This is a genomic window from Lactobacillus porci (assembly GCF_009695985.1).
GTDB classification, from domain to species: Bacteria; Bacillota; Bacilli; order Lactobacillales; family Lactobacillaceae; genus Lactobacillus; species Lactobacillus absianus.
This window is the reverse complement of sequence record NZ_VUMX01000016.1, coordinates 1-57,097: the sequence shown is the minus strand read 5'-3', so window position 1 is coordinate 57,097 and position 57,097 is coordinate 1. Positions and strand designations below refer to the sequence as shown.

52 protein-coding genes, 2 tRNA genes and 3 pseudogenes (1 of these 57 cut by a window edge) are annotated in these 57,097 nt (G+C 50.9%); 31 read left to right on the top strand and 26 right to left on the bottom strand.

The features are described from left to right. Positions 1-424: the 3' portion of a hypothetical protein gene (locus tag FYJ62_RS10805; protein ID WP_229771855.1), read on the top strand. 38 nt of this gene lie to the left of the window's left edge; the window shows 424 of its 462 coding nt (coding positions 39-462); its start codon lies off the left edge, out of view; its stop codon occupies positions 422-424. Next, positions 393-620: a hypothetical protein gene (locus tag FYJ62_RS06760; RefSeq protein ID WP_229771854.1), complete on the top strand. Its 228-nt coding sequence runs from the start codon at positions 393-395 to the stop codon at positions 618-620. The genes FYJ62_RS10805 and FYJ62_RS06760 overlap by 32 nt, the downstream gene beginning before the upstream one ends. Before the next feature lie 643 nt (positions 621-1,263). Here FYJ62_RS06760 and FYJ62_RS06755 read toward each other — a convergent pair. Next, positions 1,264-1,336: transfer RNA gene (locus tag FYJ62_RS06755), tRNA-Thr, on the bottom strand. A 214-nt stretch (positions 1,337-1,550) separates the two neighbouring features. Between FYJ62_RS06755 and FYJ62_RS06750 the strand changes: the two genes are divergently transcribed. Then, the gene (locus FYJ62_RS06750) at positions 1,551-1,970 is read left to right on the top strand and encodes a hypothetical protein (RefSeq protein ID WP_154548948.1); all 420 of its coding nucleotides are present in this window, start codon (positions 1,551-1,553) and stop codon (positions 1,968-1,970) included. Positions 1,971-2,066: 96 nt separating this feature from the next. Here FYJ62_RS06750 and FYJ62_RS06745 read toward each other — a convergent pair whose 3' ends face one another. From FYJ62_RS06745 to FYJ62_RS10635, 7 genes are all read right to left on the bottom strand, one after another. Beyond that, a complete protein-coding gene (locus FYJ62_RS06745) occupies positions 2,067-3,641 on the bottom strand; it encodes an ATP-binding cassette domain-containing protein (protein ID WP_154548947.1) in 1,575 nt (524 codons plus the stop codon). Further along, complete coding sequence (locus tag FYJ62_RS06740) at positions 3,631-5,211, bottom strand: ATP-binding cassette domain-containing protein (protein ID WP_154548946.1); 1,581 nt, start codon at positions 5,209-5,211, stop codon at positions 3,631-3,633. The genes FYJ62_RS06745 and FYJ62_RS06740 overlap by 11 nt, the downstream gene beginning before the upstream one ends. Before the next feature lies 1 nt (position 5,212). Further along, positions 5,213-6,310, bottom strand: a complete 1,098-nt coding sequence (locus FYJ62_RS06735; RefSeq protein WP_154548945.1) for a ThiF family adenylyltransferase — start codon at positions 6,308-6,310, stop codon at positions 5,213-5,215. Positions 6,311-6,561: 251 nt separating this feature from the next. Beyond that, positions 6,562-6,738, bottom strand: coding sequence for a hypothetical protein (locus tag FYJ62_RS10640; protein ID WP_195837410.1), 177 nt, complete (start codon positions 6,736-6,738; stop codon positions 6,562-6,564). 19 nt (positions 6,739-6,757) lie between these two features. Continuing rightward, positions 6,758-9,259, bottom strand: coding sequence for a class III lanthionine synthetase LanKC (lanKC, locus tag FYJ62_RS06730; protein WP_154548944.1), 2,502 nt, complete (start codon positions 9,257-9,259; stop codon positions 6,758-6,760). A 6-nt stretch (positions 9,260-9,265) separates the two neighbouring features. Further along, positions 9,266-10,972, bottom strand: coding sequence for an ABC transporter ATP-binding protein (locus FYJ62_RS06725; RefSeq protein ID WP_154548943.1), 1,707 nt, complete (start codon positions 10,970-10,972; stop codon positions 9,266-9,268). Then, positions 10,969-11,130 carry a hypothetical protein gene (locus FYJ62_RS10635; RefSeq protein ID WP_195837409.1) on the bottom strand — a complete coding sequence of 54 codons (162 nt, stop codon included), beginning with the start codon at positions 11,128-11,130 and terminating at the stop codon, positions 10,969-10,971. The genes FYJ62_RS06725 and FYJ62_RS10635 overlap by 4 nt, the downstream gene beginning before the upstream one ends. 392 nt (positions 11,131-11,522) lie before the next feature. Here FYJ62_RS10635 and FYJ62_RS06720 point away from each other — a divergent pair, with 392 nt between their 5' ends. Continuing rightward, complete coding sequence (locus FYJ62_RS06720) at positions 11,523-12,836, top strand: autolysis-associated sensor histidine kinase (protein WP_154548942.1); 1,314 nt, start codon at positions 11,523-11,525, stop codon at positions 12,834-12,836. Continuing rightward, complete coding sequence (locus FYJ62_RS06715) at positions 12,836-13,615, top strand: autolysis-associated response regulator transcription factor (RefSeq protein WP_154548941.1); 780 nt, start codon at positions 12,836-12,838, stop codon at positions 13,613-13,615. The genes FYJ62_RS06720 and FYJ62_RS06715 overlap by 1 nt, the downstream gene beginning before the upstream one ends. A gap of 11 nt (positions 13,616-13,626) precedes the next feature. Here the strand turns inward: FYJ62_RS06715 and FYJ62_RS11110 are convergent. From FYJ62_RS11110 to FYJ62_RS06695, 3 genes and pseudogenes are all read right to left on the bottom strand, one after another. Then, positions 13,627-14,057: pseudogene (locus tag FYJ62_RS11110) on the bottom strand (IS607 family transposase); the annotation flags it as partial. A gap of 185 nt (positions 14,058-14,242) precedes the next feature. Beyond that, positions 14,243-14,374: pseudogene (locus FYJ62_RS10995) on the bottom strand (helix-turn-helix domain-containing protein); the annotation flags it as partial. A 194-nt stretch (positions 14,375-14,568) separates the two neighbouring features. Continuing rightward, positions 14,569-14,641, bottom strand: a tRNA-Thr gene (locus FYJ62_RS06695). A 129-nt stretch (positions 14,642-14,770) separates the two neighbouring features. Here FYJ62_RS06695 and FYJ62_RS06690 point away from each other — a divergent pair. Further along, complete coding sequence (locus FYJ62_RS06690) at positions 14,771-15,475, top strand: MgtC/SapB family protein (RefSeq protein WP_154548938.1); 705 nt, start codon at positions 14,771-14,773, stop codon at positions 15,473-15,475. A 109-nt stretch (positions 15,476-15,584) separates the two neighbouring features. Here the strand turns inward: FYJ62_RS06690 and FYJ62_RS06685 are convergent, their stop codons facing one another. Beyond that, the gene (locus FYJ62_RS06685) at positions 15,585-15,809 is read right to left on the bottom strand and encodes a hypothetical protein (RefSeq protein ID WP_154548937.1); all 225 of its coding nucleotides are present in this window, start codon (positions 15,807-15,809) and stop codon (positions 15,585-15,587) included. A gap of 151 nt (positions 15,810-15,960) precedes the next feature. Here FYJ62_RS06685 and FYJ62_RS06680 point away from each other — a divergent pair, with 151 nt between their 5' ends. Next, complete coding sequence (locus FYJ62_RS06680) at positions 15,961-17,271, top strand: RNA-guided endonuclease TnpB family protein (RefSeq protein WP_154548936.1); 1,311 nt, start codon at positions 15,961-15,963, stop codon at positions 17,269-17,271. Between the two features lie 428 nt (positions 17,272-17,699). Next, entirely contained in the window at positions 17,700-18,863 is a 1,164-nt protein-coding gene (locus tag FYJ62_RS06675) for a DUF2974 domain-containing protein (RefSeq protein ID WP_154548935.1), read from the top strand. Between the two features lie 107 nt (positions 18,864-18,970). On the opposite strand, the gene FYJ62_RS06670 is transcribed toward FYJ62_RS06675, so the two are convergent. From FYJ62_RS06670 to dnaA, 13 genes are all read right to left on the bottom strand, one after another. After that, positions 18,971-20,110, bottom strand: coding sequence for a GGDEF domain-containing protein (locus FYJ62_RS06670; protein WP_154548934.1), 1,140 nt, complete (start codon positions 20,108-20,110; stop codon positions 18,971-18,973). Positions 20,111-20,243: 133 nt separating this feature from the next. Further along, positions 20,244-21,617 (bottom strand): replicative DNA helicase, encoded by a 1,374-nt coding sequence (dnaB, locus tag FYJ62_RS06665; RefSeq protein ID WP_154548933.1) that lies wholly within the window; start codon positions 21,615-21,617, stop codon positions 20,244-20,246. Between the two features lie 62 nt (positions 21,618-21,679). After that, on the bottom strand, positions 21,680-22,132 hold the full coding sequence (rplI, locus tag FYJ62_RS06660) for a 50S ribosomal protein L9 (protein WP_154548932.1): 453 nt from the start codon (positions 22,130-22,132) through the stop codon (positions 21,680-21,682). Positions 22,133-22,191: 59 nt separating this feature from the next. Then, positions 22,192-24,213, bottom strand: a complete 2,022-nt coding sequence (locus tag FYJ62_RS06655) for a DHH family phosphoesterase (protein ID WP_154548931.1) — start codon at positions 24,211-24,213, stop codon at positions 22,192-22,194. A gap of 136 nt (positions 24,214-24,349) precedes the next feature. Next, positions 24,350-24,586 carry a 30S ribosomal protein S18 gene (rpsR, locus tag FYJ62_RS06650; RefSeq protein ID WP_003612635.1) on the bottom strand — a complete coding sequence of 79 codons (237 nt, stop codon included), beginning with the start codon at positions 24,584-24,586 and terminating at the stop codon, positions 24,350-24,352. A gap of 31 nt (positions 24,587-24,617) precedes the next feature. Further along, positions 24,618-25,214 carry a single-stranded DNA-binding protein gene (gene ssb / locus FYJ62_RS06645; protein ID WP_154548930.1) on the bottom strand — a complete coding sequence of 199 codons (597 nt, stop codon included), beginning with the start codon at positions 25,212-25,214 and terminating at the stop codon, positions 24,618-24,620. Between the two features lie 54 nt (positions 25,215-25,268). Next, positions 25,269-25,562 carry a 30S ribosomal protein S6 gene (gene rpsF / locus FYJ62_RS06640; RefSeq protein ID WP_154548929.1) on the bottom strand — a complete coding sequence of 98 codons (294 nt, stop codon included), beginning with the start codon at positions 25,560-25,562 and terminating at the stop codon, positions 25,269-25,271. Between the two features lie 250 nt (positions 25,563-25,812). Next, positions 25,813-28,281 carry a DNA gyrase subunit A gene (gene gyrA, locus FYJ62_RS06635; RefSeq protein ID WP_154548928.1) on the bottom strand — a complete coding sequence of 823 codons (2,469 nt, stop codon included), beginning with the start codon at positions 28,279-28,281 and terminating at the stop codon, positions 25,813-25,815. A gap of 11 nt (positions 28,282-28,292) precedes the next feature. Then, positions 28,293-30,260 (bottom strand): DNA topoisomerase (ATP-hydrolyzing) subunit B, encoded by a 1,968-nt coding sequence (gene gyrB, locus FYJ62_RS06630; protein ID WP_154548927.1) that lies wholly within the window; start codon positions 30,258-30,260, stop codon positions 28,293-28,295. Beyond that, positions 30,261-31,388, bottom strand: a complete 1,128-nt coding sequence (gene recF / locus FYJ62_RS06625; RefSeq protein ID WP_154548926.1) for a DNA replication/repair protein RecF — start codon at positions 31,386-31,388, stop codon at positions 30,261-30,263. Then, the gene (gene yaaA, locus FYJ62_RS06620) at positions 31,388-31,612 is read right to left on the bottom strand and encodes a S4 domain-containing protein YaaA (protein ID WP_326832009.1); all 225 of its coding nucleotides are present in this window, start codon (positions 31,610-31,612) and stop codon (positions 31,388-31,390) included. Before yaaA ends, recF begins: the two co-directional genes overlap by 1 nt. A 234-nt stretch (positions 31,613-31,846) precedes the next feature. After that, positions 31,847-33,004, bottom strand: a complete 1,158-nt coding sequence (dnaN, locus tag FYJ62_RS06615) for a DNA polymerase III subunit beta (protein WP_154548925.1) — start codon at positions 33,002-33,004, stop codon at positions 31,847-31,849. Between the two features lie 186 nt (positions 33,005-33,190). Then, positions 33,191-34,567: a chromosomal replication initiator protein DnaA gene (dnaA, locus tag FYJ62_RS06610; RefSeq protein WP_154548924.1), complete on the bottom strand. Its 1,377-nt coding sequence runs from the start codon at positions 34,565-34,567 to the stop codon at positions 33,191-33,193. 65 nt (positions 34,568-34,632) lie between these two features. Here dnaA and FYJ62_RS06605 point away from each other — a divergent pair, with 65 nt between their 5' ends. From FYJ62_RS06605 to gndA, 8 genes are all read left to right on the top strand, one after another. Next, a complete protein-coding gene (locus FYJ62_RS06605) occupies positions 34,633-34,995 on the top strand; it encodes a hypothetical protein (protein WP_154548923.1) in 363 nt (120 codons plus the stop codon). Positions 34,996-35,040: 45 nt separating this feature from the next. After that, positions 35,041-35,181, top strand: a complete 141-nt coding sequence (gene rpmH / locus FYJ62_RS06600; protein ID WP_008459582.1) for a 50S ribosomal protein L34 — start codon at positions 35,041-35,043, stop codon at positions 35,179-35,181. A gap of 48 nt (positions 35,182-35,229) precedes the next feature. After that, the gene (rnpA, locus tag FYJ62_RS06595; RefSeq protein ID WP_154548922.1) at positions 35,230-35,598 is read left to right on the top strand and encodes a ribonuclease P protein component; all 369 of its coding nucleotides are present in this window, start codon (positions 35,230-35,232) and stop codon (positions 35,596-35,598) included. Continuing rightward, a complete protein-coding gene (locus FYJ62_RS06590; RefSeq protein ID WP_326832008.1) occupies positions 35,599-36,471 on the top strand; it encodes a YidC/Oxa1 family membrane protein insertase in 873 nt (290 codons plus the stop codon). A gap of 122 nt (positions 36,472-36,593) precedes the next feature. Continuing rightward, on the top strand, positions 36,594-37,976 hold the full coding sequence (gene mnmE / locus FYJ62_RS06585; RefSeq protein ID WP_154548921.1) for a tRNA uridine-5-carboxymethylaminomethyl(34) synthesis GTPase MnmE: 1,383 nt from the start codon (positions 36,594-36,596) through the stop codon (positions 37,974-37,976). A 15-nt stretch (positions 37,977-37,991) separates the two neighbouring features. After that, positions 37,992-39,887 (top strand): tRNA uridine-5-carboxymethylaminomethyl(34) synthesis enzyme MnmG, encoded by a 1,896-nt coding sequence (gene mnmG, locus FYJ62_RS06580; RefSeq protein ID WP_154548920.1) that lies wholly within the window; start codon positions 37,992-37,994, stop codon positions 39,885-39,887. 339 nt (positions 39,888-40,226) lie between these two features. Continuing rightward, the gene (gene spxB, locus FYJ62_RS06575; RefSeq protein WP_154548919.1) at positions 40,227-42,077 is read left to right on the top strand and encodes a pyruvate oxidase; all 1,851 of its coding nucleotides are present in this window, start codon (positions 40,227-40,229) and stop codon (positions 42,075-42,077) included. A 125-nt stretch (positions 42,078-42,202) separates the two neighbouring features. Beyond that, positions 42,203-43,588, top strand: coding sequence for an NADP-dependent phosphogluconate dehydrogenase (gene gndA, locus FYJ62_RS06570; protein ID WP_154548918.1), 1,386 nt, complete (start codon positions 42,203-42,205; stop codon positions 43,586-43,588). Positions 43,589-44,741: 1,153 nt separating this feature from the next. Here the strand turns inward: gndA and FYJ62_RS10930 are convergent. After that, positions 44,742-44,864: a hypothetical protein gene (locus FYJ62_RS10930; protein ID WP_268233452.1), complete on the bottom strand. Its 123-nt coding sequence runs from the start codon at positions 44,862-44,864 to the stop codon at positions 44,742-44,744. 64 nt (positions 44,865-44,928) lie between these two features. Here FYJ62_RS10930 and FYJ62_RS06560 point away from each other — a divergent pair. From FYJ62_RS06560 to FYJ62_RS06495, 15 genes and pseudogenes are all read left to right on the top strand, one after another. Then, positions 44,929-45,260 (top strand): annotated as a pseudogene (locus FYJ62_RS06560) (IS30-like element ISL7 family transposase); the annotation flags it as partial. Positions 45,261-45,383: 123 nt separating this feature from the next. After that, positions 45,384-45,920 carry a hypothetical protein gene (locus tag FYJ62_RS06555; RefSeq protein WP_154548949.1) on the top strand — a complete coding sequence of 179 codons (537 nt, stop codon included), beginning with the start codon at positions 45,384-45,386 and terminating at the stop codon, positions 45,918-45,920. A 226-nt stretch (positions 45,921-46,146) separates the two neighbouring features. Next, positions 46,147-46,815, top strand: a complete 669-nt coding sequence (locus tag FYJ62_RS06550) for a beta-carotene 15,15'-monooxygenase (RefSeq protein ID WP_154548917.1) — start codon at positions 46,147-46,149, stop codon at positions 46,813-46,815. A gap of 1 nt (position 46,816) precedes the next feature. After that, positions 46,817-47,527 (top strand): hypothetical protein, encoded by a 711-nt coding sequence (locus FYJ62_RS06545; protein WP_154548916.1) that lies wholly within the window; start codon positions 46,817-46,819, stop codon positions 47,525-47,527. Between the two features lie 10 nt (positions 47,528-47,537). Then, positions 47,538-48,167: an ATP-binding cassette domain-containing protein gene (locus FYJ62_RS06540; RefSeq protein ID WP_003613078.1), complete on the top strand. Its 630-nt coding sequence runs from the start codon at positions 47,538-47,540 to the stop codon at positions 48,165-48,167. Next, positions 48,157-48,666 (top strand): hypothetical protein, encoded by a 510-nt coding sequence (locus FYJ62_RS06535; protein ID WP_154548915.1) that lies wholly within the window; start codon positions 48,157-48,159, stop codon positions 48,664-48,666. The genes FYJ62_RS06540 and FYJ62_RS06535 overlap by 11 nt, the downstream gene beginning before the upstream one ends. 23 nt (positions 48,667-48,689) lie before the next feature. Next, the gene (locus tag FYJ62_RS06530) at positions 48,690-49,103 is read left to right on the top strand and encodes a hypothetical protein (protein WP_154548914.1); all 414 of its coding nucleotides are present in this window, start codon (positions 48,690-48,692) and stop codon (positions 49,101-49,103) included. Between the two features lie 11 nt (positions 49,104-49,114). Further along, positions 49,115-49,897, top strand: coding sequence for a hypothetical protein (locus tag FYJ62_RS06525; protein WP_154548913.1), 783 nt, complete (start codon positions 49,115-49,117; stop codon positions 49,895-49,897). A 29-nt stretch (positions 49,898-49,926) separates the two neighbouring features. Further along, the gene (locus tag FYJ62_RS06520; protein ID WP_326832007.1) at positions 49,927-50,595 is read left to right on the top strand and encodes a beta-carotene 15,15'-monooxygenase; all 669 of its coding nucleotides are present in this window, start codon (positions 49,927-49,929) and stop codon (positions 50,593-50,595) included. A gap of 268 nt (positions 50,596-50,863) precedes the next feature. Further along, positions 50,864-51,412, top strand: a complete 549-nt coding sequence (locus tag FYJ62_RS06515; protein WP_154548911.1) for a hypothetical protein — start codon at positions 50,864-50,866, stop codon at positions 51,410-51,412. 173 nt (positions 51,413-51,585) lie between these two features. Next, a complete protein-coding gene (locus tag FYJ62_RS06510; RefSeq protein WP_154548910.1) occupies positions 51,586-52,269 on the top strand; it encodes a zinc metalloproteinase in 684 nt (227 codons plus the stop codon). 168 nt (positions 52,270-52,437) lie between these two features. After that, complete coding sequence (locus FYJ62_RS10925) at positions 52,438-52,572, top strand: hypothetical protein (RefSeq protein WP_268233451.1); 135 nt, start codon at positions 52,438-52,440, stop codon at positions 52,570-52,572. Continuing rightward, the gene (locus tag FYJ62_RS06505; RefSeq protein WP_154548909.1) at positions 52,565-54,265 is read left to right on the top strand and encodes an ABC transporter ATP-binding protein; all 1,701 of its coding nucleotides are present in this window, start codon (positions 52,565-52,567) and stop codon (positions 54,263-54,265) included. The genes FYJ62_RS10925 and FYJ62_RS06505 overlap by 8 nt, the downstream gene beginning before the upstream one ends. A 7-nt stretch (positions 54,266-54,272) precedes the next feature. Further along, a complete protein-coding gene (gene lanKC / locus FYJ62_RS06500; protein WP_154548908.1) occupies positions 54,273-56,744 on the top strand; it encodes a class III lanthionine synthetase LanKC in 2,472 nt (823 codons plus the stop codon). A gap of 10 nt (positions 56,745-56,754) precedes the next feature. Then, complete coding sequence (locus FYJ62_RS06495; RefSeq protein WP_154548907.1) at positions 56,755-56,901, top strand: hypothetical protein; 147 nt, start codon at positions 56,755-56,757, stop codon at positions 56,899-56,901. Positions 56,902-57,097 lie beyond the last annotated feature (196 nt).

Below are 57,097 nucleotides of genomic sequence, written 5' to 3'. Positions count from 1 at the left end.
CGATATCTCAGAGAAGCTGTTTGGCAGTGATAAGACCTTCCTTGGCAATCGCTCATTCAGAGTCGCAAGCAGCCAGGCAGCCGAAGCCAAGATCTTCATTCAGTTCATCGCACTGATAATCAGAGCACGAATCTACACGCTTTTAAGAAAGCGCAAAGCTGAAATGCCGGGCAAGCCCAACTATCTATGCGTACCCGCTGCACTTAAGGAACTTGAAAAGATTGAGCTGATACGCCAACCGAATGGCAACTATAAGCTCGATCACGCAGTCACCGCTATCCAGAAGGTAATCCTAGGCGCGTTTGGACTGGATGAGGAATGGATCAAGACACAGGCAAGACTGATTGGAAAAGACATCCAGAACGCCGCAATGCCAGAAGAACAGAAAGACGATGATGAAGATGCCGAGAACGAAGAATATTAAGAAAATTGAAGCCGAGATCTCCCAAACAGAAGAACAGCTCCGGCGCCTTAAAGAGCGCTGCGACAAAGTATCACAGAAGCTGGACTCCCTCTATGAGCTCAAGAAGCGCCTAGAGCAGGAGGAATTACTAAAAGCTATTGATAAAAGTACCAGAACTAAAGCTGAGATCCTTGCATTTCTAGAAAGTCATGCATAAAACAAAAATGGCTGGCGGAAAAACTGTCAGCTGTTTTGCTTGAGTTGTAAAATTTTAGGAAATTAGCAGTTATACAAGAAATATAAGAAACGGTGAAAAGCTTTATGTCAATTATTAGCATAATATTAATTTTTATTTCATTAGGCAGTTTAGCCATTCCAAAAGTAAGAATACACTCACACTTACGACTAATTTTTTTAGTATCATTTGCTTTGGGGCTAACACTATTAGTAATATCTATTACCACATTTCTTAATATGTAAATAATTCTAGTTATTGCATTACTTCAAAAGGCAAACTTTTTTAAAGATATCTTTTCACATACACCTAAAAATCTAAACTATGTTTGGATCCATCTTAATGCAAATTAATAAAAACTTCTTTTAAATAAAATACAAATAAATAAAATACAAATAAATACAACAAAAAACAGGCTCTAAAGCCTGTTAAATCTCCATATTTAGTATCCTTAAAATTCATTCAAACACACTCTAAACACATGAATTCTTTCTGTGTGCTTGAATTGTGTCAATTTCAAAAAATCCTTATCATTTCAAAAAATTTCGTATTAGTTCAAAGTAACAAAAAGCCTTTCAAATCAAGCTTCATTAAACTTCTTTGAAAGACTTAAACATATTTCTAATGCTGACTAGAGGATTCGAACCTCCGACCCCTTCATTACTAGTGAAGTGCTCTGCCAACTGAGCTAAGTCAGCAACTCATGTGCCTTAACACATTTATTAATTTAACCACTTTTTCACCGGAAGCGCAAGCCCTTTTGGCAAAAAAGTTGCAAAAATCGCGGCCGTTAATTGACTTAACTGGACCTGAGCGCTAGCATTTAAGTATAGTTAGATCGTGTTTATTGAAAATCTGTTAAATAGTTAGGCAACTTTAAATTGCACTAACTGAAGGGATAACTAAAAAGATATGAAATCGAAACTATTTCAAGCCAGCGCGAGCCGCCTGCTTCTCTGCTTCGCGGTTCTGCTGTCTTTTTACGACATGGCTGGCGGCTGGGGGACGCCGCTAATAATTCCTCCAAATGAGTGGCCATTGGGCATCGCCCTTTTCGCGTGCGCGTTTCTGGCCTTCGTGGGCCTGTGGGCCGGACCTTGGATCAACCCTTGGCTGACGGTTCCCGTGGCCCTTTTCATTCTAGCCGTGGCTATTTTTTATCCAAATCCCACTTTTGATCCTCTGGACCGGCTTAATTTTGCCCTGCTGGCCAGCGGCTTGGTCTACCTGACCTTCACTGACCGCGTTGACGCCACCATCTTTTACTGGCTGAGCTGGGTCGTTCTGGCCATCTGCATCGCCGACGTGGCCGTCTACCTGATCGTTCCCTGAAAATATTAACGTCTTAATTTTTTTGCAAACAAAAGGCTGCATTAACTCGCTCTCTGTAATGTGAGATAATGCAGCCTTTTTCTCATGCAAAAGCGCTTAGGCAGTCAAGGCAAGCTCGCGGTCAAACAGGGCTCGCTCTTTTGCAGGCAGGTTGTGCGCAATCAGGACCACCGTCCGCTTGGACTTAAGCAGCTCATGCAGGATCGCCTGGCTGGCCGCTTGGTCAATCGCGCTGGTCCCTTCATCGATCAAAAGCAACTGGCTGCTGTGTACTTCCGCGCGCGCCAAAACCACCTTCTGCTTCTGACCGCCAGACAGGTTGTCCCCCGCCAGGTCAACCGGCGTTTCCAGCCCTTGGGGCCAGCCGCTGGCCGCCTCAGTCAGCTGAACGTCAGCGGCGCTGGCCTTAGCCGCGGACGCGAGTGCCGGGTCAAACATGGTAATGTTGTTCATGACGCTGGCTGGCAACAGGATGGCCTGCTGGGGCAAATAGCCAATTTTTGACCGGTCAGGGGTGATCTTTTTTCCATCTTGGTCAAAAAAGTTGATCTGGCCGCTGCTGGCCACGACTTCCCCCATCAGCAGCTTGAACAAGGTTGATTTGCCGCTGCCGTTAGCCCCAGTCAAGAGTACTTTTTCACCCGGCTTGATCTTGATGTCCGGATACTTGATTTCATATCCATTGGCAAAAGTCAGCCGCAGGTCCTTGGTTGCAAAAGCTGCTGGCGCTTCACCCGGCTGTTCTTGCCGGACCAGCGGAGCCCGCAAGGCGAGGATTTTTTCCCGCAAGCCGCGGCTGGCAACCAGCTGCCCGCGGTAATTGGCGATATTCATCAAAGAGCCAAACAGATACAGGCTGAAGTCGTTGACCGAAGCGATCAGGCCAAATTCCAGCTGCCCCCGCGCGACCAGATAAGCCGTCAGCAGGAAGATCAGCATGTTGCCCAATGAATAGATGGCTTGATTGAGGTAATCCAGCTCCTGGTCGGCTTTCTGCTCCTTCACGTAGGCCGCCTCCAGTTCCCGGGCATCAACGTGGACGATTTTCAAGAATTCCTCGCCAACCGCGTAGCGGCGCAGGGTGTCCAGGCCGCTGAGCCAGTCAGCCAAGGTCTGCAGGTAGCGGCGGTTGCTGGCAGAAATTCGGTCAGTCGCCCTTTGCAGGGGGCCGTCAAGCACGCGGGGCAGGTACATCTGCAAGACGCTTACGACCAAGACCAGCAAGAGCAGACTCCAGCGAAAAGCAGCCAAAGAACAGCCTACCAGGCCCAGCAATACGGCTGAGTGCACGATGCTGCCGATGGAATCGGCATATTGCTCTTTCAGCATTTCCAGGTCATTGGTCAATTCGCTTTGCAGATTCTCCTTAGTCCCAGCCGGTTCAGCATAGGCATGGGCCAGAACCTCCTGGCGGATCTGGTGAAAATACTTTTCCAAATGCAATTCCCAAAAATAGTCCGCCGCTTGGTCCAGCAGACTGCCAAGCAGCAGCAAGAGCAGCTGCAGGCCCGTAAACAGCAGAAACTGCTGCAGATGCCGGCCTTTTATCGCGCTAAACTCCCAGGTCAAGGCAAAAGCTGCCCACGTCGTCAGCAGGGCTGTCAAGGCCCGGGCCGCCAGCAACGCCACAAAGCGTCCAGGATTAAGCCGAAACAAATCCTTAATTCGCAAAATCTTCCCCTTCTTTCAGACTGATCACTTGATCGAATTGCCGCCGCTCGTCCGCGGTCAAATTGTGACCGACAAACAGCAAAGTCTGCGGCCGCTTCAGCAGGAGCGGCAGAATTTTTTGCCGGCTGTCGTGGTCCAGAGCACTCAGCGGCTCATCCATTAAGGACACCTTCTTCGCGTACAGCAGACTGCGGGCTAAGAAGATCTTCTGCTTCTGCCCGCCGGATAAGTCCGCCTGCCGCGGGCTGACTTCACGTTCGAGGTCAGCTGCCTTGGGGAAGTCCCGCTCCAGGCCAACTTCTTTCAGGACTTCCGCCAATTCGCCCTGCTTTTTGGAATCATACATGGTGAGATTGTCAGCAATCGTTCCCGGGAAAATCCAGCCCGCTTGCGGCAAATATTCAAACGACCGGGCCGGATTAGGGATTTCCTTTCCCTGTGAATTCAAAAAGGTCAGGCTGCCTTGGCTGGGCTTGACCTGGCCCAAGAGCAGCTTCAACAGACTGCTCTTGCCGCAGCCGCTTGGGCCGGCAATCAAGACCTTCTCCCCGGCTTTGATGGTAAAATCAGGGTATTTAAGCACCTGGCCGCCAAAGTTCAGTTCCAAGCCCCGGCCGATAATCGTCTGGGCCTCTTCGGTCCGCGTGCTTGGCTGGACTTTCAGTTTTCCCAGCATGGCTTCGTTCAGTTTGGTCGTTGATTTTGCTGAAATATAGGCTGAAAAGGCTTCTTGCAAGGAACTGAAGACGCCATTGGCCAAGTAGCCGGCGGCAATAATCGCCCCAAAGGCCACCTGACCTTTGAAGTACAGCAGACCCGCGAGAAATGGCACTCCAACGATTCCCAAGTCGTCAACGACCTCTTGCGCGAATCCCGCAACTGACAGGCAGGCTTGACGCTTGACGCGGGCGTCTTCCAATTGCTGGCTGTCCTGGCCCAGCTTCTGGCAGAGGATCTTTTTCAAAGAGAAGCGCCGCAGCTCTTCAATCGCTGACAGCCACTGCTCCAAGGCCTGCAGGTACTTTTGATTGCAGAGGGCCGCGGCTTCCGTCGCCGTGCTGCTTTTTTCTTCAAACAGCTTTGGCACGAAAAGCGCCACCAGGGCGATCACCCAGGCACAAAGCACCAGTTGCCAATTAAAGGAAAGAATTGCCACGCTGACGAAAAACGCGTACAGCACGTTATTGACGAAATAGAAGATGCTTTGCCAATAATCTTGGTTGATCACTTGCAAATTATTGACCAAGTCGTTCTGCACGTCTGCCGGCTTCCACTGCTCATCGCCTTCATAGCAGCCCCGCAGCATTTTTTGCCGGTAACTATCAATCGCTTCTTGACTCTGCTGGCTGAACAAATAGCTGTTGACCGCCAAAAGCAGGTTGCCGGATAAATCCAGCGCCAGTTTCAGCAGGGCCAGCCGCAAAAGCCAAGCGAAATTTCCACCAATCAAGCTGTTCAGCTGCGGACTGATCAAATACAGACTGTAGGCCGACATCGCTTGAAACACAACGCTGATTGCCGCCAAAGCGAACGCTCGCGGCCGATTAGCTTTCAGCCATAGTTTTAACACCTTACTCCTCCTTGCCGCGTGTAGCTACGTTAACTTTTAAAATAGTCCATCCATCAAAGTCAATTTGAATGGCATCTTTTGGAATTCTAATTCCAGTTAGAAACATGATTGCATAGTAACTAGACATGCCCGCTGCCATTGCTGTTACAGACGATATCGCTGCCATCGGAAAACTATTGTCAATTATGCAATCTTTTGTAATTTGCTCTTTTCCTAAAAATTCACTGTAATCTCTTGTCACCCCTGGAATTTTAGGATACACATTTGCCGCCGTTGAAGCATAGCTACTAAAAATCACAGCTTTTTTAGTCTTTTTAGAGACTTCATCAAACCAACCATCTAATTCTGGTGGTTGATCCATTGAATTAACAATTAGATCAGTTTCCATATCAATATTTGCTTCAATATCTGCCGGTCCGGTAATCTTGCAATTTACCGTCTCTACATTGATAGTACTGTCTATCTTTTTTAGGTACTCAGAACAAGCTACGATTTTAGGCTTATTTATATCGTCTTCAACATATGCTGTCTGACGAGTAAGATTGGATTCCTCTACAATATCAAAATCGATCAACTTAATATTTTTTACCCCTGCTCTAACCAGATACTCCGCTACAGCAGATCCAATCCCACCAACTCCAAACACGGCTACTTTTGATCTCTGCAATTTTTCTTGATATTTATTCGGATCAATGTTGTCAGATGTATCCATCCATTCAAAGAAACTGATATTTCTAGAATATTTCGGTTTATCACTATATGAATTAGTAGTGATCAATCCTAAGGACTTAAATTTATCAATACAATCTGACAGCTTTTGATCTGAGACCTTCAAATCTTTTCTGGGTATTTCTCCATTTAAATACTTAATAATCATTACACTTGACTCAGAGTACGGTATCTTTCTTATCAAGCCCTTATTTCCGATACCGAATATGATTTGATCTCCACTGATCAAAGGCTGCAAAGTTCTTTTAATATGCAAATCCATATTCTCTACCCCCAATATATAAAAAGGCGTCAAACACAATTCGTGCTTGACGCCAGTAATCAGACTATTTTGTACCACAACCCTTACGCCAGCCAATTCTGTCATCATTATTAAGTTCGAAGTGCATTTCGTCTCATCTCTTCTCTGTTTAATCAGATGTATTAATGTTTACGCTGTTTATATTAGTCGGGTCAAATGAGAAAGTCAATATTTTTTAATAAGAAATTAATTTAAAAACAGTAGATATTTTTTAGTTGTTTTTCGACTTTTTCTAAGAATCGCCTTGGGCTTCTAACGCTGACAAACAAAAATCCCACTTTCGTGGGATTTTTGTTTGCGCGAATGCCATTTTCCGCCAGCTATTTAAACAGGTGGTAAAAAAGATCGCCAATTTCAAAACTATTAACGTCATGTCCCGTGCAAAAGATGCTCACGTTGCTTGCCGGCGTGATCTGCCCGCGGTATTTTTGCTCACGCGCCAAATGCCGGGCTCTTCTTTCAACCATTTTTTCGAAATCCAAAATAACGTTGCTCATGCTTCTGCCTCCTTGCCTGTCAAACCAGCAGCCAGCTGAACTCATCGCCTTGCCGCAAATCCTTTAGCAAGGTCAACAATCCAGCACTCCCAGTTGAAAAATCCAAGCTCAGCTTGTAGCCATATTTGCCAGGTGCCAAAATTTCATCGTCATTGGCAACCAAATACTGGTTGAGCGCGGCTAAAGCGTAATCCAGCATGGCTGTGTCACCGTCATCAGCTAAGGCCTTGGCTAGCGGCAATACGCCGCTATAGCCTGAGATCAGCGTTTCCATGTAGGTACAATAGGTCATGCATGACTTTTTCAATTTATCAAACAAAAGCTGATCTTTCTGCCTAAAAGCCGGGTCCTCCCTCATGAATTTGTGCATCAGCAAAGCCAAGCCAAAAGTCCCATTTTCCAAATATGGAATCAGTCTCTCAAAGCCGCGCGATTGATCGGTAATGGCTAACTCGTCTGTCCCCTTAGCGTGCTCGCGCAAGATCCGCAACAGGATTTCTTCAGCTGCTTCCTTTTGACCTAACCGCCAAAAGAGATAGCTGACGCCTCCCCAGCCCGTCAACAGGCCGACATCCTCATCCGCGAACTTGTTAAAGTCGACCTGCCGCCAACGGGCAAGCAAGTTTTCCGCGATTTTCCCGCTTAGGTCTGGATCGTCTTTTAGCAAAGACAAGGCGATCCCACTTAAGCCCGTAGCCAGTGAATTATCAGCTGACGCTAAGTCGACTTTTTGATAAAGGAGCTGCCGCAGCTGCTTGGCCAAATCCGGGAAATCCCGCTTTTCAAGAACGCCCGCCAAGCCACTGATGCCATTGAACAGGCCTAGTGCCTTGGTCGCTTGGGCAAGCTCAAGTATCTCTGCCTGCTGACTTGCCACCCAATTCCTCAGGTCCGCGTTTTGATCAATCGCCCATAAAATACCCGCGGCTCCGTGTTCCAAATTTAATTGGACAAACGGATCAGTATTTTCATCAAGCAAATTTGGCACCAAGGCCAGCCGGTCAAAATGCAAATGCCGCAGAATGCCCCGGCTTAAGCCCGACGCGAAATCGGCCACGGTCTGCTGGCTTAACTCTTTTGCTGGAATGGCCAGGGGCTTTTTCAGGAAAATTGGCGCTGACGACCGCGTGGTGTTGGCAATTTCCCGCAAAAAAGTGACCGTATCTTGGCCAAAGTAGGCCGCGATCCATTTCTCATGCTTGGAAATTATGCCTGGAGCCAAATCAGCCACTGGAATGATCGGCAAGAAAAGATAGTAGGCAATCCTCATCAAGGCAAAATCGTCAGCCTCGGCGAACGTCCTGGCAGCCGGATTGACAAAGCCGACCGTTGTCAATCCGGGAGTGTACTTTTCACTGGCTCCACCGGCATTTTCAAGGTCAATCAACCGGACGGTGTCCTCTTGCGTAACCAGAATATTGCTCAAAGACAAGTCGCCAATCCCGATTCCGCGAGCATGAACCTGGGCGATGATTTTCTTCAGCTGCTGTAAAATCTTGATTGCTCGGGCCTTGTACCGGTTCCGCTTCCCAATGTCTGCAAGAACAAACGGAAAATCAGCCGCCAGCAGCTCTTCCAAGCTCTGTCCGTCAATAAATTCCTCTACCAAAAAATGGTGCCGCCATGAGGTGAAATCCCCCAGGCAGGTCACCACGCCCGGCAGGTCAGCCAGCTGGCGCAAGATTTTGGCTTCATTTTCAACTCTGGCAAAGCCATCCCTGAGCTTGGCATCCAAGCCTGCCTGCTGGCGTCCCTCTTTCAGAACTACCTTCTTTCCTTCATGCAAGGCCAAGTACACCCCACCCGCGTTGCTGAAGTGCAGGGCTTCTTGGATTTGGTACTTCTTTAACGGGACGAAAGCGGCTTGTTTTGGAAAAGTATTTCGCGCGAAAATTGGCAGATCCGCGACAAAATCCGGCTGCTGATAATAGGGCAGGCGCTGGTCTTCCAGCTTGTTTCCCGCGGGATCATAGATTGCCGGCACCTGCTCGCCGGCAGCAGTAGTCATGTACACCGGCTTAAAGCCGCCATAGCGAAAATAGACATTGCTTTCCTGCCAATTCTGATCACTCAAAATATAAGGCCCTAAAGCAAAAGCAGCCGTCAGCTGCCGCAGCTTGGGCAGCAGGCCAGCAAACTCGGCCTCGTCGCGCGGATAAATCGTGATAAACTTGCCGCTTTCACCGCGGTCGGCATACTTGGAATTGGCCATAATCAACCGCTCTAGGCTGGCTTGGAACTTGAAAGAAATTCCTTGCTCAATCAATCGCGGCGCTACAGCATCCAGCATCCCCTGGGCCTGCTTGACCGTGGCGCTTAGGTGGATCTTCCACCCCTGCACCGGCAACTTATCAGGCTCATACAGGACGTAATGCCAATTGGCGGTCTTTTTATCAAGCCAGCGCCCGTCAGGCTTCTTTTTCAAAACAAACAGGTGCTCTTGTTCCCGCTTTTGGCAGGTATAGAACAAACTGTCCAGGTTTCGGGCGGCGGCCAAATACTTTACTTGCTCTTCCAGCATCGCGCTTCAGCTCTTTTCTCTAACTTGCTGTTCATGGACATAGCGGCGGTAGTCAGGAACTTGCTCCATCAGTTCATCATGACTGCCACTGGCAATAACCGTTTTATTTTTAATAAAGTAGATCCGATCACTATTAACGATCGTCGCCAATCTGTGAGCAATCGTAATCTGGCCGCAATTCTTGGTCCGCCTTAATTGATCCAAAGCAGTCATGATGATTTTCTCAGTGTCCGCGTCCAAACTCGACGTTGCCTCATCTAAAATCAGAAACTTAAAATCACGCAGGCAAGCCCGGGCAATCTGCAGCCGCTGTCTTTGTCCGCCGGAGAGCCGCGCCCCGCTCTCGCCCAGCAGACTGTCTAACCCTTTCGGCAATTTTTTCACGTATTCCTCCAAACGCACCATCGCCAAAGCCTCCCAGAGTTCCTGATCCGGCGCTTTCCTGTTTAAGCCCAGGGTCAAATTATCGCGGATGCTTCCTGAGATAACAGTGTTCTCCTGGAGCACGACGCTGAAAAAGCCGCGCCACTGGCGCAGGGAAAAATCCGTGCTGGCTTGGCCGTTTAAGCTGATCCGGCCCGCGTCAAGCGGATACAAGCGCGTGATGACGTTGGCCAAAGTGCTCTTGCCGGCCCCCGTCGCGCCAACTAGGGCAATTTTTTCGCCGCTTCTGGCTGCTAAATTAACCTTTTCCAGGACTGGCAGATCCTGGTAGGCGAAGCTGACCTGATCAAGCTTCAGCAGGCTGCTGCCTTGTTCAAGCACTTGCTGGCCTTTTGCCTGGTCTTCAGCGGCTTCACCGATGATTTCGCTGATCTTGCGCGTGGCGCCCAGCATTTGCTTGCGGTCAGAGTAAAAGAGCGCGACATTGTTGATTGGACCAATAATTTGGAAAAAGTACATCATAAAAGCCCCCAAGGTCCCGGTTGACAGCGAGCCTGTTTTCACCCTAATCGCCCCATAAAGGACTACGGCCATGATCAAGCAAAAAGACAGCATCGACTGCAAGGGACCAATCATGGCCGTGATGCGGTCGGCTTTCAGGGACAAGCTGAACAGCTGGTTGATTTCCCTGGTATTTTTGGCAAGCACGTCACTCTCCGCGTTATTCAATTTAACGGTCTTGATCTGCTTGATGCTCTCACTAGTGACCCCAGTCAGAGCGGCCAGGCTGCTTTGGCTTTGGTCAGCGATCACTTCGCTGATTTTTCCTAAAGGAACGGTTACCAGTCCGTCAATAGGAAAGACCAGCAGCATGAGCAGGGTCAGCTTCCAGTCCAAAGAGAAGGTGATGAGCATCGTGCCCAAGATAGTCAAGCTGCCCGTCACCGTTGCCGGGATCGTTTCGGTCAAAAAGCTTCTCAGTACGTTGACATCGTTGATGATCCGGCTAGTCAAATTGCCGCTGATCTGCTGGTCAAAATATTTCTGCGGCAGGCGCAGGACCTGCTTTTGAAGACGCAGGCGCAGCTGGCGGACTTGCCGGTCGCCCTCGCTGCTGATCAAGTAATCGCTCAGCGTGCTGATCAGGAGGTTGCCAATAAGGATCAGCCCGCCCAGCAGCAAGACTTTTTTAGAAAGGCCTGACCAGGCGAACTGCTTAAGGTTAATAAAATGGCGAACCAGCAGGGGAAGCCCCAAATTCAGCAAACTGGCAATTATGCTTAGCAGGATGCCGCCCAGCAAGCGCGGCGTGATCCTCAACAGCTTCATGGCTTAACGTGAATCGAAAAGTGGCTGTGGCTGTCCGGGCACATGATGCTGATATGGCTATGGGCATTTCGCCAATTCCATTGTTTGCTCCTTGGCTGCTCCAATTCTTTGAAGGCTTGGCTCAGCTCTTTTTCAATCATCAAAATGTAATTTTCCATGAGATCGCCTCCCTTAACGTCTACAAATTCAGATTTATTTCAAAAATCAAGCCCAAATATTGAAGTGAATTCGATCACACAGGATACTTATATTACTGTGGCTCCCACCCCTTGTTCTTCTGTGTTTTTTAGCCCGAAGACTAGTGGTAATTCCCTGTAAATTCAATACAGGATTGTTTTCTGTTTGAAAATTTTGAGTATCTGTATTCATAAGCATTTCCTCCCTTAAAATCTACGTTTCCTGTTATATGCTTTTCCAGCTTGTTTTGAAAAAAAGATTTTGAGCGTTGAATTTCAAGCCTTGAGCGTCACGGCCGTTGCACTTTGCTATGGGCTGCTTTAATATAGCTAACAGCCATTCAATGACGCACGTATTTTTAGGGAAAAATAAAATGATCAACAACCTGTTCAACAATCTCGCTTTTAACCCGTACCTTTTCTCGGTCCTTCTAGCCTTTACCCTTGCCAGCGTAAGGCGGTCTGACCTGCTCCTTTATCCTCTGTTGCTGCTCCCGGTGCTCTTTGACTACCAATATGTCCTGGCGGCCATCATTGCCGTGCAATTAATCTCCCAGCTTTTTGCGCGCGGACGGGTCAACATCTTGAGCAGGCTCTTTTTCTATTATTTGGTCTTGATCCTGTACCCCATCCTGGGTGAGCTCTTCGGCTGGCTCGTCCAGCTGCTGGCCTACTCTTTTACCCACCGCCTGCTCGATCACCTGGCCATCAACTTGGTCTGTTTCATTCCAGAAATCTTGATCTGCCTGCTTTTTTACCTTTTGAAACAGCACTTTGCTTTAAATCTGAAAAAAATTGCCGCTGACGTCAACGCTAATCCCCAGTTTTTAAACTTGCTGGTCTGGATCGTTTGGTCCTTCCTGCTGGTCACCTACGCGATTTGGACCATGATTGAAGTATTCGACATCGCTTCCTCGGTAGAACTAGGCTTGATGCTTATCGTGCTTTTGCTGATTACGGTCCTCTTTTTCAATCTTTACCAGGCAATTCAAGAAAATCAGGAAATTATGGCCACGCGGATTCAAAAAGCGGAAATCCAGCAGATTCAGGAATATTCCGCCCGCTTGGAAGAGGCAAACATTGCCTTGCGCAAGGCGCGGCATGATTACAAAAACAGCCTCCTGGCGCTAAACGGCTACCTGCTGACTGCCGACGTCGCCGGGGCCCGCGAGTACCTTGAAGAGCTAGTCGCTGACAACAAACGCCTGCAAGAAGCCGCCAATTCAATGACTCTGGAATTGGCCAACTTGCAAATCAAAGAACTGAAATACCTGATCATCGATAAGCTGCAGCAGGCCCAGGATCAGGGCATCCAGACCAAAGTTGAGATCAACAAGCCAATTGCTGCTCTGCCTGCAAATATCGTGAACATCATTCGCTGCGTTGGCATTTTTTTGGACAATGCGACTGAAGCCTGCCAATCACAGACAAACGCGCGAATTAACGTCTTGCTGACCAAATATTCGGGCAATAACTATTCCCTGATCGTGCAAAATACCATTTCCCAGCCAGTCAACATCGCCAGGATTCTAAAGCCAAGGGTAACAAGCAAACAGAATCATGACGGGCTAGGGCTTGATAACGTCAACGAAATCGTTAACAGCGACCCGTCTTTGTCCTTGGAAATTGAGCAAAACGCCAGCGAAATTTCATTTGAACTAGTAATTCAGAAGGGGGCCGACAGATAATGCTAGCCATCATCATTTTGGAAGATAACGCTGCTGAACGCGAAATCATTCAGCAAATGATTGAAAACAGAATTCAGATCAACGAGACGCCAGATGCTTATGACGCCCGCGTCGTCTTGAGTACTGGCAAGCCCCGCGACGTATTGGCCTACATTGAGCAGCATCAAGACCTTAACTACCTGGCTTTTTTAGATATCGACTTAAAGACAAGCCTCGATGGAATTGAGGTCGCCAGCCGCATCAAAAACATCGGCATTTTGAGCCAAATCGTCTTTGTCACCGCCGACGCGGCCGCCCTGCGCTTGACGATTCAGCGGCACGTTGAGCCCTTGGACTATATCACCAAAGACTCGTCCCCTGAGCAAATTCAGCAAAGAATCCATGAAACGGTCGATACAGCGTATAAGCGGTACCGGCTGACTATGGGCTCAGCAAATCAGACGAGCTATTTTACTTACAGTAAAATCCGCAATTTCGTCGAAAAGATTCCTCTTGCTGACCTGTATTACATCAGCATTCAGCCGAAAAAGTACAAGACTTTACGCGTTTACGCCAAAAATAGGATCTTTGATTGCCTGGGCACGCTCAAGGATTATGAAAAGCGGTATCCGAGCTTGGTCTTAGCCGACCGGCAAAGTCTAATAAATCTGGATGCAGTACAAAATTACGACGAAAAAAAGGGCATCGCCTATTTTGATCAAGGTGTTGCCCATTCCGTAGCCGTCCGGCGGCGGCGGTCAATCATGCTAAAATTGAATGCCACAAAAAAAGAGCCGTGATCAGCTCTTTTCAGATCCTCAACCAGTTCTTGATCCGGACTGGTATTTGGATTGTTAAGAATTACGATCTCAGTTCCGTGTCTTTGACAGAAATCTTCAAACCAGTCAAAACCAAAACGAGTGAAGCGGTCTTTATACGTGATAAAGATTTTGGCGATTCTCTTGTCTTCCACGTCCTGCAGAAGCCTATTCCATTTAGGGCGGCGATAATTGAGGCCACTCCCAATGTCGCTGATTCGCTCATCGAGGATGACTCCTTTGGCGTTGCAGTACTGGGTAATAAAATCCATCTGATTTTTCAGATTTTTTTCTGTCCTTGTGAAGAGACACGTGCATAGGCAACGTTCTTCCACTGATCTGGTACTCCGAGAAGTCTGTTGAGCTGTTCTTCAGTATAGTTCGGATTGGCCAAGGCTTGGTTGCGATACTTGGTACACCAGACGATGTGGTAATTGAGGTTGTATGCGTAGCCTCGTCCATGGGTGATATCTGGCTCATCATTTCTGAATTCGTATTTAACTATATGAGTCGTGCCTTCTTTCGGCATTTGCAGTTCTTTAGCTATTTATATTATATCGTATGCCGAACTAATGTTCATGTGCTAAAGCAAAAAAGGGGGCGATTCAACTCGGCATTGAAATGCCAAGTTTTCTCGCCCTCAACGTAATAAAAAGGTCGGCTAAGGATGCCTTCGCACATCTCTTGCTGCGTCAACCCTAGTTCCAATCTTTTTTTACGCAGTGCTTCGCCAATTTTCATCAAATCTTCCCTTTCGTCAAAAAAAGGACTGTTAGCTAGCTAGTTAACAGTCCTTTTATTAAACGATTCCATATTTTCTGCTGCTGACTTATCATTCTGATAAACTGTCAATAGATCGATATTACAAAAAAACTTTATTTATCTTTGCAAAACGCTGATAAATAAAGTTTAATCGTAAACAAAAATCTGTATAATGCTGACTAGAGGATTCGAACCTCCGACCCCTTCATTACTAGTGAAGTGCTCTGCCAACTGAGCTAAGTCAGCAACTCTTGTGCCTTAGCACAGTTATTAATTTAACCATTAATTGCAGATTTTTGCAAGTCTTTTTGGCAATTTTTTTATTTTTTCGGCTTATTTGCGCCGAAAGAACTAAAATCAGCAAGGAGGAAAAATATGGAAAAATTTACCGGCATACCTGTCAGCTTTCAACTGGTCTGGCTTCTGCGGATCCTGCTGTCCGCCTTTTGCGGCGGTCTGATTGGCTTTGAGCGGGCAACCCAGAGAAAGAGCGCGGGCCTGCATACTCACGTCGTGGTAGCCATTGCCTCCACCCTGTTTTCTATCGTCTCCAAGTATGGGTTCTACGACATGCTCACTTTCAGCAACGTTTCTTACGATCCATCGCGAATCGCTTCTTTGACGGTCACGGGAATCTCCTTTATCGGTGCCGGGACCATCCTAGTCCATAAAGAGCAGATTTCCGGATTGACGACCGCCGCGGGACTCTGGGCCACTTCAGCCATCGGAATCGCGATTGGGGTTGGCCTTTACTGGGTTGGAATCGTGGCCGCCGTCCTGCTCCTGCTCGTGCAGCGCTTTTTGCGGGAAGAAACGGTCCTCAACCTGCTCCGCAAGGTCAGCATCAGCCTCTTGATCGAAGCCAGCAACACGCCCCATATCCTGGAAACCATTCAAAGCGAACTGGAGAAGAACGAGGTTCACCAGCTCAGCATCAAGATCATCAGCGTCTCTGACGACCATGTCCTTTTCAGCTGCGATGGCGAAATCGCCAGCCGGATCGATGAAAACCAGATCATCATGAACCTGCGCAAATACCCAGATATCAAGCGCATCACTTACTCGCCCGGCAGCAAGTAGCCCTCACGTGAAAAAAACTGACAGAGTGATAAAACATTTCTCTATAAAGACTTAGCTGACAAGGAGGCATTAACATGAGCTTGTACTAAAAAATTGAAATCATGTGTTTTTAATCGTGAATCGGGGCAAAGAAGTAGAAAATTGCCGCCAAAATCACCAAGTACGCTACTTGCACGCCGGCCGCGAGCTTAAGGGTCTTTTCCATCCCCCGCATGGCCGGATCCTGCCGTTGGCTGTACAAGTACACCAGTGGCAGCCAGCCCAACAACGGCCAGATAAAGCTTAAAACCAAAAGCAGAGCCATCCAAATCGGCTTAATCGTTTCGATTTTCATTACACTTAGGCGCGCGGAAACCTTCGATTTCAATCGAGGGATGAGCGCGCCGCTCTCCTTTCTAATTCTTAAATATTTTTAAAGAACAATTCCCAGTCTTGTTTTCACTAAAAAACATAGTATGCTTTTTTAGTGAAAGGAGGTAAAGGCTATGGAAATTTCTTTGACTGTTAAAGCTCACATCAAAGTAGCCAACTCTGCCGATGCCAAGTCACTGGCTGACAGCATGGAAGTCTATCGGCTGGGATGCAACTTTGTTTCTCAGTATGTTTTTGACCATGACTTTGAGCTAGTACAGGCCAAGTTAAACAAGGCACTCTATTCTGACTTGCGACAGAAATTCAATCTCAGGTCGCAAATGGCACAGTCTGTCTTGAAGACCGTTATCGCAAGATACAAGGCCGTCCAGACTCAACTGGAAAACAAGCCCTACAAATGTCATGACGTCTACGCCGGAAAAGACGAAGGCTACTACAGTATCAAACGTGATCTTGACTGGCTCTGGAAGCCCATCTTTTTCAAGCGCCCTCAGTTGGATGAAGTCAGAAACCGGGACTACTCTTTCAAAAAAGGAAGCAAGGCTGTCCAAAATTTCAATGAAAAAGGCATCATTGTTTCAGTCAATACTCTTGACGGACGCGTTGAATGTGAAATATGCGCCCCAGGCTTCGAAAAGTACCTTGACGGCACATGGACTTTCGGAACTGCCAAGATTCTTAGATCCGGCAAGCACTGGTTTATGCACATCAGCGTAACCAAATCTTTCCCTGATTATGAGACTGAGCAGACCCGCCATGTAGTTGGCATTGACCGTGGCCTGCGGCAGATCGTCACCTGCTATGACGAAAAAGGCAAAACCCTCTTCAGAAGTGGCAAGGCTATTGCCCGCAAGCGGCAGCACTACAAAGAGTTGCGCCGCCATCTGCAGATCAAGAACACCAAAAACTCAAAGAGACGCATTCGCAAACTCGGTGATCGAGAGAACCGCTGGATGAATGATTACAATCATTGTTTGTCTAAGACACTCGTTCGCCATTACGGAGCTGATACTCTTTTTGTTCTTGAAGATCTTACTGATGTGACCTTTGACACGGTCTATAATCGCAAGAATGAAAACAGGTATGAGCACCATTCCTGGTCTTTCTATGATCTTGAGCAAAAGCTCAAGTACAAGGCGCATCTGAATGGCAGCGAAGTCGTCAAAGTTGATGCTCACTACACCAGTCAGCGCTGTCCTAAGTGTGGCCGGATTCTCAAGGAGAACCGTGACCATGGCTTGCATATGTACATTTGTGACAGATGCGGCTATCGTTCCAACGATGACCGTATCGCTGCAATGAACATCCAGACACTGGGGACGATGTACGTCAGTGGCGTGCCTAATCCATCGTATCAGAGCAAACGCGGCACAAGCGACGCCAAGAAAGCCAAAAACAAGAAATCAAAGAAACAAACAAATTAGAGCAGTGCGTACACGTGCTGTTCTGCCGTAGTTAATCAATCTGCGGGAGCATCTGAGGTCCGCCAAGGATGCTTGAGAAGCGACAGCGTAAGCCTTCGGGCTTGGCTATGGGAGAACTCTCTTCGGGGAGTTTGCTTGGACCACGCTAGTTAGTCGCAAACCTCCGACCTCGGTCGGGGGTAGTTGATTCCGCTCACTCCTTATAAAATACACATCTAAAATCATCAAATAAAAAGCGAGAACTTACTATACACTTTGTTTTCACTTAGTATACACTGTCATTATACTCCCCCTACCGATAAACGTTAATGAAAAATTAGAAATAAATTAGCGCATAAAAACGATGTATCACCATGTATCTATTGAAAGCCTTCCCCGCCCCGCTTTTTGGACAATAATGTACAATGTTAGCTAAGGAGGTTTTTGTGATGGCATCAACATTAGACTATCTGCGCTGGCGCGGCGATCTGACCTTCAGTGAACGGCGCTTCAACAGCCTGGACGCTTCCCTCTTTGCATCCCTGGCCTACCTGCACTTTGACCCCAGCGTGACGGGCCACTCCTTAAAAGAGGTCTGCGAGACTCTCTACCGGCAGCAAGATCCCAAACTCCTAGACCCAAAGGATAAAACGGAGCTGCTGCTAATCCCGCGCTCCCCGCGCTATGCCAACATTGAGATCCTCGACTGGGTCAACAAGATGGAAGCCGAGCCTGAACCGATGCAGTTCAACGCGGGCGCCTTCCGGCTGGACAAGTCAACGATCATTGTGGCTTTCCGCGGAACCGACCAATCCATGATCGGCTGGAACGAAGACATGATCATGAACTACACGCCCGAAATCGAGGGACAGAAGGTCGCTGCCAGATACCTGGACAAGATCGGCCGCGCCTTTCCCCATGACCGCATCTTCGTCACGGGCCATTCCAAGGGTGGCAACTACGCCCACTATGCCCTGGCTTTCGCTGACTCCGACATCCAAGAACGGATCATCCGCACCTACAGCTTCGATGGCCCCGGCTACAGCCAGGAGGTCTACACCTACCCTGGCTTTCAGCAGGCTTTGGACAAGATGAAGACCTACATCCCCGAAAGCTCGATCATCGGGACCATGCTGGACCACCCTGAGCGCGTCCTGGTCGTCAAGTGCACCATGCCGGCCACCAACCAGCACGATCCACGAACCTGGAGCGTGGGGCGCGACAGCTACGTTCTGGCCCCTGACGGCTTGACCAAGACAGCCCGGATGATCCGCCACTCCCTGATCCAGTTCAACCACAACATCCCCAACAGCAAGCGGGGACAGATGTGGTCGGCCCTTTTTGACGCCTTTGGCAGCCTGGACATTACCAAGATTGACCAGATCACCGGACTTACAGGGACTTATCGCTTTGGCCGCGCCTACCTGGCCATGGATCCGGAAATGCGGGCCATCTTCCGCCAAATCTTCAACAGCATCATTGAAACGGCCCGGCAGAGCTTCACCCTCCCCTTTGCCAAGCCGGCTGAAGACCCTCTGGAAAAAGTCAAGCACTTCAACGACTCCCGTCAGGGCCCCATCTTTTTTGAGGCTTACGACCTTTCCCAAGACTAATGCCCTACGACACTCATCTAACTTAGATGAGTGTTTTTTTTCTTATTTTTAGGAACCGATTTTCGAAAAAACGGCCCATTCAAGCAAGCGCCAGCCGGCGGAACTTATTATTCTAGTGTCAGCTGGTACTTAGCCCGGTCCTTGCGGACCTTCTTCCAGTGATAGAGGTTTTCATCCGCGGAATTGATGATCCGCGTCAGGCGGGCGTCCTCATCCACGTAAGCATAAGCCTTCCCGTAAGAAAGCGTGACGTGGTCCGCGATCCCGTCCAGCGGCTGGGCCGCGATCGCCAGGCGCAGGTCTTCCATCCGCTTGGAAAAAGCAGGAGGGGCCAGCTTGGTCATGACGATAAACTCATCCCCGCCATAGCGGTAAGACTGCCCGTCAAAAAAGCGGCGCAGGGTAGCCCCCGTGAGCTGAATCACCTTGTCTCCGGCCACGTGCCCGTAAGTGTCGTTGAAACGCTTGAAATAGTCGATGTCCATAATGGCCAGGCAGATGTCCTCCCCCTGCAGCTTGTCAAAGTCCCGCAGCAGGCTGTAGCGGTTCTTCAGGCCAGACAGCTCGTCATAAAGCGAGATCTTCTGCAGCATGTCGTAGCTCTCCGCGTCCAGAATCGTGGCAAAAGCCGTCAGACAGAGGGCCAGGACGAAGGTGTCGATCCGGGTCGCGAAGCGGTAGTCAATATAGTTGGCCAAAAGCAAAAACAGCCCCAGTGCCACGACCGCCGCGTAGCGGTTCTGGAAGTCATCCTGGTGGATGGTCGCGGTCACGATGATCATGACCACGTAGACCGCCGCGTACAAAAGGCCGATCCAGCTCCAGGGGCCGCTGACGTACTCACTGCGGCTGGAGATCAAGTAGACGTGGTCGCGCAAAGGCGGCACCAGCAAGAAGGCGACAAAGACCAGCAGCGGAATGGCGCAGGCCAGGACCAACTTCTTATCCGCCTGCCGGCTGGTCAGGCGCAAGAAGAACAAAAAGACGAAGAAGACGGCCACGGCTTGGGCAATGCTGGCCAGCAGGTTGGCAAGCACGACCAGTCTGTACTCGTCAACTCGCCCGTCCACGCGCAGAAACACGGAGTAGGTCCGGCAGACCGCATAAACGCACACTGCTGCCTCAGCATGCATTAAGGCCTGCGTTGAGGGCCGCTTGTCTTTGATGTAGATTGTTTGGAAGATCAGCAGCAGCAGCGTCAGCATCCCCGCTGGCACGTCGTACTCCAACAGTATTTCAGGTATCATTGGCTCACTTCTTTGCTTATTGATGATTGCTTATCTATCTCTTATTTTAATTTTTTCATGAAAAAATTAAAGGACAAACAGCTTCCGCTCCAAACAAAAAGGACCTGCAACAAAATCTGCAAGTCCTTATCAATTAATTTTCAGGCTGGTCGAGGATGTTGGAGAAGCGGTTGTAAGGCTTGGAGAACATCAGCTTGGTGGAGCCTCTGCGCCCGGAACGGTTCTTCTCGATGATGACTTCGATCTCGACGTTTTCCGGGTCGTCCCCGTCCTTCTTGCCATCGCCGTCGCCGCCATCTTCATCGCGGTAGTAGTCTTCTCTGTACAAAAAGCCGACGATGTCGGCGTCCTGTTCGATTGACCCGGATTCACGCAGGTCAGACAGGATCGGCCGCTTGTCCTGGCGCTGCTCAACCGACCGGGACAGCTGGGACAGGGCAATGACCGGCACGTGCAATTCCTTGGCCATCTTCTTCAATTGCCGCGAGATCGCGGAAACTTCTTGCTGGCGGGATTCGCTTCTTGGCCCTTCAATCAGCTGCAAGTAGTCGATCACGACCAGGCCCAGCTTGCCCTCCTGCTTTTGCAGGTTCAAAGCCTCTGAACGGATCTCGCTGATCTTGATCCCGGGCGTGTCGTCAATAAACAACGGCGCCTTGCTCAAGCCGCCGGCCGCCAGCTCCAGGCGCGACCAGTCCTCACTGTCCAGATTCCCGGTCCGCAGGTGCTGGGAGTCAATCAGCCCCGTTGAGGCGATCAAGCGCTGCACCAATTGCTCGCCTGACATTTCCAGCGAGAAGACGGCGACCGGCTGGCGCCCTTCCAAGGCCACGTTCTTGGCAATGTTCATCGCGAACGAAGTCTTACCAACCCCGGGCCGGGCAGCCAAGATGATCAATTCATCTTCGTGCAAGCCCGTCGTCATCTCATCCAGTCCCTTGAAGCCCGTCCTAAGCCCGGTAACGGTATCGTGGTTCTTGGCGTTCTCGGTGATCTGACGGACCGCCTCTTTAACCAGTTTCTCGATGTCATGGAAGCCATTGCTGCCCCGCTGGCTGGAGACGTTCATGATCTCGCTTTCGGCGTCAGACAGGATGTCTTCTACCGGATCCGCCCCCTGGACGGCATTGGTGATGATCTTCTGGCTGGCATTGATCAGATTGCGCAGGACTGACTTCTGATGGACCAGCTTGGCGTAGTCCTTGACGTGGTAAGAGGTCGGCGTGGCCCCCAGCAGGTCGGTAATGTAGGAAATATCCCCAATCTCATCCAGCTGCCCCCGCCGCTCCAGTTCCGCTTGGATGGTTACCGGGTCAATGGACTGGCCCTCGTCAGCCAATTTGAGCATGGCCGAATAGATGATCCGGTTGGCGTGGTCATAGAAGTCGGTGGCTTCCAGTACCGCGCTGACGTCGTTGATCGCTTCCGGATCGATAAAGATTGCCCCCAGGACGGCCTTTTCAGCGGCAGCGTCATGCGGGACTTGTTGTGCAAGCAGATTATCCATGAGTCTCCATCACATCTTCCAAATCATTAACAAAAATCCGCTCTGGCCCGGCCTTTTCCGGCTTATTCTTCAGTAATGTGCACCCGCACCTTGGATTCAACGCCCTTGAAGAGCTTGACTGGCACGTTGGTGTAGCCCAGGGCCTTGATTGGCTCTGGCAGGTTCAGCTTGCGCTTGTCAAGCTTGATGCCAAACTGCTGGTCCAGAGCGGCCACGATCTTCTTGCCGGAAACTGAGCCGAACAGGCGGGCATCTGCGCCGGCCTTGGACTTCAGTTCAACGACCGTGCCGTCTGCTTCCAGCTTGGCCTTGATGGCTTCGGCTTCAGCCTTTTGAGCCTCGTATTCGGCCTTTTCGTTGGCTTCCACCCGCTTCAGGGTGTTCAGGTTGCCCTTGTTGGCTTCCTTGGCCAGGCCGCGCTTGATCAGGAAGTTTTGCGCGTAGCCGTCTGGCACGTCCTTGACTTGTCCCCGCTTGCCGCGGCCCTTAACGTCTTGCATAAAAATAACTTTCATGAGTCCTTCTCCTTTGCTTGTCTCTTATCTTTCTAGTATTGCCATTGTTTCCTGCCGGCCTAGCTGTTTTCCTGCAAATACTCGTCGATCGCGGCCAGCAGCCGCTTGCAGGCCTCTTCAACCGACACGTCCTTCAGCTGCGTGGCCGCGTTGGACAAGTGGCCACCGCCGCCCAGCTTCTCCATGATCACCTGGACGTTGATATGACCCATCGACCGGGCGGAAATCCCAATCGTGTCGCCGGCGCGTCTGGTGATGGCAAAAGAAGCCGAGACCCCTTCCAAATCCAGGGCCGTATCGGCCGCCTGGGCCGTCAGGATTGGGTCGATGACCTTGTTTTCCGGCCCCTGCATGACCGCCATCTTTGGCCGCAGCATCTGCAGGCTGGCCACCAGGTGGGTTCTGACCAGGAAGCTGTTGATGTCTTCCTTCAACAGCTCGGACACGGTTGCCGAATTGGCCCCAATGGAGCGCAGGTAGCTTGCCGCGTCAAAGGTTCTGGTCCCGGTCCGCAGGGAGAACTCCTTGGAGTCGACCGTGATCCCGGCCAGCATGGCCGTAGCTTCCAGATTGGTCAAGACCCGGTTGCCGTCCGCCGGCTGCTGGTATTCAACCATTTCAGTCACCAGTTCGCTGGCTGATGAGGCATAAGGCTCAACATAGGTCAGCATTGGGTTCTCTGGGAATTCCTCCCCCCGCCGGTGGTGGTCGATGACCACGATCCGGTTCTTCAAACGGTCGTAAAGCGGCTGGTCGTAGGTAATGGAGTACTTGGAGTGGTCCACCATGACCAGCAGCGAGTTGTCAGTCGCTTCCAGATTGGCTTCTTCCGGATCGATAAACAGGTCCAGGTCCGGGCTGGCTGCCTGCATCTTCTTGACCAGGCGGTCAACGTCGTAGTTGCAGTGGGCGGTATCCAGCAAAAAGCGGGCCTTGACCCCATGCAGGCGGGCAATCTTGACGACCCCGATCCCGCTGCCGACAGAGTCCATATCAGGCCGCTGATGCCCTTGAACGAAGACTTGGTCAGCATCCTTAAAGAGCTCACTGAGGGCCTGAGAGACCATTCTAGCCCGGACGCGGGTCCGTTTCTCCATGGGATTGGACTTTCCGCCATAGAATCTGGCCATCTGGCCCAATTCCCGGAGGACGACCTGGTCGCCCCCCCGCCCCAAGGCCAGGTCCAGGTTGGCCTGGGCCTGGTTGGCAATCTTGCGCAGGGAGTCGCCCCCATAGGCGATCCCGACGGACAAGGTCAGGGGCGTGTTGTTGCGGCTGGTTTCCAGACGGATCTTGTCCAAGACCGAGAACTTGTCGTCTTCCATGGCCTCCAGGTCATGCAGGTGGGTCAAGAGCAGGAAGTGGTCCTCATCGATCCGCTTGAGGTAGGCCCTGAACTTCTTGGCGTAGTCATTCAAGGTCGTCTGCAGGTAGGTGCTGGTTCTGGCCAGCTCCTGGTCATGCATGCGCTCGCTCAATTCATCGTAGTTGTCAATGAAGATCTGCCCGATGGCCAGGCGCTCGGCCTTGTACTTGTCGGCAATGTCCGCGTAGCGGGTAATGTCCAGCAGGTAGATGACCCCAATGCTGTCTTGGACCACCATTTCGAACTGGTGACCATCCCACTTGACGACCTTGCTTTCCGAAGTCTTGGCGTTCAAGGCATCTTCCAAAAGCTGCCCCAGGCTCTCATCGACCTCCCCGATGGTCTGGCCGATGACGTCCTTTTCACCCAAGTAGAGCTGCAGGTAGGGGTTGACCCATTGGATCCGGCGCGATTCGTCATAAAGCAGAATCCCCAGCGGCATCTTGATCATGGCTTCCTGCTCCCCCCGCTTGATCCGGTAGGACAGGTTGGCCGCGTAGTTGTTGGTGTTCTTTGCCAGAATGTAAATGCCGAAAACGACCCAGAACAGGGAGAAGACAAAGATCAGCAGCAGTGCCACCCCAAAGATCCGGTTGATAAAGAAGGCAAAAAAAGTGCTGAGCAGTTCCAAGACGATGATGGCGATGACCGCCACCGTCAGTCTGCTGTCCCGCACAAACTCTGGCAATTCAAGTTTGCGTAAAAATTGCTTCATAAAATTCTTCCACGTTAAAAAGTAGATTAAACTATTTTCTATTATAACCTACCAGGAGGGAAAACAAAAAGGACCAAGCATTCTCTTGGAATGCTCAGTCCTCTTCTTACGTATTGTGATCCGCACGTCAGAAGACTTAGTCTTCAGCTACGAATGGCAGGAGACCCATGATCCGGGCTCTCTTGATAGCGTTGGCAACCTTGCGTTGGTTCTTAGCGCTAGTACCAGTGACACGACGTGGCAAGATTTTACCTCTTTCTGAGATAAAACGTTTCAACAGATCAACATCCTTGTAGTCTACGTAGTCGATGTGGTTAGCTGCGATGAAGTCAACCTTGCGACGACGACGACCACCTCTTCTTTGTTGAGGCATGTCTTCAGATCCTTTCTTTTCTAGATTTTAGTTAAAATGGAAGATCGTCATTTGAGACGTTGATCGAGCCGTCGGAGTTGTCAAACGGGTTGGCGTTTGACCCGGCGTTCCCGAAGTCGTCCTTCTTATTATCTTCATTCAGGCTTGAGCCGTTGCCAGCGCTTGGAGCGCTGCCTTGGCTGCTGCCAAAGGCGTTGTTGTTATTGCCGCCAAAGTCTGAGCCGTAGTTGCCGGCACCATATGCACCGCCGCCTTGGCCATAGCTGTTGCCGCCAAAACCGCCTTGTTGCTGACGGGCTTCACGCTCACGGCGTGATTCCAGCAGGGCGAAGTTGTCAACGACGACTTCCGTTACATAAACCCGCTGCCCGTCTTTGTTATCGTAGCTTCTAGTTTGGATGCGGCCTTGGATGCCGACCAAGCTGCCCTTGCTGGTGAAGTTGCAGAAGTTCTCTGCTGACTTGCGCCAGATGACACAGTTGATAAAGTCCGCGTCTCTTTGCCCATTGGCATTTGAGAATTGCCGGTCTACGGCAAGAGTGAACGTAGCAACCGAGATGCCGCTCCCAGTGGTACGTAATTCAGGATCACGTGTTAAACGGCCAACAAGTACAACGCTATTAATCATACTCATTTCCTCCTATCCTTTATTACGGAAAACTACAATTTATTTCTTGGTGGACTACTTGTCCAGCTTAACAGTCATTGAACGCAGAACTGAGTCGTCGATCTTGCTCAAACGGGCAAATTCGTTGACAGCAGCAGCGTCGTTGGCAGTAAAGGTCATGATGTAGTAACTACCTTCACGATACTTTTCAATTTCGTATGCGAAACGACGCTTGCCCCAGTCCTTAGCTTCAACCATTTCACCACCATTGTCAGCGATCACCTTAGTGTACTTGTCAATAATGGCCTTCTTTGCTTCTTCATCAACGTCTGGCTTGATGATGTAAGTAACTTCGTACTTGGTTGACATAAGACTATTGCACCTCCTTTTGGACTAAATGGTTCTTGGCTAAAATCAAGAACAAGGAGTAATTGGTTCTAATTACTCGCAATGACTAATTCTAGCACAAATAACAAAAAATTACCAAACATTTTTCCACGTGATCCGGAACTTTTTTCGTTCCATAAACTATTACACGGAAAAGTCTGGTAATTTTTTGGCTTGGAGCAAAAAGTTATTATTTTAGCTTTTAGCCCCTTATTCTTAATTTTCTTAAGTCTTATTCTTCCTCAGCCGCTTTTTCAGCCGCGTCCTCAGCTGGCACCACGGCCAGGCTGGCAACTTTGGCCTTGTCGGCTACCTTGATCAAGCGCACGCCCATGGTGGACCGGCTGGTTTGGGAGACGTCTTCGACCTTGAAGCGGATCATGATCCCATCAGTGGTGATCAGCATGATGTCGCTCTTGCCGTCAACGACCGCGACCCCAGCCAGCGGGCCGTTCTTTTCGCCAATCTTGGCCGTTTGGATCCCCTTGCCACCGCGGCCCTTGACTGGGTACTCGCTGGCAGCGGTCCGCTTGCCGTAGCCCTTCTCAGAGATGGTCAGGACTTCATCGCCTTCATTCAGGACTCCGGAGCCGACCACGTAGTCGCCTTCGCGCAGATTGATCCCGCGCACGCCGGCCGCGCTTCTCCCCATGGCCCGGACGTCTTCTTCCTTGAAGGTCACGGCGTAGCCCAGGTGGGTGGCAATCATGATCTTCTGCTTGCCGTCAGTGGTCAGGACGTTGGACAGCTCATCCCCGTCCTTGAGGGTCAAGGCGATCAGCCCGTTGTTTCTGATGTTTTCAAACTCGCTGATCTTGGTCCGCTTGACCGTCCCCAGCTTGGTGATGAAGAAGGCGTATTCGTCCTCATGTCCTTGCGCCGCGCTGACCATGGTCTGGATGTGCTCGCCCTTGTCGAGCTGGAGCAGGTTGACGACCGGCAGGCCCTTGGCCGTTCTCCCGTATTCCGGGATCTCGTAGGCCTTCTTCATGTAGACCTTGCCCTTGTTGGTGTAGAAGAAGAGGTAGTCGTGGGTGCTTGCGTAGAGCAGGTGCTCAATGAAGTCGCCCTTCTGGACGCCCATCCCCTTGATCCCCTTGCCGCCACGGTTTTGGGTCTTGAAGTCGTCAGCCAGCATCCGCTTGACGTAGCCTTGGTGGGTCAAAGTCAGCAGGACCTTCTGCTCTTCGATCAGGTCCTCGTCTTCGATCGTCACGACCTCGCTGGCCGTGATCTGGGTCCGGCGCTTGTCGCCGAAGCGCTTCTGGATGTCCAGCAGCTCATCGTAGATGATCTGGTCGATTCTTTCCGGCTTGGACAGGATGTCCTTGTAGTCGGCAATCTTGACCAGCAGCTCTTGGTATTCGCCTTCAACCTTGTCGCGCTCCAAGCCGGTCAGGCGAACCAGCCGCATGTCCAGGATAGCCTGAGCCTGGCGGTCGTCCAGGTTGAAGCGGCTGATCAAGCCGGCCTTGGCGATGTCGCTGGACTCGGAATTGCGGATCAGGGTCACGATCTCGTCAATGTGGTCCAGGGCAATCCGCAGCCCTTCCAGGATGTGGGCCCGGGCTTGGGCCTTTTCCAGGTCGAACTTGGTCCGGCGGGTGATGACGTCTTCCTGGTGGTCCAGGTAGTACTGGAGCATCTGCTTCAAGGTCAGGAATTTCGGCGTCCCGTTGACGATCGCCACCATGTTGATGGCGAAGTTGGACTGCATCGGGGTTTCCTTGAAGAGGTTGTTCAAGACCACGCTGGCGCTGGCATCCCGGCGGATGTCGATCGTGATCTGCATCCCGCTCTGGTCGGATTCATCGCGCACCCCGGTAATCCCGTCGATCACCTTTTCCCGGGCCAGCTCAGCAATCTTTTGCACCAGCTCGGCCTTGTTGACCAAGAAAGGAATTTCGGAAACGATGATCCGCTCGCGGCCGCTCTTTTCGGTCTCGATCTCGGTCTTGGCCCGGACCACGATGTTCCCCTTGCCGCTTTCGTAGGCCCGGAGCACCCCGCTTCTGCCCATTAAGATCCCGCCAGTTGGGAAGTCAGGGCCTGGAATGGCCTTCATCAGTTCCTTGGTGGTCACGTCCGGGTTCTTCATCAGCATGTGGATGCCGGAGATGACCTCAGACAAGTTGTGCGGCGGAATGTTGGTGGTCATCCCGACCGCGATCCCGCTGGACCCGTTGACCAAAAGGTTCGGGATTCTGGCTGGCAGGACGACTGGCTCGTTTTCCGTGTCGTCGTAGTTTCTCTGCCAGTCGATGGTGTTCTTGTTGATGTCGCGCAGCATTTCCACGGCAATCTTGCTCATGCGGGCTTCCGTGTAACGCATGGCGGCTGGCCGGTCGCCGTCGACGGAACCGAAGTTCCCGTGCCCGTCGACCAGCATGTAGCGGTAGGCGAAGTCCTGGGCCATGTGGGCCATGGCCAGGTAGATTGAGGAGTCGCCGTGCGGGTGGTACTTACCCATGACGTCCCCAACGATTCTGGCACTCTTCTTGTAAGGCTTGTCAGGCGTGACGCCCAATTCGTTCATCCCGTAAAGAATCCGGCGCTGGACTGGCTTCAAGCCGTCGCGCACGTCGGGAAGCGCCCGGGCGACAATAACCGACATGGCGTAGTCCAAGAAGGAGCTGCGCATAGTCTTCGTCAGATCAACATTGCGAATCCGGCGGTCTTGTCCTTGATTCTCGTTATCCATCTAATCCTCCCTTAAGCATCCAGGTTTTCAACGTATTTGGCGTTGCTTTCGATAAACTTCCGCCGCGGGCCAACCTCGTTGCCCATCAGCATTTCAAAGACCTCATCCGCGTCAGCGGCGTATTGCGGGTCTACCCGGTCCAAGCGGCGGTTTTCCGGGTTCATGGTCGTTTCCCACAATTGCTCAGGGTCCATTTCACCCAGCCCCTTGTAGCGCTGGACGATTGGCTTCGGGCTTGGCTGCAGGGTTCCAAGGTAGTCGTGCAGCTCCTCGTCGGTGTCCAGGTACTTGACCAGCTTGCCCTGGCGGACTTGGTACAGAGGCGGACGGGCAATGTAGACGTAGCCCTTGTCGATCATTGGCCGCATGTATCTGTAGAACAGGGTCAAAAGCAAGGTTCTGATGTGGGCCCCGTCGACGTCGGCGTCAGTCATGATGATCAGCTTGTGGTAACGGGCCTTGGAGACGTCGAAGTCAGCCCCAAAGCCAGTGCCCAGAGCCGTAAACAGGGTTCTGATTTCCTGGTTGGCCAGGATCCGGTCCATCGAGGCCTTTTCCACGTTCAGGATCTTCCCGCGGATTGGCAGAATTGCCTGGGTCAAGCGGCTGCGCCCTTGCTTGGCGCTGCCGCCGGCGGAGTCCCCTTCGACGATGAAGAGCTCGGAGATCTTCGGGTCGTTTGAGGTGTTGTCGGCCAATTTCCCTGGCAGGTTGGCGATTTCCAAGCCAGACTTCTTCCGGGTCACTTCGCGGGCGCGCTTGGCAGCCACGCGGGCCCGTTCAGCCAATTGCCCCTTTTCCACGATCTTGCGGGCCACTTGCGGGTTTTCCATCAAGAAAGTGGAGAAGGTTTCCGAGAAGGCCCGGTCAACGGCCGTTCTGGCATCAGAGTTGCCCAGCTTGGTCTTGGTCTGCCCTTCAAACTGCGGGTTCGGGTGCTTGACGGAGACGACCGCGGTCATCCCTTCGCGGATGTCTTCCCCGGACAGGTTGTCATCCTTGTCCTTCAGGATCTTGGCCTTGTGGGCGTAGTCGTTGACGACGCGGGTCAAAGCCGTCTTGAACCCAGCCTCGTGCATCCCCCCTTCATAGGTGTGGATGTTGTTGGCAAAAGTCATTAGCGTGGTCTTGTAGCCAGTGGTGTACTGGAGGGACACTTCCACGTCGATGCCTTCATACTTGCCTTCCACGTAGATTGGGTCGTCAAACAGCACTTCCTGGTCCCGGTCGAGGAAGGAGACGTACTCTCTGATCCCGCCCTCGAAGTGGTAGACGTCGGTTTCGGCCGTGTCCTTGCGCTTGTCGGTGAAGGTCAATTTCAGGCCCTTGTTCAGGAAGGCCAGCTCGCGAATCCGGTTCTTCAGGATCTTGTCGTCAAAAACCGTGGTTTCGGTAAAGATGTCCGGGTCTGGCCAGAAGCTGACGATGGTCCCGTGCTCAGTCAGCGGCACTTCGCCGATTTGGTGAAGCTCCTCGGTGACGCGGCCATGGTCAAAAGCAATGAAGTACTTCTTGCCATCCCGCATGACGGTGACGTTCAGCTTGGTCGACAGGGCGTTGACGACTGAGGCCCCCACCCCGTGCAGACCGCCGGAAACCTTGTAGCCGCCACCGCCGAACTTGCCGCCGGCGTGCAGGACCGTGTAGACCGTTTCTACGGCTGGACGGCCAGTCTTCTTTTCGATGTCGACCGGGATCCCGCGTCCGTCGTCTTGCACGGTCACGCTGTTGTCAGGGTTGACCGTGACTTCAATTTTGGTGGCAAAGCCGGCCAGGCATTCGTCGATCCCGTTGTCGATGATTTCCCAGACCAAATGGTGCAGGCCTTGGGAGCTGGTAGAGCCGATGTACATGCCGGGACGCTTGCGGACGGCTTCCAGGCCACCGAGCACTTGAATCTGGCTGGCATTGTACTTGTCGGCTTCTTTTTCGAATTTTTCTGCTTTTGCTTTGGCTAATTTGCTATTTTCGTCTGCCATTTACCCTTCCTCTTTTTCTTTAATCTGTCCGGATTGAATGTAGTAGATCTTAGGCTGGTCGGCTATTTCCCGGGAAATACCCGCCAGATCCGTCGTCGTGATAAAAGTCTGCGTCTGACCCTGGATAAAAGTCAGCAGAGCCCCCTGCCGCAGGTGGTCCAGTTCGCTCATCACGTCATCCAGGAGCAGGATCGGACTTTCATTGGTCAGCTGCTTGATCAAGCTGATTTCCGCCAGTTTCAAGCTCAGGGCAATCGTCCGCTGCTGCCCCTGGGAGGCATACAGGTGGGCGTTCTTGCCCCCCAGCTGGAACTCGATGTCGTCGCGGTGGGGGCCCAGCTGGGTCGTGGCCCGCCGCAGCTCATCGGCTCTGACCTGAGCCAGGCGCTGGCTGATCTTCTCCTGGATCTGCCTGGGCGCGTCCGCCTCGCTGATCTCCTTGACTGAAGGCCGGTAGATCACCCGCAGGTCTTCTCTTCCCAGGCTGATTGCCTGGTAGGCCTTGGCCGCGTAGCGGCTTAAGTCCGCCAGGTACTTGTAGCGGCGGGCAATGACCTCGCTGGCGGCTTGGGCCAGCTGGTCGGACAAAACGTCCAAAAGGACCTGGTCCTTCGCCCCGCCCTTGGCCAGCTGCTTCAAGTAGTTGTTCCGCTGCTGGAGGACCTGCCGGTACTTGCCCGCGTAGTAGAGATACTCCGGACTGACCTGGCCGAATTCCAGATCCATGAAGCGCCGGCGGATGCCAGGCGCCCCCTTGACCAGGTCCAGGTCTTCCGGGGAGAACAGGATCGCGTTCAGGTGGCCAACGTACTTGGACAGGCGGCCCTGCTCGATCCGGTTGACCCAGGCCAGCTTGCCCTTCTTGCTGATGACCAGGCGCAGGTCCAGCTCGACCTGGCTCTTGTGGACATGGCCTTCAAGACTGGCAAAGTCAGCCCCGAAGCCGATCAGCTCCTTGTCGTTGCTGGTGCGGTGCGAGCGCGTCAGCGCCAAGAAGTAGATGGCTTCCAGCAGGTTCGTCTTGCCTTGGGCATTTTCGCCCAAAAAAAGATTGACCTTGGGGTCAAAGTCGAGCTCCAGCGGCGCCAGGTTGCGAAAGCCCGCCGCCTTAAAGTGACTCAGGTACATTAAAGCCCCTTGGTCAGTTCATAGCTTTCCCCGGCAACTTCCAGCTTGTCGCCAGGATAAAGCTTCTTGCCGCGGCGGTCTTCCGCTTCCCCATTCAAGAGGACTGGATTTTCTTTCAAGTACCACTTGGCCTGGCCGCCGGAGGAAACCACGTTTTCGTCTTTCAATAATTGACCCAAAGTGATGTACTCACCGTTGATCGCTAAAGTTTTGATAAGCGTCACCTTCCACCCTGAAAAAATAAACCTTCGTTAAAACACTAATAATCCACTTATAATTATAGTCTTTTTCAGGCTAAAACTCAATCAAGACAGCCCTTTTTAGGCCCTCTGAGCGATTTTAGCCCTAACTAGTATTGGAGTACTCAACCGCCTTACAAACATTCAGAAGTGAAAAAAAGCCCCCTTTCGCCGAAAGAGGACAAAAAAAGCCGTCCAACGGACAGCTTTTCGTGATTATTAGAAAGTTCTGATTGGCGTGATCAGCTGCACGAATTCGACCCCTTCCTTGGCCGGAACGACCGTGAATGGACGCAAAGGCTCAGTGAAGTTGATCTTGACGGCATCAGCCACGCTTCTGGCGGCCCGCAGGGCAGCCTGCATGTAGTCCGGGTTGAAGGAAATGCTCAAGTCGCGGCCATCCAGGTTGGCAAAGCCGACCTTTTCTTCCACTTTGCCGATTTCCGGTGAATTGCCCGAAACGGTAACTTGGCCGTTAGCCACGTCCAGCTTCATCTGCACGGCATTGTTCCGGTTGGCGTGGGTCACCAGGCTGGCCCGGCTCAAGGTGCTGGACAGGTCGGCAATGTCGAATTGGACATGGGTCGTTGAGGAAGCTGGCAGCAGGCGGTCAACGTCTGGGTAGACCCCTTCCAAAAGCCGGGTATAGAAGTTCAAGCTGTCAATCTTGAACATGACCTGGCTGTCGCCCAGGAAGATCTTCAGTTCCGGATCGGATTCGCCAATGATTTGGGCCAGATCCTGCAAATTCTTCCCTGGCAGGATCATGGACACTTCGCTGGCTGGACCGTCTTCCGTCGCCATGGTTCTTTGCGACAGACGGTGGGAGTCGGTGGCCACGGCCTTGATGTGGTCCTGGGCAAAGGTGAAGTTGACCCCAGTCAGCGCTGGCCGGCTGTCTTGGGTGGAAACCGCGAAGACGGTGGCGTTGATCAGGTCCTGCAGGGTCTTGCCGCGAACCGAGAATGAGGCTTCATCGCTGATTTCCGGCAGACGCGGGTAGCTGCTGGCGTCCAAGCCGTTGATCGTGTAGTCGGCATCCCCGGAGACGATTTGAATCTGCAACCCTTCTTTGACCTCAAAGTCAAAAGTGGTGTTTGGCAGCTTCTTGACGATTTCAGAGAAGAAGTGGGCGTTGACGACGACAGAACCAGCTGAGAAGAAGATCAGGTCGGCATTTTTTTCGCCTTCGCTGGTCTTGGTTGGAATGGCGGCTTCAATAGAGATGTCCGTGTCGCTCCCAGTCAGCAGCAACCGGTTTTCGTCAAGGTCCAGCTTGATCCCGGTCAAAATTGGAATTGAAGCCCGGGATGAGACAGCCTTGAGGACGTCATTTAATTTATTTATGAACAAGCTGCGATCTACAGTAAATTTCATTTTTCCTCCTCGATGCTTGCATGCTCTTTTATTATTATTCTATTAAATATAAGTAGTATTAGTAGTAGGGCCTGTGGGTACTGTTGAAAAGTGACCCCAAGCCGCGGAAATACGGGATTTGGCCTGTTGCTAACCTGTGGACAACTTAAGGACTTTTCCACATGTTATTAACGGACCTCTTTGGGCCTAGCGCTCCAGCATCTGGCGCAGGTCGGAGACGGCAGATTTAATTTCCGTATCGGTCTTCATCTGCCGGGCGATCTTGTCGCAGGCGTGCATCACAGTGGTATGGTCCTTGCCCCCGAATTCCTGGCCGATCTTGGGCAGGCTGGCGTCGGTCAGCTCCCGGGACAGGTACATGGCGACCTGGCGGGGGATCACGATGTTGCGGACCCGCTTCTTGCCCTTCATCTCGGCTACTGAGGTCTGGAAGTAGTTGGCAACCACTTCCTGGATCTTGGAGATCTGCAGGCCCCGGCTCTTCTGGACCAGCTTCAAGTCAGCCAGAGCCGACCGGGCCAAGCCGATGTTGATGTCCTGCTTCTGGATCGTGGACTGGGCCTGAACCTTGACCAGGGCCCCCTCCAGTTCCCGGATGTTGGTATCGACCTGGGAAGCAATGTAGTCCAGGGTGGATTCATCGACTTCCAGGCCCTCGGATTCAGCCTTCTTGCGCAGGATGGCGATCCGCGTCTCCAGGTCCGGCGGCGTGATCTCGACCTGCAGGCCCCAGGCAAAGCGGGAAACCAGGCGCTCTGACAGGTCCGGAATCTCGGTTGGCAGGCGGTCGCTGGTCATGACGATCTGCTTCTGGTTGTTGTAGAGGGTCTCGAAGGTGTGGAAGAATTCTTCCTGGATCCCTTCCTTCTTGGCGAAGAACTGGATGTCATCCACCAAGAGCAGGTCGGCAGTCCGGTACTTTTCGCGGAACTGCTCCTGGGTCTTGTTCTTGATGGAGTTGATGAAGTCGTTGACGAAGGTTTCGCTTTGAATGTAGACGACTTTGGCGTTTGGCCGCTCTTCCAGCATCTGGTGGCCGATGGCCTGCATCAGGTGGGTCTTGCCCAGCCCGACGCCCCCGAAGATGAACAAGGGGTTGTAGAAGGTGCCGGGACTGTCGGCTACGGCCAAGGCCGCGCCGGCCGCCAGCTTGTTGCCTTCACCCTGGATGAAGTTGTCAAAAGTGTACTTCTCATTCAGGTGCAGGTCCCTGTTGAAACCGGCACTGACTGGCTCCGGTCCGGTGGTCCGGACGGGCTGGCTCTCCTTCTTCTGGGGTTCAACCATCCGCTCGCTGCGCTTTTCGCCTCCCTGCTGGACGACAAAAACCGGGTACACGTCGATGCCGGCGTAGGCATAGGCCGATTGAATCAGATTAGCGGAGATGTTTTGCTCCCAATACCCCTTTGCCACGGGAGTTTGGACGGAGATTACCAATTCACGCGTCTCCTTGTTGAAGGAAACGGGCTTAGTGTTTTTGAACCAAGCGTTATAGGAGACCTCGTTGAATTGCGAGCGCATTTCAGCGTTAAAGGTCTCCCAGAATTTATTTAAATCGAACAAAAAACATTCCTCCAAAAATTTTTTAGCAAAATTATTTTAGCATTTAACCCAACGGTTTTCCACAGGTGGAAGAAAGAAATCCAGAATCCACAGCTTGTGCAAAAGACTGGCAGCGAGCCTTGCGATTCATGGTGATAATTTTATCAAAAATAGCAAAATGTGGATTACACTTGTGGATATCTTTTCTTAGAGCCCCAATGAACGAGCCGGGACTGACCGGAATGTTTCCACAGGCTGTTCAAAAAGATTTTAACACCCTGTGGCTTGTGGATAAAGCTGCAGACAAGCCTGTTGATGACCGCGAAAAAATTTTTTATCCCCGGCTGCTTCGTCCACAAGGCGGGGATTTTTTTCCAGCCTTCTTAAGGAAAAAAGGGCGGGAATTTGCAAATAAGGCTTGGTTTTTCTTTTGCTTCGTGATATTCTAGATAAGAAATTGTGCACGTAGCACTAAAAAATGGAGGTGCAAATAAATGTCAACTAAGAGAACTTACCAACCAAAGAAGCGTCACCGTTCACGCGTTCACGGCTTCATGAAGCGTATGGCTACAAGCAACGGCCGTAAGGTATTGGCTAGACGCCGTGCAAAGGGTAGAAAAGTATTATCTGCTTAAGCCACTGAATCCCAGTGGTTTTTTTAATTCGCGAGAGTGTAAAGAGCTTTGAGAAAGTCATATCGAGTTAAATCCGAGCAGGATTTTCAGAACGTCTTTGAAAATGGCACTTCAGTCGCCAACCGGGCCTTCGTGATCTACACGCTGCCGCGGGAGGAGAACCGCCACTTCCGGGTCGGGATCTCTGTCGGTAAAAAGGTCGGCCACACGGCCGTGGCCCGAAACCGTCTCAAGCGCTATATCAGGGCCGTGCTGACCGAATACAAGGCACAGATCGATCCGCGCCTGGATTTTCTGGTCATCACTAGACCCTACGCTCGCGATTTTGACTGGGAAAAGACCCGCAAGAACTTGCTTCACGCGCTGGCTTTGGCCCATGTCATTGAGGAAACGCCAAATAAAGTCGAGGAAAAATAAGTGAAGGACATCTTATCGAAGAAAAGTGTCAAGCGCCTGATGGGCTTGATGGCACTTGTTGCGGTTTTTGCCCTGATTCTGAGTGGCTGTGCTACCCAGACCACCCAGAAGCCCGCGCCGATTTCTCATAATTCGGGCAATTGGTGGGACGCCTGGGTTGTCTACTACCTGTCCCAATTCGTCTTATGGATTGCCAAGGTGTGCGGCGGCAGCTACGGCTGGGCGATCGTCATCTTTACGGTCATCATTCGTGTGATCCTGCTGCCGCTGAATGCCATGCAGATCAACAGCACGAAGAAGATGCAGGACATTCAGCCACAGATCAAGGCCTTGCAGGCCAAGTATCCAGGCAAGGACCTTGAATCAAGAAACCAGCTGAACGAAGAGACGCAGAAGCTTTATAAGGAAGCCGGGGTCAACCCTTACGCGGGCTGCCTCCCGGTCGTGATCCAATTGCCGGTTATGTGGGCTCTGTACCAAGCCATTTGGCGGACGCCAGAGCTGCAGAACGGGAAGTTTCTGTGGATGGACCTGGGCAAGCCAGACCCATACTTCGTTTTGCCAATCTTGGCGGCCTTGTTCACTTTCTTGTCCTCATACATTGCCACCATGTCCATGCCGGATTCATCCCAGTCAATGACGACCAAGCTGATGAGCTACGGGATGGCCATTATGGTCGGTATTTGGGCGATCTACTTCCAATCAGCCATTTCCCTCTACTGGGTAATTTCCAACCTGTTCCAGGTCGGCCAGACGCTGGTTCTGCAGAACCCGTTCAAGTACCGCAAGGAGCAGGAGGCTAAGGCTAACGCGGAGCGTGAACGACAGCGCAAGATGAGAAAAGCCTACAAGCGGATCAACAAGCGCAAATAGCGCGGATAATCGAAAAGTCATCTAAAATTATTTTTAGATAAAGTAGTGAAAGTGCTTTATCCATCATTTCTCATGGTGGAAATTGCACTTTTTTTATACCAAAAAGACGAGGTAGACTTGCGATGGTGCAAAGATTAACGGAATTTGATACGATTGCGGCGATTTCAACCCCGATTGGCGAAGGCGGGATCTCGATCGTCCGCATGTCCGGCGAAGAAGCGGTGACGATTGCCAACCGGGTCTTCAAGGGCAAGAATTTGGAGCAAGTGCCCACCCACACGATCAACTACGGGCACGTCGTGGACCCGGCCAGCGGCCAGGTGATCGATGAGGTCATGGTTTCCGTCATGCGGGCGCCAAAGACCTTCACCAAGGAAGACGTCGTGGAAATCAACTGCCACGGGGGGATCGTGGTCACCAACGACATCCTGCGCCTGCTTTTGGCCAATGGGGCCAGAATGGCCGACCCGGGCGAATTCACCAAGCGGGCCTTTGTCAACGGCCGCATCGACTTAACCCAGGCCGAGAGCGTGATGGATATCATCCGGGCCAAGACCGACAAGGCCCGGGCCGTGGCGGTGCGGCAGCTGGCAGGGGGCTTACTGGAAGAGATCCGGGCTATCCGCCAGCAAATCCTGGACGTGCTGGCCAACGTGGAAGTCAACATCGACTACCCAGAGTACGATGAGGAGCAGGTGACCGCCGAAAAAATGCGGGCCTGCTCTGAAAAGGCGACCGCGGAGATCGACCGCCTGCTCCAGACCGCCCAAGAGGGGCAGATCCTCAGAAACGGCCTGGCCACGGCGATCGTGGGCCGGCCCAACGTCGGCAAGTCCTCGCTGCTCAACTACCTGACCCAAAGCGACAAGGCCATCGTCACCGACGTGGCGGGGACTACCCGGGACACGCTGGAAGAATACGTGTCCGTCAGAGGGGTGCCCTTGAAACTGATCGACACGGCTGGGATTCACCACACGGAAGACACGGTGGAAAAGATCGGGGTTGAGCGGTCCAAGCAGGCGATCGGTCAGGCGGACCTGGTCCTGCTCCTGCTGGATGCCAGCCAGGAATTGACGGCGGAAGACCAGCGCCTGCTTGACTACACCAAGGACAAGAAGCGGATCATCGTCTTGAACAAGACCGACCTTGGGGTTAAGCTGGACGCTGACCAGCTGGAAAGCAGCCAGAGTCCGGTAATCGCTACCTCAATTCTGCAAAAAGCGCACCTGGATGAGCTGGAAGACCTGATCAAGCAGCTCTTCTTTAGCGGGATCGAAAACTCCAACGACCAGGTTCTGGTGACCAACCAGCGCCAGGCCGGTCTGCTGGAGCAGGCCAAGCGGCAGCTGGCGGACGTGGTCAGCGGCCTGGAGGCGGGGATGCCCGTCGACTTGGTCCAGATCGATTTTACCGGTGCCTGGGAGACCTTGGGCGAAATCACGGGTGAGAGCAGCCCGGATGAGCTGATCAATGACCTCTTTAGTCAATTCTGTTTAGGAAAGTAGGCAAGCAAGAACAAGATGAAGACATACGTTACCAATGAATACGACGTCATCGTGGTCGGTGCCGGCCACGCCGGCAGCGAAGCGGCTCTGGCCAGTGCCCGGATGGGGCAGAAGACGCTGCTGCTCACTATCGGCCTGGACATGGTCGCCTTCATGCCCTGCAACCCGTCAGTCGGCGGTCCGGCCAAAGGGACGGTCGTCCGCGAGATCGACGCCCTTGGCGGCGAAATGGGCAAGAATATCGACAAGACCTACATCCAGATGCGGATGCTGAACACGGGCAAGGGCCCGGCTGTCCGTGCCTTGCGGGCCCAGGCCGACAAGTGGGACTACCATGAGGAAATGAAGCGGACCATCGAAAACACGCCCAACCTGACCCTGCGCCAGGCGATCGTCGATGAGCTGATCGTTGAAGACGGGATCTGCAAGGGCGTGGTTACCAACACCGGAGCCCGCTACCAGGCCAAGAGCGTCGTCCTGACCACGGGTACGGCCGCCCGGGGACGGATCTTCATTGGGGAATTGAACTACTCCTCTGGCCCCAACAACACGATTCCGGCCGTCAAGCTGTCCGAGAACCTGGAAAAGCTCGGCTTCAAGCTGCGCCGCTTCAAGACGGGGACCCCGCCGCGCGTCAACAAGAACACGATCGACTACTCCAAGACCGAAGAAGAGCCAGGCGACAAGGAGCCGCGCCACTTCTCCTTCACCAGCAAGGATGCCGACTACCTGAGCGACCAGACTTCCTGCTACATGACCTATACCAATCCGCGGACCCATAAGATCATCAATGAGAACCTGGACCGCTCGCCAATGTACTCCGGCGACATCGTTGGGGTGGGGCCGCGCTACTGCCCGTCAATTGAGACCAAGGTCGTCCGCTTCGCGGACAAAGACCGCCACCAGATCTTCCTGGAGCCGGAAGGGCGCAAGACCGAGGAAATCTATGTCGGCGACTTTTCAACCTCCATGCCGGAAGAAGTCCAGCTGCAGATGCTCCACTCAGTCGCTGGCCTGGAAAAAGCGGAAATGATGCGGCCAGGCTATGCTATCGAATACGACGTCATCGATCCTTGGCAACTGACCCACACCTTGGAGACCAAGAAGGTCAAGCACCTCTTTACCGCGGGCCAGATGAACGGGACTTCCGGCTATGAGGAAGCAGCCGGCCAGGGCCTGATTGCCGGAATCAACGCGGCCTTGAGCGCGCAAGGCAAGCCAGGCTTCGTTTTGGGCCGCGATGAGGCCTACATCGGGGTCTTGATCGACGACCTGGTCACCAAGGGAACCAATGAGCCTTACCGGCTCTTGACCAGCCGGGCGGAATACCGCTTGCTGCTGCGCCACGACAACGCGGACCTGCGCTTGACCGAGAAGGGCTATCAGCTGGGCCTGATTTCCGAGGACCGCTACCAGCGCTTCTTGGAAAAGAAAGCGGAAATCAAGGCCGACTTGGCAGAATTAAAGGACGTGACCGTGCACCCGACCATCGCCGTCAACGAATTTCTGGCTGGAATCGGCGAAGCGGCCCTGAATGGCGGGGTCAAGGGGGATGTCTTCCTCCGCCGGCCAAAGGTCACGGTTGCCGACTTTGAGCGCCTGACGGGCCATAAGCTGGCCGGGGACCGCTACGTTAAGGAGCAGGTGGAGATCAACGTCAAGTACGCTGGCTACATCAAGAAGCAGGAGATCCAGGTGGACCGCCTTCGCCGCCAGGAAGCCAAGAAGATTCCGGTTGACATCGACTACGACCAAATCGACGGCTTGGCCACTGAAGCCCGGGAGAAGTTCAAGCAGATCCGGCCGGAAACCATGGCCCAGGCTGAAAGAATCTCCGGGGTCAACCCAGCCGACTTGGCCATTCTCAGCGTCTACGTCCAAAACGGCAAGTACTCCAAGGTCAAGGATTAGCTGCCTATCTAAAAAATAATATAAAACTGTGCTTTTGTTATTCAGAAAAAGCAGGCGAATTTGAAATTTGTTATTTTTTAAAAGAATTACAAATTGCCAAAAAAATCTAAAAAATAATTGGTCTGCGCCACCGGGGGACAAAAGCAAAGTTAGCTAAAAAATCACAAGCTTGAAAGCAAGGAAGACACGATTTGTTTTTTCTATCGCGGAAAGCTTGTGATTTTTTTATATTTAGTAAGAGCGAGATCTTGTTATAACAGGCTTTGGTAGCCCTTGCAAAAGTGAAGAAATCTGTTTTAATGAAAAGCTGTAAGTAACAAATTTTAAGGAGATTAACTTATGGCAAAAATTAAAGGCGCTAACGCTGTTTTAGACGTGATGAACAAGTGGGGCATCGACCACCTTTACGGTCTGCCAGGGGGCTCATTTGACTCAACCATGAACGCGATCTACGAAATGCAAGACACTGTAAAGTACATTGAAGTACGTCACGAAGAAGCCGCTGCCTTGGCAGCTTCAGCTGAATACAAGCTGACTGGCAAGCTTGGCGTCTGCATGGGTTCAGCCGGCCCTGGCGCGGTTCACTTGATGAACGGTCTTTACGACGCTAAGTACGACAAGACCCCAATGGTTGCTTTGATCGCCAACGTTCCAACCCCTCGTCAAGACATCAACTTCTTCCAAGCCTTCGACGAAATGCCTTGGTTCCGTGACGTTGCCGTTTGGGTTCACCAAGCCAAGACCAAGGAAGCTTTGCCAGTCTTGATGGACACCGCGATCCGGACCGCTTACGCTAAGAAGGGTCCTGCAATCTTGATCATCCCTAAGGACTTCGGTTGGCAAGAAATCGACGACAACTACCGTGTGTCAGCCAACAACCTGTCAGCTGACAACTACGCTGCTCCAACCAAGGAAAGCGTTGAAGCTGCCGCTGCCTTGATCAAGGAAGCCAAGAACCCAGTTGTCTACTTCGGCTTGGGTGCTTCAGGCGCTGCTGAAGAATTGAAGGAATTCTCAGACAAGTTCAAGATGCCAATGATGTCATCATACTTGGGCAAGGGGATCGTTGAAGACTCATTCAAGCCATACCTTGGCACGATCGGCAGAATCGGCGCTAAGGCTCCTAACGAAGTTCAAGGCCACACTGACCTGGTAGTTTGGGTTGGCAACAACTCACCATTCTCAGTTCTGTGGTTCCCTAAGAACGCTAAGGTCATCCAAATCGACGTTGACCCAGAAAAGCTTGGCAAGCGCCACTCAGTAGACGTCGCCATGAAGGCTGACGCCAAGAAGGCATTGCGGGCCCTGATCGACGCTGGCGAAGCCCGCGAAGAATCACCGCTTTACAAGGCAGCCTTGGCTGACCGTGAAGAATGGGACGCATGGCTGGCATCATTCGCTGATGACCACTTGAAGGACGAAGGGCGCGTGCGCCAAGAACCAATCTGGGATGTCATCAACAAGGAAGCCGCTGACGATGTCGTCTTCTCAATCGACGTTGGTAACGTCAACATGGACCACGTTCGTCTGTTGAACATGAACGGCAAGCAGCGCTGGACTACTTCAGGCTTGTACGCGACGATGGGCTACGGCTCACCAGCTGCCTTGGCCGCCGCTACTGCCTACCCAGGCCGTGAAGTATGGCACCTGGCTGGTGACGGTGGCTTCGCGATGATGAGCGAAGAGCTGTTGACTATGGCTCGCTACAACATGCACGTTCTGACTGTAGTCTTCACCAACGAAACTTTGGGCTACATCGAAGCTGAACAACGCGACGAATCAAACCAGCCACTTTCAGGCGTTATCCTGCCAGACAACGACTGGGCTAAGGTAGCCGAAGGCATGAACGTGAAGGCCTTCACTGTTCACGACAAGGCTGAATTCGAAGCTGCCGTTAAGGAATGGAAGAAGATGGATGGTCCTGCCTTCATCGACGTTAAGTACACCAAGCACATGGCTTACTCAACTGAATTGAACACTTTGGACGACCCAGAATTCGTGAAGTACTACCACGCTGAAGCCCTGCACCCATTCTCATACTTTGCTGACAAGTTCGGCTTGGAAATCGACGCCGCTTCAGGTGCTTCCGGCCACTCAGAAGACAAGGAAGAGGCTTTGAAGGTTCAAGCCGTATCAAGCGCTTCTAAGCCAGAAAACGCCCCTGACACGACTTCAGGCGCTTCTCACTAATCAGCAGTGAAATAAGCAATTAAGAAAGCGAAACCTTTGGTTTCGCTTTTTTATGCTCACAAAGTATAATAGAGTAGTTAGAGCATATAAAGCAGAGCAGTTAGAGCTACTAGGAGGTTACTTTCATGCAACAATTCGGTGTGATTGGCTTATCGGTTATGGGCAAGAACTTGGCCCTTAACGTTAGAAATCACGGTTTCTCAGTATCTGGCTTCAGTATCGACAAGCCAGAAGTAGACGCCTTGGCTAAGTACGAGGACGACAAGCTGAAGCCTTGCTACACTTGGGAAGAATTCGTCAACTCCTTGGAAAAGCCGCGCAAGATTCTGGTGCAGATCATGGCTGGCGATCCAGTTGACCAAACGATTCAAAAGTTGATTCCGCTCTTGGACAAGGGCGATATTATCATTGACGGCGGGAACTCCAACTTCAATGACACCAACCGTCGCTACCACGAATTAAAGAAGCACGGCCTGCACTTTATCGGCATGGGCGTTTCCGGCGGTGAAGAAGGGGCTTTGCACGGCCCAGCCTTGATGCCAGGCGGCGACAAGGAAGCTTATGATGAAGTAGCTCCAATCTTGACCCAAATGGCTGCCAAGACTGCAGACGGCCGCGCCTGCGTGTCTTATATCGGGCCAGAAGGGGCGGGCCACTACGTCAAGATGGTCCACAACGGGATGGAATACGCCATCATGCAGGAAATTTCAGAAGTCTACGACATCATGCGCAAGGCAGCCCACAAGTCCAACCAGGAAATGGCGGACATCTTCGCTGAATGGGACAAGGGCGACTTGAACGCCTACCTGATTGAAATTGCTTCAAAGGTCTTGCGCCAAAAGGACGACCTGACTGACGACGATGTGATCGACCACATCCTGAACGTGGCCTCCTACAAGGGGACTGGCAACTGGATGCTGGAAGACGCCATCAAGCTGGGCGCGCCGATTACGGTGGTAGCGGAAGCCGTGTTGGCCCGCTTCATGTCCAAGGCCACGACTAGAGAAGGCAAGGAGATTTCATACCAGGGTGAAGTACCAGCTGACTTGATCGACAACCTGGGCAAGGCAATGTATTTGGCGCAAATCGTGGCTTATGCTCAAGGCTTCCAGCAATTGACCATGGCCGCTAAGGCATACGACTGGGAACTGAACTACCCAGCAATCGCGCAGAACTGGGAAGCGGGATGCATCATCCACGCCAAGACCCTGTACCACATTGAAGATGCCTACGCTGACGGCAAGCAGCTGGACAACCTCTTCCAAGACCCATACTTTGCCGGCGTGATGGAAAAGAACCTGCCAGCCTTGAGAGCAGTCGTTAAGCAGGCAGCCGCAGCCGGCATTCCAACGCCAAGCTTCAGCGCGGCCTTGAACTACCTGGAATCAATCTTCAACCCAAGCCTGCCAGCCAACATGATCCAGGCGCAAAGAGACTACTTCGGTGCCCACACTTACTACAGAAACGACCGCGAGGGCGTTTACCACACCGAATGGTATGAAGAAAAATAATCAAGCAATTTGCTGAAAAAGAAAGAGTGAAACTTCGTTTGAAGGTTTCACTCTTTTTTGCTTGCATAGCTAGTGAAACTGGATGCAGGGAATATGAATTAAGGAAAGTGGTGGCCGATGCAGCCCCAAAGTATGTCAACCGATTGCAATTTGGCGTTTTTTCGTCCCCGAGTTGACTCAACCGGTGTGGGATTTGCCGTTTTTCTCCCCCAAGTTGACTCAACCGGTGTGGGATTTGGCGTTTTTCGCCCCCAAGTTGACTCAACCGGGCTAGGATTTGGCGTTTTTCGCCCCCAAGTTGACTCAACCGGTGTGGGATTTGCCGTTTTTTTGCCCCCAAGTTGACTCAACCGGGCTGTTTTTTGATGTTTTTCGCCCCCAAGTTGACTCAACCGGTGTGGGATTTGCCGTTTTTTGCCCTCAAGTTGACTCAACCGGGCTGGTTTTTGATGTTTTTGCCCTCAAGTTGACTCAACCGGGCTGGTTTTTGATGTTTTTCGCCCCCAAGTTGACTCAACCGGGCTGTTTTTTGATATTTTTCGCCCCCAGATTGACTCAACCGGGCTAGGATTTGGCGTTTTTTGCCCCCAAGTTGACTCAACCAGATTTGGTTGACATACTTCGGGGGCGTTTTTCGACCAAATCCATGCCGGTTGACATACTTCGGGGGCTTTTTTCGACCAAAATCAAACCGGTTGACATACTTCGGGGGCGATTTTCGACCAAATCCAAACCGGTTGACATACTTCGGGGGCGATTTTCGACCAAATCCAAACCGGTTGACATACTTCGGGGGCGATTTCGGCCAAAAAACAAACCGGTTGACATACTTTGGGGGCAGTTTTTGCCAAAATCCAGACCGGTTGACATACTTTGGGGGCAACAGCAACGGTGGCACCCCCCAACTCCACCACGCCAACAAAAAAAGGACCCTGGTACCAGGGTCCTTCTATCAAGGCGGCCGAATTGTCCAAAATCAGTACAACATAGACGGCCGTGACTCCTTCTCGTTCACATCAAGGGTGTGTCAGCATCGACGCTTCCCGCGTCTGGCAGTTAAGCAGGATGCCCCCTATCTCAAAATAAGCACCATTCGTTTTTCTCGACTCGTCAGCCAACATTGTAGCCCCTCCGAGCCAAATTATCCAAAAGTCTACCGCCGCAGCCGCGCGCACCGCCTACGCTTAATCAGCTTGTTCAGCGCCTCCTGAAACAGGGCCGACAGCAAAAAGCCCAGCGCGATCGCCACCGTGATGATGGCGACGCGCATGATCATCTGCATCCCCACCATGTAGCGGCCATCGATAAAGCACCGCCATGTAGACCGGCGCCCTCGGCACACTTATGAGCGCCATAGACGTGAATGCAGCCGTAAGAGCTTTTTTCTTCGTCGAAGCAAGTTCATCAACTATGTTTCTCAAGTTTCCATAAGCGAGGCTGGTCTCTTGATGCCTGCGTTGGCTATACTTTAGCCGAAGGTATCTTCCCAAAAGATCAGGTCGTGTCTACCAAGACTCTGTACAACTACGTCGACCTTGGCCTTATGGACATCAGGAACATCGACCTCCCAGAAAAGGTAAAGTGCAATACCAAGGCTCGTCGTGTTCATGCAAACAAGCGCATTCTAGACCGAAGCATCGATGAACGCAGTCCTAGAATCGATACCCGTAAGGTCTACCAGATGCTATTGGCAAGTGTTCAATTTATTATTGCAATCGACATAAATATATAGTTGACAAATTTATCAAACAAGAATAGCGTGAAAACGGTTAAAACATATGGAAGGATGATAGGTATGAACAAAAAGAGAGCAACGATTATTTCTGGCTTAATTGTCGTTCTGCTGCTTGGGACATTGTTGCTGTTAAAGCACGTCGACAACAGCGCCAGCGCGATTTTGGAAGCTAAAATAACGGCTGACGATGACTCTAGAACTAGCTTTGCGACCATCTATGACAACGGGAAGGTCGAAAAAAGCAGGTCCAGCCAAAACAAGCAGTTTGTTAAGCCAATTGAAGTAGATCCACAAGTTTTTGTGGAGCATACGGACAAGAAAAACAATATTTACTTAACGGTAAACGAGAAAGCACTGAGGGAAAACAAACGGGTCTCTTCTGACGAAAACTGGGTCAAGCTAACTAAGCTGATCGCCAAGAGAAGCAAGCACGCTATCGCAATGCTGAGCCTGTTTAAGCTTGGTGATGACTACTATGCCTTTCTAAAATACAATGCCGGTCTTTCAGATGAGGGCAGCCTTTATCAGTACAAGAGCAGCTTGACTAAAGTGGCTACGCTTGATTCCGGCAAAATATCGGGCTTAAAGAAAAAATAAGCGAGCAAAAAAGCAATCATTGATAAAAAGAGTGAAACTTCGTTGGAAAGTTTCACTCTTTTTTGTTTGCATAGCTAGTGAAGCTGGATGTTAGGGCATGTGTCAATGACCTTTGCTTGAATTTTTTGTTGAAATTTTTGTTGAAATTTTTGTTGACAGGAATTATATGTAGAACTATGATGAAAGCGATTAAAGGGTAGAAAAATATAGATGAGGAGTCGTGTATATGTATATTATCAGGCAACAATGGCTGCAGGACAATGCTATACGTAAGTGGTATTTCCTAGCAGCCATTTTAATTTTATTTGGGGGATGCAGTACTGCAATTCTGGTAAGCGACGCGCCGCAAAATCAGTGGTTAAGCCAGACCATATTCTCACGCTTCCTGATTTTCAGCTTGCTGGTTCCTGCTCAGATCTTGCTTGTACTGAGTACATTTCGTGTCCGTCTGCAGGATATATATGTTACTGGGAGCAGGCGAATAATTTGGAAGCAGCTGGAGTACCATTTGGCGATGGCTTTGCTCGTGACCCTTGTGCCATGGGGAGCTGGCTGCTTAATCGGCATGTGCCTCAATGGCTGGGGGACCAGATTAGGGACTATAGTGGCAGAAGCACTGATTCGCTACCTGTATCTGGCTTTGTCCTGCCTGGCTATTCTCTTGCTAGTCAGTCTCTGTTCACTGGCTAGCAAGAGAATCTGGGCTTTTCTGGCCGGCTTTGTTCTAAGCGGAATTTCCTATTTCTTGAACGTCAACCATCATTTTTCCTTGTTATATGATTTTCTCATCGATGATCTGGGAACCCTGCTTCTGTCTCGCTTGCCGATCTTGCTAAGCATAGTCTTGTTTCTAGCTGTTGGCGTACAAATGGAAATCGCTAGAAAGGATTGGTAAAATGCGGCTTTTTAAAGATCAGTTCCTGTATTTCTGGCAGCTGATAAAGGTGAGATTCCTATCTTGGCTACTGTTGATCTGTTTGTTTTTACTAGTCGCCGGTGGTTTCATGAGAAACGGCAGAAGTGCCAGTATAATGGTCTTCCAAGGGCTTGGCCTGGCAGAGATAAGGGCTGGGATTAGAGACTTTCCGGTCTTGTGGTTCGGCTATTTCTTTTTCCCGCTGATGATTAGCTTGAATATTTTCAAGGAATTGTGGATCAGCAGGGTAATGCAGCTGCGGGGCCAGCAGATCAAGCCAAGTCATTTCAGCTGGGTCAATGTCATATTGCAATTGCTTTTGGCCGCAGTTTACGTCTTGGCAAGCAATGCCTGCCTGTGGTTGAAAGACTTTCTGTGTGGCAACGTTCCTCTTGTTCTGGGACCATGGCAAGGAGGAGCAGCAGAATTGCACTGGATGTTAATTGCCTGGCTTGGGGTCAGTTCATTCTTACTGATTCAAGCCAGTTGCAGTGAACTCACCCCCGCTTTGGGCTTGATTATGCCAATCGTCTTGTTGGTTTCGACATCTTTGACGACTTGGAGCGGCAATCCGTTGAATGCTTTAATGTTTAGCCGCTGGACCAGTGGCGCAGAGTTGTTTATGTTTGTGTGGACTCTAATCTGGGCTTTGCTGTACGTGTTAGTTGACAGCAAGCACGGCTGGGTCTAAAGGAGGAAGAATGTTTATTGAGTTAAAGAATGTAAACAAGGTCATTTCAGGCCGGCAGCTGCTCAGTCAAGTCAACTGCGAGATTGAGGCTGGCCAGATCGCGGTTTTTGAAGGGATCAACGGGTCGGGGAAGACCTTGATTTTAAAGACGATTTTGGGCTTGATGAAGGTTGATGGGGAAGTCTTGGTAGCTGGCAAGCAGGTCAAGCCGCAAGATGCTTATCCAGTCAAGGCCGGGATTCTGATTGAAAATCCTAGCTTGATTACAGACTTCACGGCAACGCAGAATATGGAGCTTTTAGCCAAGCTTGATGAGCATATTTCTGCAACTGAAATCGCAGAATTGCTGAAATACTTTGACTTAAGCCGCTTTCCTAATGAAAAGGTAAAGAAGTTTTCTTTAGGGATGAAGCAAAAGCTGGGCATTGCCGAAGCCTTCTTGGGCTCATATCCGCTGATTGTCTTAGATGAACCGACCAACGCTTTGGACAGCGACAGTATTGATAAGTTGGTGGATTTGATCAAGTTGCGGCAAAGCAAGGGATGCACTTTTGTCATCGCTTCACATGACCGGGATTTTGTTGAGCAAGTGGCAACCAAGCGCTTTAAAGTTGAAGAAGGTGTGGTTCATGAAGCGTAAAATGTGGCTGGCGGCAGCCATCGTCTTGTGCGTGCTAGCAGGCCTACGCTATTGGCAAGTAAACGCTAATCCTGTTTGTCGTGGGGTAGACAAGGAAATTTTGGTCAAAAAAGGGCAGGAGGTTCATGCTCCAGGAATTGACTTTAAGATTCTATCCGCCAAGATGGTCAAAGGGAAAGATAACGTCTATTTGACTGTAAAGGTTGATCTGAAAGACCGTGGCTATCACGCGGATGGCAAGCGCGGCATAATCGCAGCTGTTGACAAGATGTATTTCAACATGCCATACAGCATCAGCAATCCATCAGATCTTGATGTGGTGGATGGCAAAGGTCACAAGATAACCATTGGACATTTGACTAGCAAAACTCCCCAGCCATTGACGCTGAAATTTGACAATGTGCGAAGTTGGTATGATACAGAAGACGCACCAGCTAGATTCAGCTTTTTGGTTGGGGATGGCAATGGGTATAAGAAGTATTCAATGCTTCTGGAATGAGCCTAATTTTTAGGAGGTATATTATGTTACACAAAAAAATCGTTGTAGTAATTGCATCAGTTTTGATGACGTTGGGGATTGTGGCTACAGCAGCACCTGTATTCGCGGGGAATACGGGCAATACTTATTGGCGTAATGTTTATAGAGTTAGTTCTCCTTACGACCATACTCCTGCTCGCAAGAAGGAAAACAGATCAGCTTACTATAGCAAGACAAACAACGTACATATTAAGGGGGGCTATATCGTAATTTGGGCAGCCCTTTACGATGGTCGTGATGTTTCAGGTGGTCACAGTTATAAGAGTTATCAAGGTCAAGTAACTCATTTGTGGAATGAAGCCGTAGAACGTTATGGGAAAGGTGTGGCTGTAAGAATCAATTCGAAGAAAGCCGCTAACGGATGGGCAGATGGCGTTTGGAGTCCAGACACTAAGTAAGGTATGGAAAAATGAGTTTATTATGGTCAAGATTAAATAAGCGCTGGTTTGTTGCGGCAATCGCTGTTGGCATGGCAGTGGGCTTGGGTCAGATAATCGTCAACTGCTACACCGGTATGGCGAATATCGACTCTCCTTACACCCGCTGGTTATCAATTAATACTGACTCATCTGCAACGACAATTTTCTTTATCCTCTTGCCTTTCTTAGCCAGTATTCCGGCAGGAAATATGTTAAAAGAAGACTTAGACAGCGGTTTATTCAACAAATTTAAACTGCAGGTACCTTTAGCCCATTTGATTAAGCAATATGTGGCTATGGCTTTTTTAACCGGATTTGTGGCCATCATGATTCCGCTACTTTTAAACTTGTTGGGGTATTTGTTGATTCTTCCCAATTTTAAGCCAGATAATTTGCTGAATATCAATATTGGGGTTTTCAACTTCAACACCATGCTGGTTTCTTTGTATTATAGTCATCCATTTGTTCACGCATGTCTTAATATATTGCTAGCTTCTGTCTGGGGAGGTTTGTTTTCGGTATTTGTCTTGGTCAACTCGGTTTGGATTAGAAATCGCTTTGCATCATTGAGTACAGCCTTGGTTTTAGAGCTAGTACTAATGGAGCTAAACGCCGTTCTACCAATTGACTATATGCCAAGCATATCGCCTACGAATTTTTTGCCAGAGCTGGGGGACCGTCCTTTGTTGTGGCTGACAGCTTTGATGACGATTGTGTTAGCTGCCTACTGTATGGGGATGTATAAGCTGGCTTGCCGCCGGGCCGTGCTGTAACTTTCGTGCGAAAGGGGAGGAGCCTAAGTGTGAAGGTTATTAAACAGCAGTGGCTGTTAGATACTGCTGTACACAAGTGGTATCTGCTAACGGCCACATTGCTATTCTTTGGAGGATGTAGCAATGCATTTTTAATAAGTAATACACAACAAAGCTTGTGGTTAGAGCAAACTCTGTTTTCTCGCTTTCTGATTTTCAGCCTTCTGATACCTAGTCAGATGTTGCTCTTATTAAGTACCTTTAGAATTAGGTTTCAAGATATTTACATCGCAGGTGGAAGATGGATTATTTGGAAGCAACTTAAGTACCGTTTGATAGAGATACTGTTTTTCAGCCTTTTACCATGGGCGTGTGGCAGTTTAACGGGGATGCTTGTTAATGGCTGGAGGCCGACGTTAGGGGCAGTAGCTACTGAGGCATTGATTCGCTGCTTATATCTGATTTTGTCGTGCTTAGCTCTTCTTTTGCTTACCAGTTTTTGCTTTCTAATTAGTAATCGAATTACGGCCTTTCTAGTAGGGTTTGTTATAAATGGTCTTTCTTTCTTCTTGAATGTTAACCACCACTTGTCCATAATTTATGATTTTGTTGTACCGGAATTTGCTACTTTACTCTTTTCCTGCTTGCCGATAATGTTAGGTTTGCTTCTTTTCTTGTTGCTCATTGTGCAGCAGGAGATTTCCAGAAAAGATTTGTGACAACAAAACAGCATATAGCAGCAAAAAAGCAGTCATTAATGAAAAGAGTGAAACTTCGTTGGAAAGTTTCACTCTTTTTGTTTGCATAGCTAGTGAAGTCAGATGCGGGGAATGTGGATTAAGGAAAGCTATTACAAAATCAGAATATAAAACTGGCTATGGCTATCTTATACTATTCTTTTTCATAAAAAGCTGTTTAGTATAGAGTTGACAAATAAATCTGCCAGAAATATATTGAAAGCGGTTAAAAATATAGGGGGAGCATGTTATGGAGTTTATTCGATCTCACAAAAGGTTACTGGCTATTTCTGGCTTAATTGTCGTTCTGCTGCTTGGGACATTGTTGCTGTTAAAGCACGCCGACAACAACGCTAGCGCGATTTTGGAAGCCAAAATAACGGCTGACGATGGCTCTGGAACTAGCTTCGCGACCATCTATGATAACGGGAAGGTCGAAAAAAGCAGGTCCAGCCAAAACAAGCAGTTTGTTAAGCCGATTGAAGTAGATCCACAAGTTTTTGTGGAGCATACGGATAAGAAAAACAATATTTACCTAACGGTAAACGAGAAAGCACTGAGGAAAAACAAACAGGTCTCTTCTGACGAAAACTGGGTCAAGCTAACTAAGCTGATCGCCAAGAGAAGCAAGCACGCTATCGCGATGCTGAGCCTGTTTAAGCTTGGCGATGACTACTATGTCTTTCTAAAATACAATGCCGGTCTTTCAGATGATGGTAGCCTTTATCAGTACAAGAGCAGCTTGACCAAAGTGGCAAAGCTTGATTCCGGCAAAATATCGGGCTTAAAGAAAAAATAAGCGAGCAAAGCAATCGTTGATGAAAAGAGTGAAACTTCGTGTTGGGGTTTCGCTCTTTTTTATAGACGAATATGATGCAAAATAAGCCAAATTTGACGTTTGTTCAGCAGAAAATGTTTCCTGGGCTTATAATGATCGCGTAAGCTGATTAATGCTTTTTAGGAGGAAAAATTATGAAAAGAAACAAGATTTTAGCTTCAGTTTCAACGGCTGCTTTAGCCTTGGGAATGTTGACAGTCATTGGTGAAAAGCAAGTCAATGCCGCGGACAATGATAATCCCGCTGACATCGTAACGGTTGTGAACTATACTCCGGCTAAGTCAGCCGTAACTGCCGTTAAAACCAGCTATAACGCCAAGACCAAGTCATTGACGATCACTGGCAAGGCCAAAGGCGCAAGCAAGGTGGCTGTCAGCTACAATGCCAAGGCACTTAAGCCAGTCAAGGTAACCAAGAAGGGGCAATTCAAGACGACCGTCAAGTTTACCGGCTACAAGAACTTCTCTCTTACCGGCTTAAACGCCAAGGGAAAGGCGGTAACCAAGGCCTACGTTTTGACCAAGGACAACTACGCTGCCGCTAAGCCAACCCTGCTTAAGGCTGACCGGACCAAGAAGGGTCTGACCTTCACGACCGATGCCAAGAAGAAAACTACTTTAAAGTTCTACTACAAGAACAAGCTGGTCAAAAAGTCTAAGGTGACCAAGGACAAGCAAAAGGTCTTCTTCTCAGCCAAGTCACTGAAGGGCAAGAAGGGGAACTTCAAGGTCGTTGCCTCAGCTGCTGGCAAGAAGAGCAGCCAAGCATCCCAATTCAAGATTATCGGCGTTGGCCAGGCAACCGTAATCAACTACTAAAAGCGAAGATAACTCTAGAGAGCGAAACTCCATCCATGAGCTTCGCTCTTTTCTTTTGCCTTTTCTGACGAAAATGACGCGAAAAGTGGCAAATTTGACGGCTTTCGTTTCCGGCCAGCTCCTTGGCCTACAATTGCCTTGTAAGTTGATTAGATGAGGAGGGAAACAATGTTTAATTTTATCTTGGAAATGGAAAGAAACTTGGAACGCGACGGAAAAGACGCCAAGCTGAAAAGACGGCGCAAAAGACGGCGCAGAAGACAGCACAGATACAGCTTCATCTGCTTCCACGGCAATGATTAAAGCTGGAAAAATCCGCCTCTTTTCCCTTGACCGCTGGCAAATTCTGGCGGTTCTGCTGAGCTGTCTGGGCACGGCCTTTTCCCTCCGGATCCCTCTCTTGCTAAAGCAAGTGATCGATCAGGGGAAAATGCTTTCCCGGACAAGCAGCCTAGGCCAGATCGGTTGCTGCCTGCTCATTTCCAGCCTTTTGGAAGCCGGCAGCCAGTACCTGCTCAGCCTGGCCGGAGACGAGCGGATCAGAGACCTGCGCCTGCTTTTGCAGGAGAAACTCCTCCGCCTGCCTTGGAACTACTATAAGGAAAACAGTCGCGGCTCCTTGCTCAGTCACGTCCTAAACGACAGCTCAGTGGTCAAGGATTTCACGGTCAGCGTCCTGCCCTCAGCCTTGGTCAGCCTCTTGACGGTTGCCGCCAGCCTGGGGATCTTGCTCAGCCTGGATGTCAAGATGACTTTGGTGATCGTTTCGACTTTTGCCTTGATCGCCAGCAGCGCCTTCCCTTTAGGAAAAATCAATGAGCACTTCGCCTACCAAAACCAGGCCAAGCTCAGCCAGGTGTCTGCTGATTTGGATGAAAACCTGGCCAATATCAAGCTGATCAAGCTGACCAATGCTCAAGCCGGCGTTTTGCAAAAATTCCGCGGCGACCTGCAGGACTTGTTTGCCCTGTCCCGGAAAACTGACGCGGTTTTCAGCATTACCGGGCCCTTGCAGACGGTCTTGACCCTGGCCGGCTTTCTCCTGATTCTGCTCTACGGCAGCCAGCGCCTGGCTAATGGCAGCCTGTCTTTGGGGATGTTGAGCTCATTTATCATGTACATGTTCGGCATCATTTCCCCGATCAACAATTTGGGCAACTTTTACATGAGCTATGCCGAAGCCCGGGGCTCCCTGAAAGCCATCAGTGAAATCCTGGCCCAGCCGGATGAAGCTGATCCTGGCCAAGAGCTGCCTAAAAAAGCCGCTGACCTCAAGGTCCGCGCCCTGACCTTTGCCTATCCAGGCAGCCAGAGTCCGGTTTTGCGGGACTTGTCCTTAGACTTTAAAGAAGGGGCGAAAACAGCTTTAGTTGGCCCATCTGGGGCCGGCAAGACGACCTTGATCAACCTGTTGACCCGCTTAGAAGCTGGCTATCAAGGGCAGATCCTGCTGGGCGACCTGGAGGCTAAAAGCTGCCGCTTGCCTGCCTGGCGGGACCTCTTCAGCGTGGTGGCCCAGGACAACAATATTTTTGCTGGTACAGTCGCCGAGAATTTGCTCTTTGGCTTGGAAAAATCCGTCAGCCGGTCTGACATGATCCAGGCCCTGCAAGCAGCCAACCTTTGGCCGGAACTGGACCTGGACACCCAAACGGGGGAGGGCGGCTGGAAGCTGTCCTTGGGGCAAAGCCAGCGCCTGCAGCTGGCCCGGGCCTACTTGCGGGATGCCCCTTGCCTGATCCTGGACGAAGCCACGGCTAACCTGGACCCCGAGTCTGAAGCCAAGGTCAGCCAGGCCGTCGACCGGATTGCCCAGGAAAAAATTGTCATCATCATCGCCCACCGCTTATCGACGATCGCCAATGCTGATAAAATCTACTTTCTGGATCAAGGTCAGGTTCAAGCAGCTGGCAAGCATGAAGACCTGCTGGGGCAACTGCCGAAGTACCGGGCCTATGTCGAAGACCAGCTGATTCCGCTGGCAGAAAGCAGGTAAAAGAAATATGGACTATCAAGCACAAGATTATCAGCCTTATCTGCAGAGCGGCTGCTTTTATGAAGCAAGCAAAGCGAAAGACCAAGAATTTATCTGCCAGCCGCCCAAGGATTGGCAGAACTTTTACCAAGGAGACTGGCACTGCTGCCTCAGTCCCCGGCCTTTGGCCCAGCAGGGCTGGAAGATCCACTTGTCGGTGGCTTTGGGGCAGGAGCAGGAGATGCTGGATGTGGTCAGCCGCTACTGCTTTGCCCATCAGCTGTCCTTTAAATGGACTAGGTCCAGGCGGGCCTGGCTATTAAAAAATTCCAAGTACGCCGACCGGGTGGCTAGCGGGAAATTTATCACCATTTACCCGGAAGATGGAGAATTCATCCAGACAGTCTTTGACTTAGCGGCTTTACTAAAGGAGTTTGCTCCTGGTCCCTATATTTTGAGCGACCGCCGCTGGCAAGCCAGTCCGGTTTACTACCGCTACGGCGCCTTCAAGGAAATGATTAAAGAAATTGCCGGGCAAAAGCGCTGCTGCCTGCAGGCCCCAGACGGCAGCTGGTTGGAGGACCGGCGCTGTCCTTATTATTGCCAGCCGGACTTTGTGCAAGAACCGGCAGAATTGGCGAAAAATAATTTCCAAGTCAAAGGGGCCGACATCAGCCGCTTGACTGCTTACCAGATCAAGGGGGCCCTTCACTTTAGCAATGGTGGGGGCGTCTACTTGGCCCAGAAAAATGGCAAAAATTACGTGATCAAGGAAGGCCGACCGGCTGCGGGCCTGGATGGCCATGGCCAGGACGCCTTCAGCCGGATCCAAAAAGAAGCCGCTTGGCTGAAGAAGTTAGCAAATGTACCGGAAGTGGTAGATATCAAGGAAGATTTCCAGGCCTGGATTCATGCCTACCTGGTTGAAGATTATGTTTCCGAGCAGACCTTGGGGGACTATGTGGCGGAAAACTATCCTTTTTACTCGGAGAAGCGGGCGGCCTACGTGGCCCAAAGCCTGCGGATCGCGGAGAAGCTGCGCCGGGCCGTGGCTCACGTTCATGCCCAAGGGGTCGCGATCGGTGACCTGCAGGCTGATAATGTCATGATTACGGAAGACGGCGAGGTCAAGCTGATCGACTTTGAAGCGGCCGCATCCCTGACGGCACCTTATAATCCAGGAATCATGACGGCCGGTTTCAGCGATTGGGCCCTGGAAACTTATGAGCAGGCTGACTTGTATGGCCTCTACCAGACCATCCGCTTTCTTTTTCTGCCAATCAGCAACCGGGCAAGAAGCAGCTGGCCGATGCAGAACTTGAATCTGCGTTGCTATTTTTCAAAAGAAGCGGCCGACTACTTGGAAGACTTGCGCCAGCAGCTTCTGCCCAAGTGTCCCTTGCTAGGGAAAGAAAACAAAGATGATGACAGGCAAGAAGGAACCTGGCCGAGCTTGAACGAGCTGCGGGGAAATATTTCCCGGGGAATAAAGGCCGACTGGCAGAGTCCAAACTTGATCAAGGGCGACTTGCCCCTGTTAGAAGATCCAGACCAGCGGCTGACGGTCGACAACGGCGCCTTGGGCTACGGCCTGCTGGTGGCCAGGTGCGGGCAGGCGGCAGAGAAGAAGAAATTTTTAGCTTGGCTGAGAAAGCAGCCAATGGAGGAGCTAACGGCTGCCGGCTTGTTTACTGGCAAAGCCGGACTTGGCGGAATCGTCTATGAATTGGGAGACAAGGCCTGGGGGCGGCAATTAATCTGGTCAGCCCAAGGAACCAGCGCAGATTTGTCTCTAAGGTCTGGCCTCGCGGGAATCACCTTAGCAAAAATCGCCCTGGCTAAGGAAGAAGGTCTGGCGAAAACAGTTGAGTTGATTAAAATAGGAGAAGAAATTGCTGCCGGCTATGAGAAAATGCCGGGCAAGGGCCTGCTGACCGGCCGGCTAGGCGCGATTCTTGCCTTATGGAAAATTGGCTGCTTATTAAAGCGGGAGGACTTTAAAGAAACAGCCAAAACAGGACTGGATGCCTTGCTGGAAAAAGATTTAGTGCAAGTGGACCAGCATGTATTTTTGGCAGAAGACGGCCGGCGAATGCCTTACCTGGCAAACGGGACGGCTGGTCTGGCCCTGGTCTTGGCGGCAATTGCCAAAGACGAGCCGAAAGAGGATCGATATCAGGAAATTATCAAACAGGCAGCGGAAACGATGGACAGCTTCTGCAGCTACATGGGCGGCTTATTTACCGGCTATGCCGGCTTAATGCTGCCAGACCTGGCCTTGGGCCGGAAGAAGGCGCTGGGAGAAAAAATCCGCCTGCTTAACAATTATTTATTGCCAAGGGAAGAGGGGACTTTAGTGGCTGCTTCCCGCGGCTACCGCTGCTCGATGGACCTGGCCGCGGGAGCAAGCGGAGTTTTGCTGCTGCTAGAGGGAATCGCGCGAAACGACGCCAGCCTCTGGCTGCCCCTTGTCCAGACCAAGAACTGGCAGCTTTTTTAGGAGGATGGCGATGAACTTTATTTTAGACCTAGAGCGCTTTTGCGAAGAAATTGAGCACGAGGCGAAGGCAGAAAAGCCCAAAAAGAAACACAAAGGTTTTTCCTTTATCTGCATTGGCAGCGTCGTAGATGGTCGTTACTATGGAGAAAAACGATGAACTTTATTTTAGACCTGGAGCGCTTTTGCGAAAATCTTAGCCATGATATAGAAAAAAGCACGCACCACATGATACGGCCCTTGTCAAGTAGACAGAGAAAATAAATAAAAAATTACCGATTTGCGTAAGCAGATCGGTTTTTTCATTCCTTCTGCTTCTTGGCGTTAATTTTCGCCCAGTATTTGATGATTCGATT

What these genes read in the sequence shown, in the direction of transcription:
- FYJ62_RS06760 (WP_229771854.1), top strand. Translation starts at nt 393, where the DNA reads ATGATGAAGATGCCGAGAACGAAGAATATTAAGAAAATTGAAGCCGAG.
- FYJ62_RS06750 (WP_154548948.1), top strand. Translation starts at nt 1,551, where the DNA reads ATGAAATCGAAACTATTTCAAGCCAGCGCGAGCCGCCTGCTTCTCTGC.
- FYJ62_RS06735 (WP_154548945.1), bottom strand. Translation starts at nt 6,310, where the DNA reads ATGATGACAGAATTGGCTGGCGTAAGGGTTGTGGTACAAAATAGTCTG.
- FYJ62_RS10640 (WP_195837410.1), bottom strand. Translation starts at nt 6,738, where the DNA reads ATGAGCAACGTTATTTTGGATTTCGAAAAAATGGTTGAAAGAAGAGCC.
- lanKC (WP_154548944.1), bottom strand. Translation starts at nt 9,259, where the DNA reads ATGCTGGAAGAGCAAGTAAAGTATTTGGCCGCCGCCCGAAACCTGGAC.
- FYJ62_RS06725 (WP_154548943.1), bottom strand. Translation starts at nt 10,972, where the DNA reads ATGAAGCTGTTGAGGATCACGCCGCGCTTGCTGGGCGGCATCCTGCTA.
- FYJ62_RS10635 (WP_195837409.1), bottom strand. Translation starts at nt 11,130, where the DNA reads ATGGAAAATTACATTTTGATGATTGAAAAAGAGCTGAGCCAAGCCTTC.
- FYJ62_RS06720 (WP_154548942.1), top strand. Translation starts at nt 11,523, where the DNA reads ATGATCAACAACCTGTTCAACAATCTCGCTTTTAACCCGTACCTTTTC.
- FYJ62_RS06715 (WP_154548941.1), top strand. Translation starts at nt 12,836, where the DNA reads ATGCTAGCCATCATCATTTTGGAAGATAACGCTGCTGAACGCGAAATC.
- FYJ62_RS06690 (WP_154548938.1), top strand. Translation starts at nt 14,771, where the DNA reads ATGGAAAAATTTACCGGCATACCTGTCAGCTTTCAACTGGTCTGGCTT.
- FYJ62_RS06685 (WP_154548937.1), bottom strand. Translation starts at nt 15,809, where the DNA reads ATGAAAATCGAAACGATTAAGCCGATTTGGATGGCTCTGCTTTTGGTT.
- FYJ62_RS06680 (WP_154548936.1), top strand. Translation starts at nt 15,961, where the DNA reads ATGGAAATTTCTTTGACTGTTAAAGCTCACATCAAAGTAGCCAACTCT.
- FYJ62_RS06675 (WP_154548935.1), top strand. Translation starts at nt 17,700, where the DNA reads ATGGCATCAACATTAGACTATCTGCGCTGGCGCGGCGATCTGACCTTC.
- FYJ62_RS06670 (WP_154548934.1), bottom strand. Translation starts at nt 20,110, where the DNA reads ATGATACCTGAAATACTGTTGGAGTACGACGTGCCAGCGGGGATGCTG.
- dnaB (WP_154548933.1), bottom strand. Translation starts at nt 21,617, where the DNA reads ATGGATAATCTGCTTGCACAACAAGTCCCGCATGACGCTGCCGCTGAA.
- rplI (WP_154548932.1), bottom strand. Translation starts at nt 22,132, where the DNA reads ATGAAAGTTATTTTTATGCAAGACGTTAAGGGCCGCGGCAAGCGGGGA.
- FYJ62_RS06655 (WP_154548931.1), bottom strand. Translation starts at nt 24,213, where the DNA reads ATGAAGCAATTTTTACGCAAACTTGAATTGCCAGAGTTTGTGCGGGAC.
- rpsR (WP_003612635.1), bottom strand. Translation starts at nt 24,586, where the DNA reads ATGCCTCAACAAAGAAGAGGTGGTCGTCGTCGTCGCAAGGTTGACTTC.
- ssb (WP_154548930.1), bottom strand. Translation starts at nt 25,214, where the DNA reads ATGATTAATAGCGTTGTACTTGTTGGCCGTTTAACACGTGATCCTGAA.
- rpsF (WP_154548929.1), bottom strand. Translation starts at nt 25,562, where the DNA reads ATGTCAACCAAGTACGAAGTTACTTACATCATCAAGCCAGACGTTGAT.
- gyrA (WP_154548928.1), bottom strand. Translation starts at nt 28,281, where the DNA reads ATGGATAACGAGAATCAAGGACAAGACCGCCGGATTCGCAATGTTGAT.
- gyrB (WP_154548927.1), bottom strand. Translation starts at nt 30,260, where the DNA reads ATGGCAGACGAAAATAGCAAATTAGCCAAAGCAAAAGCAGAAAAATTC.
- recF (WP_154548926.1), bottom strand. Translation starts at nt 31,388, where the DNA reads ATGTACCTGAGTCACTTTAAGGCGGCGGGCTTTCGCAACCTGGCGCCG.
- dnaN (WP_154548925.1), bottom strand. Translation starts at nt 33,004, where the DNA reads ATGAAATTTACTGTAGATCGCAGCTTGTTCATAAATAAATTAAATGAC.
- rpmH (WP_008459582.1), top strand. Translation starts at nt 35,041, where the DNA reads ATGTCAACTAAGAGAACTTACCAACCAAAGAAGCGTCACCGTTCACGC.
- mnmE (WP_154548921.1), top strand. Translation starts at nt 36,594, where the DNA reads ATGGTGCAAAGATTAACGGAATTTGATACGATTGCGGCGATTTCAACC.
- mnmG (WP_154548920.1), top strand. Translation starts at nt 37,992, where the DNA reads ATGAAGACATACGTTACCAATGAATACGACGTCATCGTGGTCGGTGCC.
- spxB (WP_154548919.1), top strand. Translation starts at nt 40,227, where the DNA reads ATGGCAAAAATTAAAGGCGCTAACGCTGTTTTAGACGTGATGAACAAG.
- gndA (WP_154548918.1), top strand. Translation starts at nt 42,203, where the DNA reads ATGCAACAATTCGGTGTGATTGGCTTATCGGTTATGGGCAAGAACTTG.
- FYJ62_RS10930 (WP_268233452.1), bottom strand. Translation starts at nt 44,864, where the DNA reads ATGATCATGCGCGTCGCCATCATCACGGTGGCGATCGCGCTGGGCTTT.
- FYJ62_RS06555 (WP_154548949.1), top strand. Translation starts at nt 45,384, where the DNA reads ATGAACAAAAAGAGAGCAACGATTATTTCTGGCTTAATTGTCGTTCTG.
- FYJ62_RS06550 (WP_154548917.1), top strand. Translation starts at nt 46,147, where the DNA reads ATGTATATTATCAGGCAACAATGGCTGCAGGACAATGCTATACGTAAG.
- FYJ62_RS06545 (WP_154548916.1), top strand. Translation starts at nt 46,817, where the DNA reads ATGCGGCTTTTTAAAGATCAGTTCCTGTATTTCTGGCAGCTGATAAAG.
- FYJ62_RS06540 (WP_003613078.1), top strand. Translation starts at nt 47,538, where the DNA reads ATGTTTATTGAGTTAAAGAATGTAAACAAGGTCATTTCAGGCCGGCAG.
- FYJ62_RS06535 (WP_154548915.1), top strand. Translation starts at nt 48,157, where the DNA reads ATGAAGCGTAAAATGTGGCTGGCGGCAGCCATCGTCTTGTGCGTGCTA.
- FYJ62_RS06530 (WP_154548914.1), top strand. Translation starts at nt 48,690, where the DNA reads ATGTTACACAAAAAAATCGTTGTAGTAATTGCATCAGTTTTGATGACG.
- FYJ62_RS06525 (WP_154548913.1), top strand. Translation starts at nt 49,115, where the DNA reads ATGAGTTTATTATGGTCAAGATTAAATAAGCGCTGGTTTGTTGCGGCA.
- FYJ62_RS06515 (WP_154548911.1), top strand. Translation starts at nt 50,864, where the DNA reads ATGGAGTTTATTCGATCTCACAAAAGGTTACTGGCTATTTCTGGCTTA.
- FYJ62_RS06510 (WP_154548910.1), top strand. Translation starts at nt 51,586, where the DNA reads ATGAAAAGAAACAAGATTTTAGCTTCAGTTTCAACGGCTGCTTTAGCC.
- FYJ62_RS10925 (WP_268233451.1), top strand. Translation starts at nt 52,438, where the DNA reads ATGTTTAATTTTATCTTGGAAATGGAAAGAAACTTGGAACGCGACGGA.
- FYJ62_RS06505 (WP_154548909.1), top strand. Translation starts at nt 52,565, where the DNA reads ATGATTAAAGCTGGAAAAATCCGCCTCTTTTCCCTTGACCGCTGGCAA.
- lanKC (WP_154548908.1), top strand. Translation starts at nt 54,273, where the DNA reads ATGGACTATCAAGCACAAGATTATCAGCCTTATCTGCAGAGCGGCTGC.
- FYJ62_RS06495 (WP_154548907.1), top strand. Translation starts at nt 56,755, where the DNA reads ATGAACTTTATTTTAGACCTAGAGCGCTTTTGCGAAGAAATTGAGCAC.